The sequence below is a fragment of the Nocardia aobensis NBRC 100429 genome (assembly GCF_000308375.1).
GTDB lineage: Bacteria > Actinomycetota > Actinomycetes > Mycobacteriales > Mycobacteriaceae > Nocardia > Nocardia aobensis.
Window position 1 is genome coordinate 57672 of sequence record NZ_BAFQ01000006.1, and the last position, 56874, is coordinate 114545.

General features: G+C 66.8%; 49 protein-coding genes, 1 tRNA gene and 1 pseudogene (1 of these 51 cut by a window edge). 23 read left to right on the forward strand and 28 right to left on the reverse strand.

The features are described 5' to 3' along the window. From pks13 to RJ03_RS00645, 3 genes are all read left to right on the forward strand, one after another. A protein-coding gene (pks13, locus tag RJ03_RS00635; protein WP_083870505.1) for a polyketide synthase Pks13 crosses the window boundary here: on the forward strand, positions 1-1698 show its final stretch. The gene continues 3624 nt to the left of window position 1, outside the view; only the last 1698 of its 5322 coding nucleotides appear in the window; its start codon lies beyond the left edge, outside the window; it ends in the stop codon at positions 1696-1698. Then, positions 1695-3239 (forward strand): acyl-CoA carboxylase subunit beta, encoded by a 1545-nt coding sequence (locus tag RJ03_RS00640; protein WP_036497025.1) that lies wholly within the window; start codon positions 1695-1697, stop codon positions 3237-3239. Before pks13 ends, RJ03_RS00640 begins: the two co-directional genes overlap by 4 nt. A 173-nt stretch (positions 3240-3412) precedes the next feature. Beyond that, on the forward strand, positions 3413-3613 hold the full coding sequence (locus RJ03_RS00645; RefSeq protein ID WP_036497026.1) for a DUF5988 family protein: 201 nt from the start codon (positions 3413-3415) through the stop codon (positions 3611-3613). 89 nt (positions 3614-3702) lie between these two features. Here the strand turns inward: RJ03_RS00645 and RJ03_RS00650 are convergent, their stop codons facing one another. The 6 genes from RJ03_RS00650 to dprE1 all read right to left on the reverse strand — a co-directional run bounded on the left by RJ03_RS00650 (position 3703) and on the right by dprE1 (position 16871). Further along, complete coding sequence (locus RJ03_RS00650; RefSeq protein WP_036497027.1) at positions 3703-7074, reverse strand: arabinosyltransferase domain-containing protein; 3372 nt, start codon at positions 7072-7074, stop codon at positions 3703-3705. Positions 7075-7129: 55 nt separating this feature from the next. After that, positions 7130-10381 carry an arabinosyltransferase domain-containing protein gene (locus RJ03_RS00655; RefSeq protein WP_036497029.1) on the reverse strand — a complete coding sequence of 1084 codons (3252 nt, stop codon included), beginning with the start codon at positions 10379-10381 and terminating at the stop codon, positions 7130-7132. An 85-nt stretch (positions 10382-10466) separates the two neighbouring features. Then, the gene (locus RJ03_RS00660; RefSeq protein WP_086007164.1) at positions 10467-12314 is read right to left on the reverse strand and encodes a DUF6541 family protein; all 1848 of its coding nucleotides are present in this window, start codon (positions 12312-12314) and stop codon (positions 10467-10469) included. A 169-nt stretch (positions 12315-12483) separates the two neighbouring features. Next, a complete protein-coding gene (locus tag RJ03_RS00665) occupies positions 12484-14352 on the reverse strand; it encodes a galactan 5-O-arabinofuranosyltransferase (protein WP_444543644.1) in 1869 nt (622 codons plus the stop codon). A 270-nt stretch (positions 14353-14622) separates the two neighbouring features. Next, on the reverse strand, positions 14623-15384 hold the full coding sequence (gene dprE2, locus RJ03_RS00670) for a decaprenylphospho-beta-D-erythro-pentofuranosid-2-ulose 2-reductase (RefSeq protein WP_036497032.1): 762 nt from the start codon (positions 15382-15384) through the stop codon (positions 14623-14625). Beyond that, on the reverse strand, positions 15381-16871 hold the full coding sequence (dprE1, locus tag RJ03_RS00675) for a decaprenylphosphoryl-beta-D-ribose oxidase (protein ID WP_167331943.1): 1491 nt from the start codon (positions 16869-16871) through the stop codon (positions 15381-15383). Before dprE1 ends, dprE2 begins: the two co-directional genes overlap by 4 nt. Positions 16872-17086: 215 nt before the next feature. On the opposite strand from dprE1, the gene RJ03_RS00680 reads away from it, so the two are divergent. Further along, positions 17087-17569 (forward strand): GtrA family protein, encoded by a 483-nt coding sequence (locus RJ03_RS00680; protein WP_083870507.1) that lies wholly within the window; start codon positions 17087-17089, stop codon positions 17567-17569. Here the strand turns inward: RJ03_RS00680 and RJ03_RS00685 are convergent. The 3 genes from RJ03_RS00685 to RJ03_RS00695 form a co-directional block, all read right to left on the reverse strand. Continuing rightward, complete coding sequence (locus RJ03_RS00685; RefSeq protein WP_036497035.1) at positions 17556-18173, reverse strand: pyridoxamine 5'-phosphate oxidase family protein; 618 nt, start codon at positions 18171-18173, stop codon at positions 17556-17558. The genes RJ03_RS00680 and RJ03_RS00685 overlap by 14 nt on opposite strands. A 164-nt stretch (positions 18174-18337) precedes the next feature. Continuing rightward, on the reverse strand, positions 18338-20551 hold the full coding sequence (locus RJ03_RS00690; protein WP_036497037.1) for a molybdopterin-dependent oxidoreductase: 2214 nt from the start codon (positions 20549-20551) through the stop codon (positions 18338-18340). A gap of 110 nt (positions 20552-20661) precedes the next feature. After that, positions 20662-21144, reverse strand: coding sequence for a hypothetical protein (locus RJ03_RS00695; protein ID WP_036497109.1), 483 nt, complete (start codon positions 21142-21144; stop codon positions 20662-20664). Positions 21145-21511: 367 nt separating this feature from the next. On the opposite strand from RJ03_RS00695, the gene RJ03_RS00700 reads away from it, so the two are divergent. Further along, positions 21512-22183 carry a DUF4282 domain-containing protein gene (locus RJ03_RS00700; RefSeq protein WP_036497038.1) on the forward strand — a complete coding sequence of 224 codons (672 nt, stop codon included), beginning with the start codon at positions 21512-21514 and terminating at the stop codon, positions 22181-22183. A 122-nt stretch (positions 22184-22305) separates the two neighbouring features. Beyond that, a complete protein-coding gene (locus RJ03_RS00705; RefSeq protein ID WP_036497040.1) occupies positions 22306-23178 on the forward strand; it encodes a helix-turn-helix domain-containing protein in 873 nt (290 codons plus the stop codon). 58 nt (positions 23179-23236) lie between these two features. On the opposite strand, the gene RJ03_RS00710 is transcribed toward RJ03_RS00705, so the two are convergent. Continuing rightward, entirely contained in the window at positions 23237-23623 is a 387-nt protein-coding gene (locus tag RJ03_RS00710; RefSeq protein WP_036497041.1) for a MarR family winged helix-turn-helix transcriptional regulator, read from the reverse strand. A gap of 203 nt (positions 23624-23826) precedes the next feature. On the opposite strand from RJ03_RS00710, the gene RJ03_RS00715 reads away from it, so the two are divergent. Then, complete coding sequence (locus RJ03_RS00715; protein ID WP_036497042.1) at positions 23827-25293, forward strand: MFS transporter; 1467 nt, start codon at positions 23827-23829, stop codon at positions 25291-25293. A gap of 63 nt (positions 25294-25356) precedes the next feature. Here the strand turns inward: RJ03_RS00715 and RJ03_RS00720 are convergent, their stop codons facing one another. Both RJ03_RS00720 and rfbA read right to left on the reverse strand, forming a co-directional pair. Then, positions 25357-25914 (reverse strand): dTDP-4-dehydrorhamnose 3,5-epimerase family protein, encoded by a 558-nt coding sequence (locus RJ03_RS00720; RefSeq protein ID WP_036497043.1) that lies wholly within the window; start codon positions 25912-25914, stop codon positions 25357-25359. Between the two features lies 1 nt (position 25915). Next, positions 25916-26806 carry a glucose-1-phosphate thymidylyltransferase RfbA gene (rfbA, locus tag RJ03_RS00725; RefSeq protein ID WP_036497044.1) on the reverse strand — a complete coding sequence of 297 codons (891 nt, stop codon included), beginning with the start codon at positions 26804-26806 and terminating at the stop codon, positions 25916-25918. A 229-nt stretch (positions 26807-27035) separates the two neighbouring features. Here rfbA and RJ03_RS00730 point away from each other — a divergent pair, with 229 nt between their 5' ends. After that, positions 27036-28067 carry an alpha/beta hydrolase gene (locus tag RJ03_RS00730; RefSeq protein WP_083870509.1) on the forward strand — a complete coding sequence of 344 codons (1032 nt, stop codon included), beginning with the start codon at positions 27036-27038 and terminating at the stop codon, positions 28065-28067. Between the two features lie 101 nt (positions 28068-28168). Here RJ03_RS00730 and RJ03_RS00735 read toward each other — a convergent pair whose 3' ends face one another. Further along, positions 28169-28879, reverse strand: coding sequence for a DUF8020 domain-containing protein (locus RJ03_RS00735; RefSeq protein ID WP_036497045.1), 711 nt, complete (start codon positions 28877-28879; stop codon positions 28169-28171). A 296-nt stretch (positions 28880-29175) separates the two neighbouring features. Between RJ03_RS00735 and rfbB the strand changes: the two genes are divergently transcribed. After that, a complete protein-coding gene (gene rfbB, locus RJ03_RS00740; RefSeq protein ID WP_036497047.1) occupies positions 29176-30177 on the forward strand; it encodes a dTDP-glucose 4,6-dehydratase in 1002 nt (333 codons plus the stop codon). On the opposite strand, the gene RJ03_RS00745 is transcribed toward rfbB, so the two are convergent. Both RJ03_RS00745 and RJ03_RS00750 read right to left on the reverse strand, forming a co-directional pair. Continuing rightward, positions 30174-31784, reverse strand: a complete 1611-nt coding sequence (locus tag RJ03_RS00745; RefSeq protein ID WP_083870510.1) for a DUF2142 domain-containing protein — start codon at positions 31782-31784, stop codon at positions 30174-30176. The two genes, rfbB and RJ03_RS00745, sit on opposite strands and share 4 nt — an antisense overlap. After that, positions 31784-32749 carry a glycosyltransferase gene (locus tag RJ03_RS00750; RefSeq protein ID WP_036497048.1) on the reverse strand — a complete coding sequence of 322 codons (966 nt, stop codon included), beginning with the start codon at positions 32747-32749 and terminating at the stop codon, positions 31784-31786. The genes RJ03_RS00745 and RJ03_RS00750 overlap by 1 nt, the downstream gene beginning before the upstream one ends. 228 nt (positions 32750-32977) lie before the next feature. Here RJ03_RS00750 and RJ03_RS00755 point away from each other — a divergent pair, with 228 nt between their 5' ends. Beyond that, positions 32978-33487, forward strand: a complete 510-nt coding sequence (locus tag RJ03_RS00755) for a GtrA family protein (RefSeq protein WP_051024098.1) — start codon at positions 32978-32980, stop codon at positions 33485-33487. Between the two features lie 96 nt (positions 33488-33583). Continuing rightward, positions 33584-35479, forward strand: coding sequence for a glycosyltransferase (locus tag RJ03_RS00760; protein WP_083870511.1), 1896 nt, complete (start codon positions 33584-33586; stop codon positions 35477-35479). A gap of 43 nt (positions 35480-35522) precedes the next feature. Here the strand turns inward: RJ03_RS00760 and RJ03_RS00765 are convergent, their stop codons facing one another. From RJ03_RS00765 to RJ03_RS00800, 8 genes are all read right to left on the reverse strand, one after another. Then, entirely contained in the window at positions 35523-35966 is a 444-nt protein-coding gene (locus RJ03_RS00765; protein ID WP_036497050.1) for a hypothetical protein, read from the reverse strand. Between the two features lie 206 nt (positions 35967-36172). Further along, on the reverse strand, positions 36173-37021 hold the full coding sequence (locus tag RJ03_RS00770; RefSeq protein WP_036497052.1) for an SDR family oxidoreductase: 849 nt from the start codon (positions 37019-37021) through the stop codon (positions 36173-36175). A gap of 127 nt (positions 37022-37148) precedes the next feature. Beyond that, positions 37149-38225, reverse strand: a complete 1077-nt coding sequence (gene rsgA / locus RJ03_RS00775) for a ribosome small subunit-dependent GTPase A (protein ID WP_051024092.1) — start codon at positions 38223-38225, stop codon at positions 37149-37151. Positions 38226-38500: 275 nt separating this feature from the next. Then, positions 38501-39358, reverse strand: a complete 858-nt coding sequence (locus tag RJ03_RS38230) for a hypothetical protein (RefSeq protein WP_245552144.1) — start codon at positions 39356-39358, stop codon at positions 38501-38503. 31 nt (positions 39359-39389) lie between these two features. Beyond that, on the reverse strand, positions 39390-40313 hold the full coding sequence (gene glfT1, locus RJ03_RS00785; protein WP_051024093.1) for a galactofuranosyltransferase GlfT1: 924 nt from the start codon (positions 40311-40313) through the stop codon (positions 39390-39392). 104 nt (positions 40314-40417) lie between these two features. Further along, positions 40418-41224 (reverse strand): galactan export ABC transporter ATP-binding subunit Wzt/RfbE, encoded by an 807-nt coding sequence (gene wzt / locus RJ03_RS00790; RefSeq protein ID WP_036497055.1) that lies wholly within the window; start codon positions 41222-41224, stop codon positions 40418-40420. Between the two features lie 8 nt (positions 41225-41232). Continuing rightward, complete coding sequence (gene wzm / locus RJ03_RS00795; protein ID WP_051024100.1) at positions 41233-42057, reverse strand: galactan export ABC transporter permease subunit Wzm/RfbD; 825 nt, start codon at positions 42055-42057, stop codon at positions 41233-41235. Positions 42058-42193: 136 nt separating this feature from the next. Then, on the reverse strand, positions 42194-42790 hold the full coding sequence (locus tag RJ03_RS00800) for a bacterial proteasome activator family protein (RefSeq protein ID WP_086007166.1): 597 nt from the start codon (positions 42788-42790) through the stop codon (positions 42194-42196). Between the two features lie 235 nt (positions 42791-43025). Here RJ03_RS00800 and RJ03_RS00805 point away from each other — a divergent pair, with 235 nt between their 5' ends. Beyond that, on the forward strand, positions 43026-44231 hold the full coding sequence (locus RJ03_RS00805) for a cysteine desulfurase-like protein (protein ID WP_036497057.1): 1206 nt from the start codon (positions 43026-43028) through the stop codon (positions 44229-44231). A 22-nt stretch (positions 44232-44253) separates the two neighbouring features. Here RJ03_RS00805 and RJ03_RS00810 read toward each other — a convergent pair whose 3' ends face one another. Beyond that, positions 44254-45243, reverse strand: a complete 990-nt coding sequence (locus RJ03_RS00810) for an NAD(P)H-quinone oxidoreductase (protein WP_036497058.1) — start codon at positions 45241-45243, stop codon at positions 44254-44256. Between the two features lie 123 nt (positions 45244-45366). On the opposite strand from RJ03_RS00810, the gene RJ03_RS00815 reads away from it, so the two are divergent. Then, complete coding sequence (locus RJ03_RS00815) at positions 45367-45855, forward strand: MarR family winged helix-turn-helix transcriptional regulator (protein ID WP_036497059.1); 489 nt, start codon at positions 45367-45369, stop codon at positions 45853-45855. A gap of 140 nt (positions 45856-45995) precedes the next feature. Further along, positions 45996-46169 carry a hypothetical protein gene (locus tag RJ03_RS37710; RefSeq protein WP_167331944.1) on the forward strand — a complete coding sequence of 58 codons (174 nt, stop codon included), beginning with the start codon at positions 45996-45998 and terminating at the stop codon, positions 46167-46169. A gap of 104 nt (positions 46170-46273) precedes the next feature. Here the strand turns inward: RJ03_RS37710 and RJ03_RS00820 are convergent, their stop codons facing one another. Then, positions 46274-47113, reverse strand: a complete 840-nt coding sequence (locus RJ03_RS00820) for a LysR family transcriptional regulator (RefSeq protein ID WP_036497060.1) — start codon at positions 47111-47113, stop codon at positions 46274-46276. Between the two features lie 95 nt (positions 47114-47208). On the opposite strand from RJ03_RS00820, the gene RJ03_RS00825 reads away from it, so the two are divergent. The 3 genes from RJ03_RS00825 (at position 47209) to RJ03_RS35720 (ending at position 50020) form a co-directional block, all read left to right on the forward strand. Continuing rightward, positions 47209-47934, forward strand: coding sequence for an SDR family NAD(P)-dependent oxidoreductase (locus tag RJ03_RS00825; protein ID WP_036497061.1), 726 nt, complete (start codon positions 47209-47211; stop codon positions 47932-47934). Between the two features lie 434 nt (positions 47935-48368). Next, positions 48369-48902 carry a hypothetical protein gene (locus tag RJ03_RS00830; protein WP_157163311.1) on the forward strand — a complete coding sequence of 178 codons (534 nt, stop codon included), beginning with the start codon at positions 48369-48371 and terminating at the stop codon, positions 48900-48902. After that, the gene (locus tag RJ03_RS35720; RefSeq protein ID WP_157163312.1) at positions 48899-50020 is read left to right on the forward strand and encodes a helix-turn-helix domain-containing protein; all 1122 of its coding nucleotides are present in this window, start codon (positions 48899-48901) and stop codon (positions 50018-50020) included. The genes RJ03_RS00830 and RJ03_RS35720 overlap by 4 nt, the downstream gene beginning before the upstream one ends. Before the next feature lie 619 nt (positions 50021-50639). On the opposite strand, the gene RJ03_RS00840 is transcribed toward RJ03_RS35720, so the two are convergent. Both RJ03_RS00840 and RJ03_RS00845 read right to left on the reverse strand, forming a co-directional pair. After that, the gene (locus RJ03_RS00840; protein ID WP_036497065.1) at positions 50640-51431 is read right to left on the reverse strand and encodes a protein phosphatase 2C domain-containing protein; all 792 of its coding nucleotides are present in this window, start codon (positions 51429-51431) and stop codon (positions 50640-50642) included. Continuing rightward, positions 51428-52261 carry a sigma factor-like helix-turn-helix DNA-binding protein gene (locus tag RJ03_RS00845; protein ID WP_036497126.1) on the reverse strand — a complete coding sequence of 278 codons (834 nt, stop codon included), beginning with the start codon at positions 52259-52261 and terminating at the stop codon, positions 51428-51430. The genes RJ03_RS00840 and RJ03_RS00845 overlap by 4 nt, the downstream gene beginning before the upstream one ends. Before the next feature lie 142 nt (positions 52262-52403). Here RJ03_RS00845 and RJ03_RS00850 point away from each other — a divergent pair, with 142 nt between their 5' ends. Genes RJ03_RS00850 through RJ03_RS00865 form a run of 5 tightly spaced genes read left to right on the forward strand, consistent with a single transcriptional unit; the run spans position 52404 to position 56394 of the window. Next, positions 52404-52772 (forward strand): hypothetical protein, encoded by a 369-nt coding sequence (locus RJ03_RS00850; RefSeq protein WP_157163313.1) that lies wholly within the window; start codon positions 52404-52406, stop codon positions 52770-52772. Between the two features lie 6 nt (positions 52773-52778). After that, entirely contained in the window at positions 52779-53186 is a 408-nt protein-coding gene (locus RJ03_RS36875; RefSeq protein WP_157163314.1) for a hypothetical protein, read from the forward strand. After that, positions 53183-54916, forward strand: coding sequence for a replication initiator (locus RJ03_RS00855; protein WP_036497068.1), 1734 nt, complete (start codon positions 53183-53185; stop codon positions 54914-54916). The genes RJ03_RS36875 and RJ03_RS00855 overlap by 4 nt, the downstream gene beginning before the upstream one ends. 12 nt (positions 54917-54928) lie before the next feature. Next, positions 54929-55147 carry a helix-turn-helix transcriptional regulator gene (locus RJ03_RS00860; protein WP_036497069.1) on the forward strand — a complete coding sequence of 73 codons (219 nt, stop codon included), beginning with the start codon at positions 54929-54931 and terminating at the stop codon, positions 55145-55147. Continuing rightward, complete coding sequence (locus RJ03_RS00865; protein ID WP_083870512.1) at positions 55147-56394, forward strand: tyrosine-type recombinase/integrase; 1248 nt, start codon at positions 55147-55149, stop codon at positions 56392-56394. The genes RJ03_RS00860 and RJ03_RS00865 overlap by 1 nt, the downstream gene beginning before the upstream one ends. Positions 56395-56398: 4 nt before the next feature. Here the strand turns inward: RJ03_RS00865 and RJ03_RS00870 are convergent. Continuing rightward, a tRNA-Ser gene (locus RJ03_RS00870) sits at positions 56399-56483 on the reverse strand. A 204-nt stretch (positions 56484-56687) separates the two neighbouring features. Between RJ03_RS00870 and RJ03_RS00875 the strand changes: the two are divergent. After that, a pseudogene (locus RJ03_RS00875) lies at positions 56688-56874 on the forward strand (esterase family protein); the annotation flags it as partial.

The following is a 56874-nucleotide window of genomic DNA, read 5'->3' on the forward strand; positions in this document are numbered from 1 at the left end:
CCGGCCGAAACCGACAGCGGCACAGCAGATCTCGTCGTCGCCGAGAGTTTCGGCGACCGCTGGGATCCCAACGGTACGCAGACCGTCGAGGAACGACTGGCGACCATCGCGGCGGAATCCATGGGTTATGCCGTGGAGGATCTGCCGATGGAGATCCCGCTGATGGAGCTGGGGCTCGACTCGCTGATGGCGATGCGGATCAAGAACCGCGTCGAATACGAATTCGACATCCCCTCGCTGCAGGTCTCCGCGGTGCGCGATGCCAGCCTCAACGAGGTGGGCAAGGTGCTCCGCTACGCCATCGAACACCGCGACGAGGTCGCCGCGATGGCGGAAAAGCAAGCCGCCGATGGTGGTTCGCTCACCGTGGACGACAATTTCGTCGCCGCCGCGCGAGCCGCGATGGAGGCCGGGGAGGATCCGGCCGCGGCGGTGCAGCAGCAGGTGGCGGCCGCCGAGCCGAAACCGGCCGAGCCGGCCGCGGCTGCTCCCGCCGGAACCGCCGGTGCGGTGGCGGACGTGGCCGATGCGGATCGGAAGGCAAGCGCCGCGGCGGCCGTGTTCGGCGGCGGCCAGGGCACGGGCACCAAGGAACCGGAAGCCGATGTGCCCCCGCGTGATGCGGCCGAGCGGTTGACCTTCGCCGCGTGGGCGATGGTGACCGGCAAGTCGGCCGGTGGCATCTTCAACACCCTGCCGATCCTCGACGAGGACACCGCGGAGAAGCTGGCCGCGCGCCTGTCGGACCGGGTCGGCAGCACCGTCGACGTCGACGACGTGCTCGACTGCGAGACGATCGAACAGCTGTCGGATATCGTTCGCCGGCATCAGGATTCGGCCACCGAGGTCGAGGGCTTCATCCGCCCGCTGCGGCCGCGGCCCGAAGGCTCGACCGCGATCCCGATCTTCGTCTTCCACCCCTCGGGCGGTAACACGCTGGTGTACGAGCCGTTGCTCAAGCGGCTGCCGGAGGGCACGCCGATGTACGGCTTCGAGCGGATCGAGGGATCGATTCCCGAGCGGGCCCGCGAATACGCCACCGAAATCCGCAAGATCTTCCCCTCCGGCCCGTACGTTCTCTACGGCTGGTCGCTGGGTGCGGTGTTCGCACTGCAGGTCGCCCAGATCATGCGTGCCGAGGGCGACGACGTCCGGCTCGTCGGTCTGATCGACCTGGCGCTGCCGGTCGAGGACGAGGACCCGTCGCCGGAAGGCCGTCGCGCGCGGATCGAGCGATTCCAGGCGTTCGCGCAGAAGACCTACGGCATCGAGGGAGAGCTCGACGACGAGATGTTGCAGGAACTCGCGGACGCCTCCGACGAGCAGCAACTCGAAATCATCATGGGCCTGCTGAAATTCGCCGACGTGAAGATCCCTGGCGGCGTGATGGAACATCAGCGCACGTCCTGGCTCGACAGTCGCGATCTGCAGAAGGCGCAGCCGTCGCACTACGAGGGCGATGTGACGCTCTATCTCGCCGACCGCTATCACGACGGCATCATCGAGCTCGAGCCTCGTTTCGCCGATCGGCAACCGAACGGCGGATGGGATGGTTACATCCCCAACCTGGAAGTCATCCACATCCCGGGTGACCACCTCCAGATCATCGATGAACCGCGCGTCGCGCAGATCGGTGCCGACCTCACCCGGAAACTGGCCGCGATCTCCGACGATGCACCCGGGAAGGGAGAGCAGTGAGTACGACCGCCGAGAGGCTTGCCGACCTGCGGAAGAAGCTGGAACTCGCGCAGGAGCCGGCCGGCGAAGCGGGGGTGGCCAAGCGGGCCAAGAAGGGTATCCCCTCGCCGCGTGAGCGGATCAACATGCTGCTGGACCCGGGGACCTTCGTGGAAATCGGTGCGCTGGTACGCAATCCGGCGGACAAGAACTCCCTCTACAGCGACGGCGTGGTCACCGGCCACGGGTTGGTGGAGGGCCGCCCGGTGGCGGTGTTCTCCCACGATCAGACCGTGTACGGCGGCACGGTCGGCGAGATGTTCGGCCAGAAGGTCGCCTCGCTCATGCGCTTCGCCGCCAAGATGGGCTGCCCGCTGGTCGGCATCAACGACTCCGGTGGCGCGCGTGTGCAGGAGGCGGTGACCTCGCTGCGCTGGTACGGCGAGATGGCGATCGCCATGGAAGCCCTCTCGGGTGCGGTGCCGATGGTGTCGCTGATCCTCGGCAACTGTGCCGCGGGTGCGGTGTATCAGCCGATCTGCACCGATGTCGTCATCGCGACCGAATCCGCGCACATGTTCGTCACCGGCCCGCAGATCACGCGCGAGGCCACCGGTGAGGACGTGACCGCCGACGAACTGGGCGGCGCCTACCGGCAGGCCGACTGGGGCAATATCCACCACGTCGCCAAGGACGAGAAGGCGGCGTTCGAGTGGGCGCGCGAATATCTGAGCTTCCTGCCGTCGAGCTGCCAGGAGGAACCGCCGATCGTCAATCCGGGCCTCGAGCCCGAGATCACCGAAACCGATCTGGAACTGAACAGCTTCGTTCCGGACTCCGACAACGCCAGCTACGACATGCACGAGGTGTTGCTGCGGATCTTCGACGACGGCGGATTCCACGAGGTCGGGTCGGATATGGCCCGCAACATCATCACCGGATTCGCCCGGGTGGACGGCCGGTCGGTCGGCGTCGTCGCCAACCAGCCGATGTATCTGGCGGGTGCGCTCGACGCCAAAGCGTCGGACAAGGCCTCGCATTTCGTCCGAATGTGCGACGCGTTCGAGATTCCGCTGGTGCTGGTCGTGGATACGCCCGGCTTCATGCCCGGTTTGGAGCAGGAGAAGGCCGGCGTCATCAAGCGTGGTGGTCGCTTCCTGTTCTCCTTCGTGGAGGCGTCGGTGCCCAAGGTCACCGTCGTCGTGCGCAAGGCCTACGGCGGCGGTTGGGCGGTCATGGGGTCCAAGGCCCTGGGCGCGGATGTGTACTTCGCCTGGCCGACGGCCCGGATCGCCGTGATGGGTGCGGAGCAGGCGGTCGGCCTGGTCGGCCGTCGCCAGCTCGAGGCGGCGCCGGAGGATCAGCGCGAGGCCATCCGCAAACAGATGATCGACTTCTACAACGCGACCGCCGCCACCCCGTGGCCCGCGGCCGAGCGCGGCTACATCGATGCGGTCATCGAGCCCTCGGCGACCCGCCTGGAGATCCGCAAGGCCCTGACGCTGCTGCGCGACAAGCGCCTGCAGCGCAATCCGCGCAAACATCACCTGCTGCCGCTGTAGACCGGCACACGAGCACACGGCGCCACCCGTACCGGAGATCCGGACGGGTGGCGTTGTCGTGTTCGGCAGTGGCAACGAGCGGCACCTGCGGTTACGCCCGGTTGAACGCCGGGTAGCGCGTGTCTTTCGTGGAATCGCCCGGTCGGCGGGCCGCCATATGAGAGCCTTCAGCTATGGGTAGCTCACCGAAGGCTGTACTCGAGGGCGGGCCGGCCGACCTGCCGCACCGCATCGTTCCCATCACCCCACCCGGCATCGAATTACGCGTGCAGAACGCCGGTGGCTACGAACGTTTCAAATCCACACCACGCCGCCAGGACACCCCTGAAGGCAATCTCCCCGTCTACGAATGGATCGAACACGTCGACGTGTAGGGGGCAGGCAACCCCACATCGCCGCATACGACGACGGCGGGCGGCGCACGATATGTGCGCCGCCCGCCGTCGTTCGCCGGGGCTACCGATCAGAACACGCGCAGTTGTCCCGGACTCCAGAATCCGGAGCGCGTCGCGGTGCCCGTGTCGATCTTCGCCGGGGTGGCGTCGGTGTAGTACCGGTTGTAGCGCTCCAGGGTGCCCCAGTCACGAGCCCAGTTGTCCTTCAGATAGGTCGGGATCGTGGTGGAACCCGCCAGCATCTGGGTGAAGCCGAGCGGGCCGCCGAATTCCTCGGCCTGCCAGGTATCGGTCGAGCTCACCGCGAGCGGGCGGTCGGGCAGGATGCGATAGTTCGGCATGGTCGCCACGCCGTAGCGGTGCGGGAACGGGTTCTGGCAGGGGAACTGCAGGCCCACCGCCCAGTCCTCGAGCACCGGCTGTTCGGAGCCGAGGAAGGTGTTCAGCGTGACCATCTTCGGCACCCGCGGCGGTGTGAACGCCAGCCACTGATCACCGATCAGCACATTGCGATTGGCCGAGATCCGCACCGCATCGGCGTCGGCGGCGATCTCCGACAGCGGAACGCGCAGGTTGCGCCACGACGGCGCCGGGCCGATATCGCGCGGGACGTAGCTGCCCTCGAATTTCACCGAACCGTCGGGCTGGCGCTTGCCGTACTCCAGCTTCAGGTCCTGGCCGTACTGCAACGCACCGGTCTGATCGAAGGACAGGATGCGGCCGGCCGCCGAGATGACCACCAGCGGCGAATCCGCCGACCGAGCGGGCAGTTCGTACCAGCTCGAGGTCAGATGCGCGGGCTGCTGCAGGCCCTGCTGATAGCTGCCCATCACCGGCGTCGTCTTCGGGTCGAGGCCGAAGGGCAGTGCGACGGTCGAGCCGTTGACACCGGCTTCCTTGGTCGTGCCGCCGCCGGTGCCCGCGTTCTGGCCCTCGGCGAAGTTCGCGCCCACCGACTGGTTGGAGGTGTTGCCGGTGCCCGGCTTCACCTCCACCGCGTCGGCTTTCAGGTCGGTCGGCACACCGTTGGGATCGAAGCCGGTCGGGTCGGCACCGGCCAGCGGATCGCCGTCCTTCGGCGGATGCGCGGGATCGATGATCGGATTCAACCGGCCCTGGTTCGAATTCGACTCGACCAGAACGTCGTCGGCGATTCCGCAGCGGTTGCCGCCGACCGCGTCGACGTTGCCGCGGGCCAGCGAGTAGGCCGGGTACTGGGTCACCGCGCCCTTGGCCAGCGACAGCACCTCGAACAACACCATCGCCGCGGCGACCAGCGTCAGCGGAATGGCCGCGAACCGGCGAATACGCTTGCCGCGCGAGGATTTCGAACTCTCCGGCGGTTTGGCGTAGCCCTCGCGCAGCGCCTGCCAGGCCACCACCGCGAGTGCGAGCCCGAACAGCACCAGCATGATCGTGTTGGACTGGAGTCCGTGCAGCGACACCGTCTTGTCGAACCACGGCACGCCGTAGCTCGAGACGTACCAGTAGCCGTTGGTGCCGGAGAACGACAGCGCCAGCGCGAAGAGCAAGGCGGCCAGGAAGATCGAGCGGTTCTTGCGCGACCGCAGCGCCGTCGCCGACACCGCCACCGCGGTCACCGCCGCGAGCGCACCCGCGATGCCCGCATAGGCGCCGAAGTGGTGGGTCCACTTGGTCGGGTTGAACATCATGAAGAAGATGGTTCCGCAGACCACCCCGATCAACCGCCAGGTCGGACCGCTGGAGATGCCGGGAATCTGCTTGCGCCGCAACAACACCAGGGCGGTGGTGATCAGGCACAGGATCATCACGATGAACGCGAACCGGCGCGAGACCGAACCGTCGACGGTCTGGACGAACAGGTAGTAGTAGCGCAGGTAGTCCTCGTACCAGGCCAGGTTCGGGCCGGTGAGGCGCCGCACCCGGTTGGCCTCCTGGATCCCGGCGAAGGTCTGATCGCTGTAGACGACGGTGAGTACCAGGAAACCCGCCGCCGCGATCGGCGCCAGCAACGGTAGGGAGGAGACGAACCCCGAAGCGCGCCAGCCACTTCCGGCACGTGCCTGGAGATCGCGTTTGCGACGCACCACGATTCGCACCAGCGGGCGGATACCGGCGAGCAGCGCGGCCACACACATCAGGCCGGTCGGCGCCGCCGCGAGCGTGAACGCCGCGACCAGTACCGCGCCGGCGGCGGGCAACAGGCGTCCGGTGGCGATCGCGCGTTCGATCGAGACCCAGGTCAGCAGCGCGCCCAGCGCGACGATCGGCTCCGAGCGCAGGCCGTTGTCGTAGGGCAGCCAGAAGGCGAGGAATACCAGTCCGCCGGTCCACAGCGCGACCTTCGAGGTCCGCACACTGCGGCCCAGCCGCGGCACCACCTCGCGGCTGATCACCATCCAGCACAGAATTCCGCACAGGAGCGCGGGGATACGCACCCACGGGCTGGCCGTGGAGATCTGCGCGAAGACCTGGATGACGTCGTAGTACCAGCCGAACGGCGCCTCCGGCACGCCGTACCAGCGGAAGTAGTTGGCCAGATAACCCGCGTGCGGCGCCACGCGCACCATCGTCAGGATGTAGCCGTCGTCGGAGGTGTTGGCGCCGATGAAATGCCACGCCAGCAGGATGCTCAGCACCGCGCCGTCGGCCCAGGTCGGCTTCAGCCAGTGCGCGGGGAAGAAGCGGCGGTGACCGCGGCCGTCGCTGGTGTCGAGGCGGCCGAGCGCGGCCAGCGCGATGAGGGTGCACAGCACCGCGGCGAGCATCGCGACCAGTTTGATCACCGTCGGCGACGACGAGAAGCGGGAATCGACGGTCATGTGGAACGACAGCCCGGCCGGCGCCGCACCCTTCAGATCCGAGAACACGCCGACCACCTGCGGCCGCAGATCACCCTGCAGGGCGCCGTCCACCGGCACGGTCACCGTTTCGGTGCCACCGTCGGCGGCGGGCCGCTCGACCTGTTTGGTCAGGCCCTCGAAGTGGGCGTAGGTGCGGTCGATATCGGAGGTGATGGTGATCGCGGTGCAGCCGTCGAGCTCACCGCGCTTCGCCGAGGCGACGATCGCATTGCGGTCCACCACGTCGACCGAATCGCTGGTGACACGCACGAACATGCCCTCGAGCGCGGCCCGGTCGCCCTGCGGCGGCGCGGTGTTGAGCAGCATGCCGCCCTGGGGCAGCTGTGCCACCGTCGAACACGGGATGGAGGCCCGCAGATCCACCGGGACCTGCGACATCAGCGGCGCCTCGACATTGCCGATGGTCCCGCCCTGCGGCCAGTTCACCTCGGCGGTGGTCTGCTGGACCGGCAGGAACGGGGTGGCGAGCGCGAAGATCGCGCCGAGCAGGCCGGCGATCACGGCGATCAGCCGGGCGGTGCGGAAATCGCGCGACGTCACCGGTTGTTCGGCGACCGTCGGTTTGGTCAAGACAGCTGTTGCGGCGTCGGGCACGGATGGTGATGTTATCTGCCCACGCTGAGAGTGACGTTGTTCACGCCCCGCTATTTCACTTCACCTTGATGGGCGCATCCTTGACCCAGCCCCAGCGCGTCTGCACCGTCACACCGACGTCGGCCTGGCGCGCCTGCGGCACGTAGGGGGTGAATCGTTCCAGCGAACCCCAGTCCCGGCCCCAGTCGTCGTTCAGATAGGCGGGGATGGTCTGGGCCGACAGCAACAATCCTGTCCAGCCCAGTGGACCGCCGCCGATATCGTCCTGCCAGGCGTTGGAGGCGTCGGAACCGACCCGGTCCGGCAGGATGCGCCACTTCGGCACCTCGGCCACGCCGTCCTTGTGGTCGAACGGGCGCTGGCAGGGGAAGGCCAGGCCGACGTGCCAATCCTCGAGGACCGGATCGGTGTGTCCGACCACCGAATCGAGGGTGGCGAGCTTCGGCAGCCGGGGCGGCGTGACCGCCAGCCACTGCCGCGGCGTCAGATCGTTGGCGACCGCCACGATCCGCACCGCGTTGGTGCCGTCCGGAATGCGGTCCAGCGGTACCCGCATATTCCGCCACGACGGCGCGCCGCCGATATCCAGCGGTATGAACGAGCCCAGCGGCCGCACGGTGCCGTCGGCGGCGCGGTCGCCGAATTCGACGCGCAGATCCTGGCCGTAGGTGACCACGCCGTCGGCGTTCACCGATTTGATCCGCCCGGCCGCGGTGACCACCAGAACTTTGCGAGCCGAGTCTTGGCGGGCGCCGGGCAGATCCATCCGGTACCAGCCCGAGGTCAGGTGCGCCTGCTGTTTGGTGCCGGTGGTGTAACTGCCCAGCACCGGGGTGCGCGCCGGGTCCAACCCGAACGGCAGCGCGACGGTGCTGCCGTTGACGCCCCCCTGCTGGGTGGTACCGCCGCCGGTGCCCGCGGTGGTGGTGTGGGTCGTCTTGTTCGCGGAATCGGTGTTGACCGAATTCGCGCCGCCGGTGGTCGTCTCCTCGGCGTCGGCGGTCAGATCCTTGGCCACGCCGTTCGGGTCGAAGCCCGTACTGTCGGCGCCGAGCGCGTCCGCCGCGGAACCGGAGTAGGGCTGCAGCAGGGAGTCGGCGGTGTCGGTTTCGGTGAGGACCGCATCGGCCAGGGAGCACGGATGTCCGCCCAGCGCACGGATATTCGACTTCGCGATGGAATAGGACGGATATTGCGTGACGGCGCCCTTGCCGAGGGAGGCGACCTCGAACAGCACCATGGCCGCGGCCGCGATGGTCAGCGGTTGGACGGCCCAGGTGTCGAACCGCCTGCGGCCGTCCGCTTTTCGAAACGGCTCGCGGTAGTACTGATAGGCCGCCAGCAGCAGGCTCAGCACCGCGAATCCGAGGAACAGCGTCGAGAGTCCCTTACCCGCGATCAGCGGCGCCTTGTCGTACCACGGCACACCGTAACTGGACACGTACCACCAGCCGTTGGAGCCGGTGAACGTGATCGCCAGCAGGAAGAACACCGCGGCCGCGAACAGCGAGCGGTTGTAGCGGGCCCGGATTCCGTTGATACCCACCGCGACCGCGGTCAGCGCCGCGAGCGAACCGGCCAATCCGGCATAGACGCCGAAGTGGTGGGTCCACTTGGTCGGAGTGAACATCATCAGCAGCAGCGACATGAACACGATGCCGAGGATGCGGGCCGAGGGGCCCTTCGACGTGCCCGGAATCCGGCCGTTCTTGCGCAACATGACCAGGACGCACACCAGCAGGCACAGCAGCATGCCGAGAATGCCGAACCGGCGCGCCAACGAGCCGTCCGGCGCCAGCATCAGCAGCGAATCCCAGCGGGTCCGCTCATCGAACCAGGCCACATTCGGTCCGATGATCTTGCGGACCCGGGTCGCCTCCATCACCGAGGCCAGGGTCTGGTCGGCGAAGACCACCACCAGGACCAGCGCTCCGGCGGCCGCGCCCGGCGCGAGCAGGGCGCCGTACCGCAGTATCGACGCGCCCGCCGAATCGCCGCCGCGGGCGCGGGAAATGATGTGCTGCAGGACCGGTCGCGAGCCGGCGACCAGGGCGGCGATGCAGATCAGGCCGGTCGGCCCGGCGGCGAGCGAGAACGCGGCGATCAATACCGCGACCGCGGCGGGCAGCAGTCGTCGGGTCGCGATCGAGCGTTCGATCGAGCACCAGGTCACCAGCGCGCCAAGGGCGATCAGCGGTTCCGGGCGCAGGCCGTTGTCGTAGGGCAGCCAGGCGACCAGGAACACCAGCCCCGCCGTCCACAGCGCGACGGTGTCGCGGCGGACGCGAGAACCCAAGCGCGGCAGCACTTCCCGGCTGATCACCAGCCAGCACAGCACACCGGCCAGCAGCGCCGGCAGCCGCATCCACCAGCCGGCGTCGCTGACCCGGGTCATCCAGGCCAGCACCTCGTACGGCCAGCCGAAGGGCGCCTCGGCGACTCCGAACCAGCGGTAGTAGTTGGCCATATAACCCGAATGTTTCGACGCCCGGGCCATATTCAGGATGTAGCCGTCGTCGGAGGTATTGGCGCCGATCACATGCCAGACCACCAGCGTGCCCAGCACCACCACATCCGCGACGGTGACCCGCCACCAGTGCGCCGGCAGGAAGCGGCGTGGCCGTCGCCCGTCGGCGGTATCGATCAGATGCAGGCAGATCAGCGCGATGACGGTGAAGACGACCGCGCCGATGATCGCGGCCAGCTTCAGCGGGCTCGGCGTCGAGGAGAAGCGCGAGTCGATGGCGGCGTGCAGATGGGCGTCACCGAGCTGCTCGCGAGTCAGATCGGTGAAGACGCCGACGATCTGGGGCCGCACATCGCCGCCGACGGTATTGGTGAACGGTGTGCCGTCCTGCCGGGTGACACCGGTGAATTCGGCCGTGGTGGCCTGCGCGGTGGAGGTGACGACGAAGCGTGCGCAGCCACCGACCTCGGCCAGCGGCGCCGACAGCAGCGGAATATCGCGCAGCCGCACCGAGAGCGTGCGCCCACCCGGCTCGTCGGCGATCTTGGCGACCAGGCCCTTCGCGGAGGCATTGGGCGCGTCGGCGGGCACCGTGGACAAGACCGTGCCACTGGGGAGTTCGCGCAACGCGCTGCACGGCAGCGACGCGTCGACGGTGAGCGGCACATACGACACCAGCGGCGCGTTCACCGGGACCGATTGCGGCTGCGGCCAATCCAGGCTCGCCCGGTCCTCCCGCACCGGCAGCAGCGGTGTGAGCACCGCGAGGGCGACGGCGATCAGACCCGACAGGAGGGCGATCACACGGATGCGGGGAAACGCTGGAGAGTCTGCGCGCACCCAGCGATGCTAAGCGACCGCGGCGGCGGGCCCGGAGGTGGCAGCGCGCGTAACCGCGGAGGGCCCGGCGGAGGTCGCCGTGGAATCAGACCAGTCCGCGCACATCCCAGACGACGACACCGTCGACCACCTGCCCCGGGATGCCGAGCAACTGGTCGAGGGTCGCGCGGATCGTGCCGCCGTGTTCGGTCGGCGGCAGCACCACCACATCGGCGCGCCAGTAGGCGAGATCGGCCAGCGCTCGAGCCCGTGCCCGGACATCGACCGGCTGAATGCGATCCGTCTGCTGCGCCCGCATCAACAGGGTCGCGGTCGGCCGGTCGTCGGGTCCGTAGCGGCCCTTCTTGTCGGCCGTCGGCCCGACGAAGTAGCCGCCCGCGAGCGGGAAGCCGAAATGGGAATCGACCTGCCAGTTCAGTGGCTGGGCGTCGAGCCGGGTAGGCGGCGGCGCGATCACGACCGACCCGTCGCCGACATAGTGGTCGACCGTGCCGTCGGTGAAGAATCGCGGCGTCGGATCGCGATGGGTCACCGGCAGGACGGTCGGTACCAGCGGGACCAGTGCCAGCGCGACGGCGGTGAACCAGAGCACCGGCCGCAGATCGTTCGTGCTGCGCGCGTAGTCGAGGATGCGCTGCGTACCCAGCGCCAGGATCGCCGCGAGCGCCGGAATCGCGGCCATGGTGAAGCGGGTCTCCAGCACGGTGTTCAGCAGCGGCACCTGGTCGAGCCAGTGCCACGGCAGCGTGATTCCGGTATCGGACCGGCCGATCCGCAGCGAAATCCCCAGCGACAGGATGCTGTAGAACACGATCACCGTCGTGGCCGCGCGGATCACCCGGTATTCGCGGTTGCGCGAGCGCCACAGCCAGACCGCGGTCACCGCGGTCAACGCCAGCAGCGGCCAGCCGAAGAAGGCGTTCTCCTCGGTCGGATTGATCGCGGGGGTCTTACCCGGGGCGAAGACGCCGCCGAGCGATCGGGAGGGAAATTCGACCAGCGCCGTGAGGTCGTTGCCCATCGGCCCGTGATCGATGGAACGGTAGCTCTGCGGTCCGAAGAACTGCCACCACAGCGGAATCGCCGTAGCGGCCACCGTGATCACCGCGGCCAGCGCGAGGGTCGGCGTCACGGCACGCACCACCCGCAGCCCGGTCCGGGGCCGGTGCAGGTAGTAGACGAGGGCGAACAGGCCGAAGCCGAGGGCGAAGATCAGCAGCGGCTCCTCGCCGAGCGCGATCTGGAGTGCGACCAGGACCGCGAGCACCACGGCCTCCCGCACCCGCCCCGCCCACGTCACCGGTTCGCCGCGCACGGCCCGGCGCGCCATCCGGATCACCAGGACCGCGAGCACCGGCAGAATCGCCAGACCGACGAAATTGGGATGGGCGTTGGCGTGCGAGATCATCGCGGGTGCGAAGCCGCAGAACGCGCCGCCCAGCGCGGCGGCGAAACGGGACGACACCAACTCCCGGGAGAGCAGCCAGTACCAGGCGAAACCGGTTCCGGCCAGGCCCAGGGTCAGCACCAGGGCGAAGGTCACGGTCGGGCCGAACAGGACCGTCACCGGAGTCAGCGGAATACCGACGCCGAACATGGCGGTGTTGGCCATCATGTTCACGCCGTCGGGATAGTTCTGCAGATTCGTGCCCAGCGGATTGTGCAGATGGATCACCGCATGCGCGGTTTCGGCGAAGAACCACTCCCACATCGACTGGTCCTGGCCGCTCGCGATCAGATATCCGTGCGTGGTGTCGCGCCACTGCCCGGACAGCACATAGACGGCGGTGGCCAGGTAGACGGCCGCGACCACGAGATCCGCTCGGGAGGCGAGGAGACGGTCGCGAAGGCGCGCGCCCCGGGAGGGTCTGTCCGCGAGTCTCGGCTCCGGGGTGCGCAGCTCCTGCCCCTCGGACAGGACGGCCGCGCTCACCCCCGGACGCTGCTCGTTCGGAACCGCTGGCCCGCCCTGCACCACTGGAAAAACACTCCTTCGGCCGACAATCAGCCACCCACCGTACCCATCCGGAGCGAAGCAGCGCCGAGTGAACGTTGGTTATCCACAGGAGTGGGGGAATTCCACAGCCTTATCCACAGGGGAGTCAGTGGCGTACGACCAGGGTGAACGGCCCGATATCGGTGATCCGGAACTGTGGATCGGCGAAGAGGGTCCCCGGAAACTCGACGGTGTAGCGGCGCACGTTCGGATCGTTCGGATAGACGTCCTCGGCCAGGCGCAGGGTGTAGTTCTCGCCGCTGCGGCGGAACAGGAAGGCGTCCGGCGCGCGCCAGGGGGAGTGGTTCAGCGCGTCGATCAACTCGGCCGGTGATTTCAGTTGGCTCCAGCGCTTGATCTCGGCGGCCCGGGCCGGGAAATCGGCGAGCGGATTGGCGTAGTGCGACGTCAGCGCCTGGAAACCGAAATACGGATAGTAGGACAGGAAGCTGGTGTCGGCGGTGAGGACCACCGTCTGGTCGCGCGGCCGCCCGGTCTGCTCGGTGAGGGTCGCATCGATGCGCCCGTAGTACGACACCGCCGAGGGGCTGCGCTTGTCCGCGCGCACACCGTTGCCGTCGGTGTCGGTGTAGGCGGTGGTGATCTCGGCGTTCAGGATGCCGGGGATGCTCTGGGTGAAGGCCAGCGCACCCAGGACCGCGACCACCCCGGTCGCCGCCCGGAACCGCCGCGGTTCGTCGACGGCCTGGTAGATCGCCCGTGCCCCCTCGACGAATCCGAACGCGCCCGCCGCGGCGAGCAGCACCTGCAGGATGGGTTCCAGCCGGAAGGCCAGCCCGGTCGTACCGGCCGCCGTGACCAGCATGGAGGCCAGCGACCACAGATAGATCGCGACCACCGAGATGCCCAGCGCCTGCGCTCGTCGCGAACTCGCCGCCCGCACCACCAGCCAGAGCGTGCCGAGCAGGCAGAGCGCACCGAGCAGCGGTTCGGAGAAGTCGAACATCGGGAACGCCAGCCGTGAACCGGACTCCGGCAGGTAGTGCAGGGCGGTATTGGATTCCGGCAGATGTCCGGTCAGCACCTTCGCCAGGTACGGGCCCCAGACGATCAGGGCCAGGATCGCGGCGATCCCGCCTATGACGACCAGGCGCAGCAGAATCGGCCACAGCAGGCGGAAGACGCCGAGCCGCGGAGCACGCGGCTGATGCACCGCGATCTCGCGCTGCTGCCACCACAGGGTCGCCCACGCGACCAGGCCCATCAGGACCACGGTGAAGACCGCGACCACGAAGAACAGCGTGTAGAACATCGCCGAGAGTCCGAGGAACGCGCCCGCTCCGATCGCCGCACCCCAGCCGCCCGCGGTGCGCGGTTCGCCGGCCGATCTCGCCGCCGCCCCGAACTCGGCGGGCCGGTACAGCGCACCCCAGGCGAGCACCATCGCCGGTGCGAACAGGATCACCAGCACGGCGCTGTAGGCCTCAGGGGAGGCGAACGCCACCATCACCGCGGTGGTCGTCGCCGCCACCGCGACCGCCCAATCCCACCGAATCAGCTTGGACCACAACACCAGTGCCAGCACCGACGCCACCGCCAGCGACACGATCGCATACGGTTTGAACGTCTCCCACCCGGCCAGGCCGAGCAGATTCGCGACGCGTCCGCCGATCCAGAACCACCCGGCCGGGTAGTACGCCGGAATGTCGGCATAGGTCATATCGTGCAGCGCGACGGTATCGGTGAGTCGCGTCAGATATTCGGTGCGGAATTCCTGATCCACCGAAATGCCGAACAGATACAGCTTGGTCGCCGCGAGCGGCATCCCCAGCGTCACCGTGATGAAGGCGGAAATACCCGCCCAGGACAGCACTTTCGCCACCCAGGGCCACCGGTGCAACCGGATCAGCACGATGGCGAGCACCAGCAGCACCGCCGCCCCCGCCTGCCCGACGGTGGTCATCGCACGAGTCACATTGGAGGAGTTGAACGCCGGCCACTGCACCGCCGACATCGCCGTCAGCCCGATCGCCGCCACCAGCGCGGCGACCACCGCCCCGACGACAGCCTCCCCGAGCCCGCCCCCGACCTGCCGGACTAGTACGCGCACAGTGCCTCCGGATCCTCTCTCGCCGCCGATCTGCCCGCGAGCCTACAAGCCGGGTGGAACCGGTTCGCGTCGGTGCGAAGCTCACGCTGCGCCGGCGGCCGTCCTCGGAAAATGCGAAGGAGAGCCGGCGCTCGGTAGCGGCGACTCTCCTTCGCGGCTCGAAATCGAGCCGAACTAGATGGGAAGTTTGCGGAAGATCGGGCGCGGAACGTGGCGCAGGATCATCATGACCCAGCGGAACGTGCCGGGCGCCCAGACCAGTTCCTTACCCTTCTCGGACGCCGAAACCGCCAGCGCCGCAACGTCTTCCTTGTTCACCGTGAGCGGCGCCTCGGCGACGTGCGCGGAGAACTGCGTGCGCACCTGGCCCGGCCGCACGACGGTGACGCGCGGACCGTGCGGGCGCAGCGCCTCACCCAGTCCGAGGTAGAAACCGTCCAGACCGGCCTTGGTGGAGCCGTAGACGAAGTTGGCGCGTTTGACGCGCTCACCGGCCACCGAGGACATGACGATGATCCGCCCGAAACCCTGGGCCTTCATCTTCTCGCCGACCAGCACGCCGACCGACACACCCGCGGTGTAGTTGACCTCGGCGACGCGCACGGCCGCGAGCTGGTTCTGCCACAGCTCCTCGGCATCACCGTCGAGCGCGAAGGCGACGATCGCGACATCGATATCGCCGTCGGCCCAGGCCTGTTCGATCACCTTGGGGTGGCTGCCGGTGTCCAGCGCGTCGAAGTCGACGATCTCGACCTTCGACGCGCCCGCGCCCTCCAGCTGAGCCACGGACTGGGCCCGCAGCGGATCGTTCGGCAGTGCCGCGAGCACCACCCGCGCCGGCCCCTTCTTCAGGTACTCCTCGACGATCGCGAGGCCGATCTCCGAGGTACCGCCCAAAAGCAGAATGTTCTGCGGGTTACCTACCGCGTTGATCACTGCAGCTCCAGCCTTCTCGCCATATCGGACATGAAAACGCCTGTGGGATCGACACTTCGGCGGACCTTGATCCACTCGTCGATCTTGGGATACATCTTGTGGAAGGTCTCCGCGGTGGTCCGGGAGTCCTTCGCGGTGTAGAGACGACCGCCGAATTCCAGTACGCGACGGTCCAGTTCGGTGACCAGCTCGTTGAGGCCGGGCCGCACGGGGAAGTCGACGCAGATGTTCCAGCCCTCCATGGGGAAGCTCAGCGGCGCCTGGTTGCCCGGGCCGAAGAACTTCAGCACATTGAGCGCCGAGTAGTGACCGGAACGCTGGATGTCGACGATGATCTTGGTGAATTCGTCCAGCGCCTCGGGCGGCAACACGAACTGGTACTGGATGAAACCGGCCGATCCGTAGGCACGATTCCACTCCGAGACGACGTCCAGCATGTGATAGAACTGCGTCAAGTTCATGATCTTGCCGGTGTAGTTGCCGCCGAGCGCGTAGTACGCCTCGCCGACCATGCCGAGCGTGAGCTTGTTCGCCGCGAAACTCGGGAAGACGTTCGGCACCGTCAGAAGATTCGGAGCGTCGAACTTCAGCGGGTTGGCACGCAGTTTCTTCGGCAGTTCGTCCAGCTTGGCCAGACGACCGCGAGAGACGTTGGCGCGCCCCAGTTTCGGCGGTGCGCTGATCACGTCGAACCAGGTCGAGGAGTACGTGTAGTTCTCCTCGGAACCGTCCTTGTGCACGGCGATGGTCTCGTCCAGCGTGGTCGTCTTGATGCCGTCGGCGATGAAGTAGGCCGTCTCGGTCGGCGTCATCTCGATCGTGGCACGCAGGATGATGCCGGTCAGGCCGTTGCCGCCGACGGTCGCCCAGAACAGCTTGGCGTTCTTCTTGGGACCGATGTGCTGAATCTTGCCGTCGGCGGTCAGCAGATCGATCGACCGCACGTGGTTGCCGAAGCTGCCCGCGCTGTGGTGGTTCTTGCCGTGGATATCGGAGGCGATGGCGCCACCGACGGTCACCTGACGGGTGCCCGGCAGGACCGGAACCCACAGGCCGAAGGGGAGCGCGGCCCTCATCAGCTGATCGAGGCTGACGCCGGCATCCACATCGACGAGGTGGCTGTCGCGGTCGATCCGGTGGATGTTGTTCAGCGCGGACATGTCGATGACGAGGCCGCCGGCGTTCTGCGCGTGGTCGCCGTAGGACCGGCCGAGCCCGCGCGCGATCACACCGCGCCGCAGGTACGCCGGCTTGGACTCGTTGTCCTCCGCGACCATGGCCACGGCCTTGGCGATCAGTTCCGGATCGCCGGTCGAGAGCACTTCGGAGGTGGAGGGCGCGGTACGACCCCAACCGGTCAGTCGGCGGGTGCGCGTCGGCAGCGAAAAGCTGTCGGCGGAGCCGTTGCTGCTTGCCTGTGACGCCTCGCCGTCGCCCGCGGAGTTCGCAGGACCCGCGGCGGTGGAGGTCTGAGCTTTCGTGGACATCGGCATAGAGGCTACAGGTATGACCGGGATAGAGGTCGGGTGTCGCGGCTCCGCGGCCCGCTCGAGGCGGATTTCACAGCGGCGACCGGGGCGGGAGTACCACTGTCGCGGCCGTGTGGGAGTGCCGCTGTCGCCGCCGTGTGGAGTGCCGCTGTCGCGGCCGTGTGGAGTGCCGCTGTCGCGGCGGCGCCGGCGCGACCCGCTACTCTCGTGCCGTGAGTGCGGAACCCCATCTCCCTCTTCCGGCCGAGTTACCCCTGGTAGACGAGCCGGGCGGTACGGATGTCGATCTGAAGACTCAGATCGTCCGGTTCGTCCTCACCGGTGGATTGTCGGCGGTGGTCGACTTCGGGCTGTACGTGCTGCTCATGGCCCTGTTCGGAGTCCCGCGCGATTTCGCCAAGGCCTGCAGTTTCATCGTCGGCACCACCACGGCGTATCTGATCAACCGGCGCTGGACGTTCAAGGCGCCGCCGAGTCGCAGCCGCTTCGTGGCGGTGGTGATTCTCTATGCGGTGACCTTCGCGGCGCAGGTGGGTATCAACGCCCTGCTCAACGACACCTTGCCGCCGATGTCGGTGGATATCGCCGGCCGTTCGGTGAAGGGGGCGGTACTGATCGCCTTCGTCATCGCGCAGGGCGTGGCCACCGTGATCAACTTCGTCGTGCAGCGTGCGGTGATCTTCAAGATCCGCTGAGGGCCCGCGCCTGCGCCTTGGCGCCGAAGTAGTCCCCACCCTTGGCCCGCGGACTGTCGGTACCCCATTCCCGCTCCTCGCGGGCGGCCGGTACGAGATGCGGGATGTGCTTGCGACAGTGGATATAGGCCTCCTCGACATCCACGACCACCCACCGCTCGGCGATCCGCCCGCGTTCGGCCGCGGGCAGGCCGGGCACGCGGTCCCGTAAGGCCTGATCGTCGACGATGCGTGCCGATCCGTTGATGTGCAGTCCGACCAGGTCGCGCACGAAGTCGATCATCAGGATGCCGACGTGCGGGTTCTCCAGGATGTTGCCGAGCGAAGCCATCACCCCGTTGCCCCGGTATTCCGGATACGCGACCGTACGGTCGTCGATGACGTGCACGAATCCGGGTTTGCCGGCCCGGAAGCTGGTATCGCATTCCCCGTGCCGGTCGGCGGTGGCGATGAAGGCCATATCCATCCGGCCGACGAAGTCGCGCATACGGGTGTTGAGTTTGTCGAGCACCTGTTCGTCGTAGAAACGCCCCGCACGCTCCTCGGTACCGAATCGCTGTTGCAGTTCCCGCTCGCCGTCACTGCCGCCTGTGAAACCGGACATGCCACACCCCTCCGGGTAGCTGAGATCCGCACGTGGATGGTTCGGCGCCGAACCCGAAATATGCCGAAATACTATAGGAACGAACGTATTTCGGATGGCGAATCCCGCAATGCCGAAAGGTCGTTTGCCCCGGGGATGCCGACCGATTCGGACGTATCGGAGAATCACACCGGCGTGATGGTCACCGGAACTCCGTTGAACACCGCATTTCCGGATACGGCGTCGATCCGCGAATCATCGGTCAGGGCATTGGCATTCACGCCGGCGTGCTCGCGCGCGACCGTCTGGGTGCTGCCCGAATGTCCCCAGCCGTGCGGCAGGCTCACCACACCGGGCATGATCCGATCGTTCGGTTCCACCGGCACGGTCAGCTTTCCGGTCGCCGACTCGATCGCGGCCAGCTCGCCGAGTCCGAGGCGCGCCACGTCGTCGGGATGAACATGCAGGGTGCAGGTATTCGAGCCACCGACCAGGGCCGCGACATTGTGCATCCAACTATTGTTCGACCGCAGTTGCCGCCGGCCGATCAACACCACATCCGGTCGGGCAGCAGACATTTCGGCCAGCAGCCGGGTCGTGTCGTCGAGCAGCTGCTGCGGCGCCAGCTCCACCTTTTGCGAGGCCGTGCGCAGCACGCCGGGCAGCCGCGGTTGCAGTGCGCCCAGATCGACGCCGTGCGGATTGTCCAGCAGGACCTGCAGGTTCAGCCCCCCGGGCGCGATGTCGACGGACCGGCGATCGGGATTCCATTCGCCGTACGGACCCAGGCGCAGCATCATGTCGATGCGCTGTTCGGTGCTGTTCGCGCCGATCAGCTCGTTGCGCCGCGCGCCGAGTCCGGCCTTGTGCAGGGTGGCGGCGATGATCAGCTCGTCCACCGCCGCGACGGAATCGGTTCCCGGCTCCGGCCGCTGCCCCGCCACGGAAAGTGCCAGGCGGGCAAGTATTTCCGGCTCCGAGGGCCGGTCGCCGGGCAGCCCGACCACCGGCGGGGAATAGCGGGCGTAGTTGTGCACCGCGAACTGCAGCAGCGCGAAATCGTAGTGCGGCGCCTGCAGTGTGCGCGGCGGCGGCAGGATCACATCGGCATGGCGGGTGGTCTCGTTGAGGTAGCGATCCACACTGACCATGAAGTCCAGTCCGGCCAGCGCTTCGCCGAGCCGCGCGCCCGCGGGAGCCGAGAGCACCGGATTGCCGGCCACCGTCACCAGCATCCGGACCTGTCCCTCACCGGGGGTGAGAATTTCGTCGGCCAGCGTCGCGACGGGGAATTCGCCCATGGCTTCGGGCAATTCGCGCACCCGGCTGGCCCAGCGCCCGAGCCGGAACGGCCGCGTCCGCACGATGCCCAGGGCCGCGGCGGTGGCGAACATCGCGCCGCCCGGCCGGTCCAGATTGCCGGTGAGCACGTTGATCACGTCCACCAGCCACTGCGTGACGGTGCCGAATTCGGCGGTGCAGGTGCCGATGCGCGCATAGACCGCGGCCGTCGGCGCCGCCGCCAGCTCCCGCGCCAGCCGCCCGACGGTCTCGGCCGGGATGCCGGTGCGTGCCTGCACCGCCTCGGGAGTGAACGGGAGTGCGGCCGAACGGATCTGCTCGAGACCCGCCACCTCGACGCGGATATCGGTCAGATCCTCGGCGAAGAGTGTGTGCACGATGCCGAACAGCAGATACGCGTCGCTGCCGGGCCGGATGAACAGATGTTCGTCGGCGAGGTCCGCGGTGCGGGTGCGCCGCGGATCGACCACGACCAACCGCCCGCCGCGCTTGCGCAGCGCCTTCAACCGGCCCGGATAGTCCGGGGCGGTACACAGCGAGCCGTTGGATTCCAGCGGGTTGGCGCCGAGCATCAGCAGATAGTCGGTGCGGTCCAGATCGGGCACGGCGACCGTGAGCGGATCGCCGAACATGAGCCCGCTCGACACCTGTTTCGGCATCTGATCGGCGGTGCTGGCCGAGTACAGGTTGCGCGTGCTCAACGCCCGGATCAGTGCCGGCACGTACAGCGCGCCGGCGATCGTGTGGGCATTCGGATTGCCCAGATACAGCGCGGCGGCCTGGCGGCCGTATTCGTCGAGGACGGCCGGCGCTCGCTCGGCGATGAGATCGAAGGCCTCGGCCCAGGTGGCCTGCCGCCAGGTGTCGGTGGCGCGATCACGGATGATCGGTTCGGCCAGCCTATCGGGGTCGGCGTCCAGCGCCCCGAGGCTCGCACCCTTGGGGCAGATGAAGCCCCGGCTGAACGGGTCCTCGCGATCGCCGCGCACACGCGTCACCCGGTCGTGGGCGTCCAGGGTGATCTCGAGTCCGCAGACGGCCTCGCACAGCGGGCAGGTGCGGTAGGTGGTCCGGGCTTCTGCGGTGACGCGCGTCATGGATCCATCATCGTCGGCGGTCGGTCGTCGCGCCGCGATTCATCCGAAATGCACGAAAACCGCGAAACCGCGAGAACACTGTCGTTCTCGCGGCTTCGCGGATGGTCGATTCAGCTGGCGATGCGAGCGACCTGCGGCTTGCGGCCGGAGTTCGCCGAACGCACGGCCGCGGCGATCGCGACGACCGGCGGCAGCCAGCGGGCCTCGGTCGGCGCTACACCCCAGCAGGCCTCGCCGGCCGAGAGCTGGGTGGGCGGCAGCGGGATGCCCGCACCGTCGGTGTAGACGATCGCGCCGGCCGCGCGCAGCGCCTCGAGCGCCATCGCGGCCTTGGCGAGTCCGGTCACCAGGTGGATCTCGCGGCGCTCGGCGCCCGGGATCTCGATCACCGGTCCGGACAGGTTGTTGGCCCGCAGGAATCGGCGCACGTTCGCGGCCAGTTCGCCGGCGACCTCGATACCCGAAACATTCGCATCGGTGATCAGGCAGATGCCGTTGGCCGTTTCAGCGACCGTCCACCCGCGCTGGATGTAGTCCTGCGCGGTAGCGGCCAACGTCGCCGCGTGGACGGAAGTCGGAAACGCTGTACGCACTGTGTTCTCCATTCCCCGGGTAGATCTGGGTCCTGCGTCGGTGTTCATGGGACGTATCGGGCCGCGCTACCGGCGGTGTTACAACTTGGTGGAAATTTCTTCGTGATGGTCGGATACGTCACACGGGCGGGCGGTGATCGCCGGTGGCTATGAACCTTTCGGAGCGCCGTACCCCGCCGTTGTGAACTGCTACGACTACCACCTTTGTGCGCGTCGCTGTGAATCGAATGCGTTGCCGCTGTTGATTCCCTGGCAGCTCGCTGGGAAGAAATGGGGAGAAAGTGTGACATGAGTCGCATGTGACCGATGGGATTCGAGCCCGCCCGGAGATTGCTCGCTTCCGCTGTGCCGGGAGAGGATTCGAATCATGAGCGAAGACCCGCAGCGACCCAGGAACCGGGATTCCGAGACCGGGGCCGCGCGCGATTCCGCTGGGGGCCCGCGGGATAGGGACGAGACGCCCGAATCGACCGGACGCGACGAAGTCGACGACCGCTCCGGCGAAGACGGCGAGGCCGACTACGCCGTGGAGTCCCGCTGGCTCGCGTGGAAGGACTCCGCCCGACGCCGCTGGTCACCGGAGGAGACCGCGGAGGACGAGCGGCCCGAACCGTTCCGGAGTCCCGGCGCCTTCCGTGCCTGGTGTGGTGCGGCCGCCCGCGCCTTGCTGGATGTGCAGTTCCGCACATCGGCCACGCGCACGCTGCTGCCGCTGGCCTATCTCCTGGGGCTGGCCTTCGCGATCGGCATCCCGCTGGTCCTGGTCGTGGTGCTGTGGCAGGTGTCCGCACTGCTGGGGGTGATCTTCGCGGTCGTGGTGGCGATACCCCTCGGCCTGACCATCGCGGCGTCGGTGCGGTTGGTGCTGGAATTCCTGGTCAACGCCTCGCGGCTGGCGACCCGGGTGGAGCACATCAACACCCTCGCCGACGATCTCTTCCGCGCGCTGTCCGACGTCGCCGAGCCGGTGAACCAGCTCTCGGAAGATGTTCGCGCCGTGCAATTCTGGCGGTTCCGCAAACGTCCGCCGCGCAGGTAGAAGGATCTGCGCGCCCCGGTCGATCGGCGCGGCTGTCGGGGGCTGTTCTGTTGTGCGACAATCCGTTCGGGGGTGTCCGAGCGAGTGCCGATGCCCGCGAAGGTTTCTGCCGAGGGGGGAAAATGGCTTCACCGCAGGGGATCACCGGTTCGACCATGCCGCGGCGGCAATTGGGCCGCCGGCTGCGTGACCTGCGTAATCGCGCGCGGATGACGACCCGGGTGGCCGCCCGCCGGCTGGAATGGTCGGAGGCCAAGATCTGGCGGATCGAGACCGGTCAGACCTCCCTGCGCAGCCTCGACGTGGAAGCCATGTGCAAGATCTACGGCGCGCCCGAGGCCGAGCTGGAACCTCTCACCGCGCTCGCCCGCGAAACCAAGGCCCGGGGGTGGTGGGCTCCCTACGGTGATGTGATCGCGGAGGGTTTCGACGTGTACATCGGCCTGGAAGAGGCCGCGACTCAGATCTCCACCTTCGAGAACGAATTCGTGCCGGGCCTGCTGCAGACCGAGGACTACACCCGCGCACTGCTGACCGCGGCCCGGCCGAATCTGAGCCCGGGCGAGGTCGAGCGCCGGATCGAGGTCCGCAGGCAGCGGCAGCGTCTGCTCACCCGCACGCCGGATCCGGTGCGGTTGGTGGCGATCATCGCCGAATCGCTGCTGTGGCGGCGGATCGGTGATCCGGCCGTGATCGCGGGGCAACTGGATCATCTGCGCCGGATGTGCGAGTGTCCGAACATCGATATTCGCCTGGTGCCCAACGATTCCGGCTACCACGAGGGTCTGGATTCCGGGCGATTCGTCCTGCTGGAATTCGGCGAAGCCGGTGCGGAAACCACCGAGCCGCCGGTGGTGTATGTCGAAACTTTCGCCGGTTCCACCTTTTTCGACAAAAATTCCGATATCGACCGTTATCGGGGCGCATTCGCGAATATTCGCGCCGCTTCGGTGGACGGGCGAGCGGCCCTGGACGAGGCCATCGCCGCTGCGTGACGCTCGGCCCGATTCGGTGCGGCCGGATTCGGTGCGGCCGGATTCGGTGCGGCCGGGTTCAGTGCAGAGTGCGTTCCAGGACGTCGCGGTGTGTCGGGACGGCGGCGGTGTGGACCGCGCGGCCCTTGTCGGTGAGGCAGACGTAGATCGCGCGGCGGTCCTCGGTGCACAGGGTGCGATCGACCAGTCCGTCGCGCTCCAGTCGTGCCACCGTACGGGACAGCGCGCTCTGGCTCAGGTGGATGTCGTGCGCCAGATCGCTCATCCGGTAGCTGTCACACGAGGCGTCGACCAGGCGATCCAGCGTCTCGAACTCGCTGAGGCCGATGTGGTGTTCACGCTGCAGATCCTTCTCCAGCGCACAGGACACAGCGGCATGGCGGGCGAGTAGATCGCGCCACTCGCCGACCAGGCCGCCCGGCCCGTCGTTCCGGACGGCCGGCACAGGGCAGCCGGTGTCGGTATCACTCGGCGCTACGGACGGCAGACCTGCGGATAGCGCCGTGTCCGGTGCTACCGCGTCCGTCGAATGCGCCGGAAACGCTGTCGACGCCTTTGTCATGTCGCCATCCTAGTGTCCGCGTCCGTTTCATGCAACCACATTAAATGCTTGTGCATTAGATGCGCACGCATGTAATGTTCCGCGTCATGACTTCCACAGCAACACTTCCGGCCGCCTCGGCGGCCGACACTCGGTGGCCGATCCGGCTCTGGGGCATGCTCATCACGCTGTGCATCGTGCTGTTCCTGGACGGCCTCGACGTCTCGATGGTCGGCGTCGCGCTGCCGTCCATCGGTACCGAACTCCATCTCGAAACCTCGACCCTGCAGTGGCTGGTCAGCGGATACGTCCTCGGTTACGGCGGCCTGCTGCTGCTCGGCGGCCGCACTGCCGATCTGCTGGGACGGCGCAAGGTCTTCCTCATCGCACTGGCGGTCTTCGCGGTCGCCTCGCTGGCGGGCGGGCTGGTCAGCTCCGGGCCGCTGCTGATCGCGACCCGCTTCGTCAAGGGTCTGGCGGCCGCCTTCACCGCGCCGACCGGGCTGTCGATCATCACCACGAACTTCGCCGAGGGGCCGGCGCGCAACAAGGCGCTGTCCATCTACACCGTCTTCGGTGCCGGCGGCTACTCCATGGGCCTGGTCTTCGGTGGCCTGATGACCGGTTTCGGCTGGCGCTGGACCTTCCTGCTGCCGGTGCCGATCGCGCTGGCCGCCCTGATCTCCGCGGCGATCCTGGTGCCGAAGGACAAGGGTGACACCGCCGAGGGCGGACACGATCTGCTGGGTGCGCTGTTCTCCACCTCCGCCATGCTGCTGCTCGTCTACACCGTGGTGTCCGCACCGCAGGCCGGCTGGGGTTCGGCGCGCACCGTGGGCTCGTTCGCGGCCGTCCTCGTCCTGTTCGCCGCGTTCGTCGCGGTGGAGAAGCGGGTGCGGCATCCGCTGATCCGCCTGGGCATCCTCCGCAAGGCCACGCTGGTGCGGGCCAGTCTGGTGATCGTCGCGGTGGCGGGTTCCTACTTCAGCTGGCAGTTCATCGTCACTCTGTACCTGCAGGACAGCCTGGGCTGGTCGCCGCTGACCCTGGCGATGGCGCTGCTGCCGGTGGGTGTACTGGTGGCGCTGTCGTCGGTGTTCTCCGACAAGTTGGTGGACCGCTTCGGCACCGGCCCGATCATCGCGGTCACCACCACCGTCATGGCGATCGGCTACCTGCTGTTCCTGCGGATCGATACCGCTCCGTCCTACGTCGCGGTGATCCTGCCCGCGGTGCTGCTGATCGGTATCGGATGGATCGGCTTCCCGGCCATCAACATTCAGGCCACCAACGGCATCGAGGACGAGGAACAGGGCCTGGCGGCCGGTGTGCTGCAGACCTCGATGCAGGTCGGCGCGGCGATCGTCCTAGCCATCACCACCGCGCTGATTTCCTCGGGCCCGCACGGTAATTCACCGCAGGCGGTACTCGACAGCTACCGTCCCGGCCTGATCTTCGCGGGTATCGCGGCGATCATCGGCGCCCTCATCGCCTTCACCCACTTCCTGCCCACCCGCAAGAAGCCGCAGGAGGTCGAGGACACCGAACAGGCACCGGAACTCGCGGCGGCCTGAGATCCGTCCCGAACGCCACGCCCGGCTCATCCGTTCGAGCCGGGCGTGGCGTCCGCGCGGTCCTCAGCGAAGTTCACGCAGGCGCGGCGCGGCCGCATCCTTCGGCGAGCGGATGAAGGTCAGCGGACTGCCGTCGGAACCGGCGGTGGGCCAGTCGATTCCGAGATCCGGATCGAAGGCGTCGAGGTCCCGGTCGAATTCGGGGGAGTATTCGAGCGAGCAGAGATAGGTGACGGTGGAATCGTCGGCCAGCGACAGCAGCGCATGACCGAGCCCCTCGGAGACGAAGACCGAGCGGCGCGTGACGTCGTCGATCACCACGCTGTCCCAGCGGCCGAAGGTGGGGGAGTCACGGCGCAGATCCACCACGACATCCAGGAAGGCGCCGCGCATGCAGGTGACGTATTTGGCCTGGCCGGGCGGATTCTCGGTGTAGTGGATGCCGCGCAGAACGCCGGCCGCCGAGGTGGAGGTGTTCATCTGCAGCAGATCCAAGGGCCGTCCGGTCGCCTTCTCGAATTCCGAGGCCTTGAACGTCTCGGCGAAGACGCCGCGCTCGTCGCCGCGCAACTCCGGCGTGAACTCCCACGCACCGGGGACCGCCAGTTCTCGAATCCGCATGTCAACCGTCCTGTCCGTAGCGATCGTCGCGCCCGCGATTCAGCAGGTCCAGCAGGTAGGTCCCGTACCCGGAGCGCACCAGTGGCTCGGCCAGCCGACACAGCTGTTCGTCGTCGATGAAGCCCATCCGCCAGGCCACCTCCTCGGGCACGCCGATCTTGAGGCCCTGTCGTTCTTCGATGGTGCGCACGTAGTTGGCGGCGTCCAGCAGCGAGTCGAAGGTTCCGGTATCGAGCCAGGCGGTGCCGCGCGCGAGGGTTTCGACCTGCAACCGCCCCTGTTCCAGATAGGTGCGGTTGATATCGGTGATCTCGTATTCGCCGCGCGCGGACGGCCGCAGGCCCCGGGCGATCTCGACGACGTCGTTGTCGTAGAAGTACAGGCCGGGAATGGCGTAGTTGGACCGCGGGAGCTTCGGCTTCTCCTCGATGGAAACGGCTCTACCCCGGTCGAATTCGATCACACCGTAGGCGGAGGGATCGGACACCCGATAGGCGAAGACCGCGCCGCCGTCGAGGCCGTCGAAGCGCCGCAACCGTGTGCCGAGACCGGGACCGTGAAATATGTTGTCGCCGAGCACCAGCGCCGCGCATTCGCCGCCGATGTGGTCGGCGCCGAGCACGAAGGCCCGGGCCAGGCCGTCGGGTTCGGGTTGCACCACGTAGTCGATCGCCAGACCGAACTGGGTGCCGTCGCCGAGCAGCCGGCGGAAGGCCCCGGCGTCTTCGGGGGTGGTGATCACCAGGATGTCGCGAATGCCCGCCAGCATCAGCGTGGAGAGCGGGTAGTAGACCATCGGCTTGTCGTACACCGGGACCAGTTGCTTGCTGACCCCGCGCGTGATCGGGTGCAGCCGGGACCCGGTGCCCCCGGCCAGAATGATTCCGCGCATGTGACGCAAGTCTGCCAGCTTCCGCCCGCTCGGGCTCGATGAGGTTCCGAGTAGACCGCGAAATGGTCACGATGGTTTCGCCGGACCCTGGTCGGGCGATCAAGTATTGCGTAGGTCACATATCCGTGGTGTTCTGAAGCACCAGTGTGTGAGATGTCAGCGCCGACACCTCCGCTACCGAATCTGCCGGTGGCCGGTCACTCGGCGCCGAGTGGCAGGTAGGTGCGCGATGACGGCGATTCCCATCGGCGAGGCCGAATTCCGGCCGGGGCTCGAACCCGGTGTTGTCGTGGAGCCGGTGGTGGTGAACCCGGACCGTGCGAGTCTGCATTCGCAGGCGGTGCTGCTGACCTGCCGGGGCGTGGTCGGCCCCGTCATCCGGCGCTATCCGATCACTCCGATGACCATGCCCGTCGCGCGAGTCCTGATCGACCGGCTGGCGGCGCTACGGCCGCAGGTGCGGGGCGTGGAACGCGAACAGGTGCGGATGAGCGGCTTCCGGATGGAGATCATCCGCCCGGCCGGCGCCCGGCGATCCCTGCGCGACGGCGCCGTGATGTACATGCACGGCGGCGGCTTCTTCCTGTGCGGACTGGACTCGCATCGGCCGGTGGCGGCCAGCCTGGCCCGCCGTACGGGGCTGCCGGTGGTGAACGTGGACTATCGGCAGCTGCCCGGGACGAATATCGCCGGATCGGTCGAGGACTGCCTCACGGCCTATCGCTGGCTCCTGCGGCACGGCGCCGATCCGGCACGCATCGTGTTCGCCGGAGATTCGGCGGGCGGTTTCCTCACCTTCGCCACCGCGTTGCGGGCGGCGCAGGCCGGGCTGCCCGGCCCGGCCGGCCTGGTCGGCCTGTCGCCGCTGCTGGATCTCGATTACCGGCTCAAGGGCGAGTACATGAACGTCGGTCGCGACGCCTACATCCCGATGGCGGCGGTGCGGCAGATGGTGCGTTACGGGGCCGAGGCGGAGCGGCCGCTCGACCCGGCCTTGTCGCCTGTGAACGGATCGCTCACCGGCCTGCCGCCGGCGCTGCTGATCGTCGGTGAGGACGAATTGCTGCGCTGCGACAGCGAATTGATGGCCCGCCGGCTCACCGCGGCAGGCGTGCCGAATTCGCTGGAGCTGTGGCGCGGGCAGGTCCACGCCTTCATGAGCATCCTGCCGAATATGCCGGAGAGCCGCGCCGCCCTGGCCCGGGTGGCGCGATTCGTGCGGGCGCGGGTCGAGCCGGAAGAGACCGCGCAGACCGCCTGACAAGAGGCGAAACGACAGTGCCCCGCCCACCGAACGGTGGGCGGGGCACTGTCTCTGATCCGAGGGATCCGCCCGCTCAGGGGTACGGGCAGCCTGCGGAATTACTTGGCCGGCGCCGGCGGGTTGAACGGCGCGGTCGTGGTGGCCCAGTACTGGATCGCGGCGCCGATCGCGACCGGAGCGGTCACGAAGATCTGGCCGGCGAGTACACCCAGGAAGCCGACAGCGGCGGCACCGGCGATGCAGCCGCCGAGCGGGCCGAGGCCGAACAGGGTGGCCAGCGCACCGGTGGCGACGACACCGAGGGCAGCGCCCGCGATGCAGCCGATGGCCGCGCCGCCGATACCACCGACCAGGGTGCCGATGGTGGCGCCGGTGGAGATGGTGTCCTTCAGGCGAGTGAAGGCCGCGACCTCACGGTCGTAGGGGGTCTTCCACGGAGCCGACTCCTCGAACGGCAGCGCGACCGGCTTGTAGACCGCGTGCTGCTCGTCGAACTGAGGGGTCAGGGTGGCGGTGTTGCCGGAGATGTCGGCGGCGATCGGGAACTCGAAGTCGTCGACTCGGAAGTTCAGCGGGGTGCCGGCGAGCACGGTGCCGTTGGCGGCCTTGATCTTCAGCATGCCGTCTTCGTTGACGATCGAGCCACCGTCGGTCTTGATGACGGCTTTGTCGTTGTCGACGACTTCGGCCTTGTAGTAGACGCTTTCGGGCGCCGCGGGGGCGGCGGGGTCGGCCGTGGCAGTGCCGGCTGCGACGCCGACGGCGGCGACCAGCATGGCGGCGGTCGCGACGAATTTCCTCATCATCATTTTCTGCGGAACCTCGATACAGAGTGGTTCTGGGACATGAGAAATAGAAATCGACGTCAGCTAACGAGCGGTGAACCTGTTGTGTCCGTTCATTCAAATTCTGTTCACCATCGGGTTCTTGCCGATTGTCAGGTTGTGGAAACATGCAGTATGCGTGCGGTTTTCGGACACCACCAACAATTCGAACAAATAGGACATCAAGAGCGTAGTGTGATGAAGGTCACACTACGCTGTAGGGCTGGTGTGACTCGCAGGTGATTCAAAGTCCGTATTCGCGCCCACGTTAGGGTGGCACGGTGCGATTGCTCGTAACCGGCGGAGCCGGATTCATCGGCGCGAACTTCGTCCATCAGACCGTGGCGGATCGACCCGACGTCCGCGTCACGGTGCTCGACGCACTGACCTATGCCGGAAATCGCGACTCGCTGGCGCCGATCGCCGATCGGATCGAGTTCGTACACGGCGATATCGCCGATTCCGGCCTGGTGGACCGCTTGGTCTCCGGAACCGACGCCGTGGTGCATTTCGCGGCCGAATCCCATAACGACAATTCGCTGGCCCGGCCCCGGGCGTTCGTGCAGACCAATATCGTCGGCACCTTCACGCTGCTCGAGGCCGTCCGCAAATACGATGTGCGCTACCACCACATCTCGACCGACGAGGTCTACGGCGACCTCGAGGCCGACGATCCGGCATTCACCGAGAACACCCCTTATCAACCGTCCAGCCCGTATTCGGCCACCAAGGCATCCAGCGATCTGCTGGTCCGTGCCTGGGTCCGGTCGTTCGGGGTGCGGGCGACGATCTCCAACTGCAGTAACAATTACGGCCCGTATCAGCATGTGGAGAAATTCATCCCGCGCCAGATCACCAATCTGATCGACGGGGTGCGCCCGCGCCTCTACGGCGCCGGACATCAGATCCGGGACTGGATTCACGTCGCCGATCACAACCGCGCGGTGTGGGACATTCTCGACCGCGGGCGCATCGGCCAGACGTATCTCATCGGCGCCGACGGTGAACTGGACAACCGGACGGTGGTGGAGTTGCTGCTCGCCGAATTCGGCCGCGATCCCGGCGATTTCGATCACGTCACCGATCGGCCCGGGCACGATCAGCGCTACGCCATCGACGCCACCCTGCTGCGCGCCGAACTCGGCTGGCGTCCGCGGTACGGCGATTTCCGCGCCGGACTGGCCGCGACGGTCGCCTGGTACCGCGACAACGAGGCGTGGTGGCGCCCGCAGAAGGAACACACCGAACGCGCCTACGCGGCGGCCGGCGAAAAGGTGCTCTAACCCCAGATCAGGACGTTGTATTTGATCGCGGCCGCGGCCAGTGCCACCACGGTCGCGACCACGACCGTGATCGCGGGCCCGCGTACCGGCGTCACGCCGCGGGAATCGCTGAGCCGCAACGGCATCCACCGCAGCAGCACCGCGAACCCGGCAATCGCGAGCGGTACGAAATAGCGCCCCTGCACGCCGTCGATCATCCAGTAGCCCACCGGGGTGAACGACATGTAGAGCGTCACGTAGATCATCGCGACACTGGCCAGCACGGTGAGCGCGACGATCCAGGTGCGCCACCGGTTACCGGTCAGCCGATCCGCGATACCGGCGCTCACCGCCAGCGCCAGCAGGCAGGCGAGGATCGACAGCGCGGGAACGTCCACATAGGCGAATCCCAGCTCGCCGAAGAATTGGATGAACCATTTCTCGTCCCGATACCAGATGCTGTCGCCGAAAGTATTGGCGAAATGCACCGGATCGGAAAGAATTCCGTGCAGTTGGTCGCCGGGGCGCACCGAACGCCATTCCGACGGCTTACGCATCAGGCCCATGCCGTCGCCCGTCGGCGCGGCGATCTTCATCCACACCGCGAACAGGATCGCGCCCAGCGCCGCGAAGCACCACGGCAGCCAGCGCAGCACCCTCCCGAAGCCGTACTGCCGGGCCGGAATCAGCACCACCAGCATGGCGAGGATGACGTAGGTCGGCTTGCTCAGCGGCAACGCCAGCGTCGCCGCCAGTGCGGCCACCACCTCCGGCTTCGTCAGCCGGGTGTCGAGGAAGACGCCCTTCACGACCAGGCACGACACCAGGACGGCCAGGGCGTTGGTGACGGTGTCGGCGGTGACCGTGCCCGCCTGGAACAGCGCGATGGGCAGCACCGCGATCGTGAACACCAGCCACTGGATGCGGAACGTCCGCAGCGCCCGCAGCGCGAACGCCACGATCACCAGATAGGCGAGCAGTCCGGCGAGCCGGGTGAGCAGCACCGTATCGCCGACGTCGAGGCCGATCGCCTGGGCCAGCCGAATACTCACGGCCGCGGGCACATACGGCACCGGCGAGTAGGCGGCGGTATTGGTGAACCACATCTGCTTGGTCGCGGTGGTGGTCACCGGCGCCGAGCCCAGCCGGTCGTAGGCGGTCTCGTCGGCGGCGAGCGGGGCCGGCTCGGTCGGATGACGGTTGTAGTCGGTGAAGGCGTAACCCATCAGACCGTCGACACTCAACGGGATCTGCCCGCCATAGGAGACGCCGCGGTCGTCGGTGATCCGCTCGGGGGTGAATCCGCCGTGCGCCACCTGGTACGCGCGGCCGAACTGGGTGATCTCGTCGTGACCCCAGAACGGCGGGGTGATGGTCGCGAACACGATGCCGAAGACGCCGGCCACCAGGACGAAGACCGCCGCGGCCGGGCCCAGGTGGTGCGCGATACCGGATCGGGTGCGCCGGAGCAGGCCCGAGGGCTGCCGCTGCTCGGCGCCGACACCCGCGTCGCCGCTCTCGCGGTTCGACTCGTCGCGGTTCGGTTGCTCGGTGTCGGCTTCCCTGGTCACGGCCTCGCGGTCGGAGGCCCGCCTATCGGCGGCCTCCTTGTCGGCCTGGGTCGTCATCAGTGTGCCTGCCGGACCTGCTCGGGCGTTTCGACGCCGACGGCCGAATACCGCAGGTACATCAGGCGGGCGGCTTCGTGCCGGGATCGGCGGATGCCGTCGAGGATCAGACCGGCGGTCCACGCCAGGCTGCCCAGCAGCAGCAGGGTGAAGCCGAGGAACAATGTCGGGAAGCGCGGCACCTGGTGGATTTCGTAGAACTGGATCACTATCGGCACGATCAGAATGATCGAGATCAACCAGGCCAGCGTGCCGAACAGTCCGTAGAACGCGACCGGTCGTTCGTGCCGCGCCAGACCGAAGATCAGGCCCAGAATCTTGAATCCGTCGTGGTAGGTGCGCAGTTTGGATTCACTGCCCTCCGGCCGGTCGCGGAATCCCACCCGCACCGAGGTCTGCGGCACGCGCAGATGCAGCGAATGCACGGTCAATTCGGTTTCGATCTCGAATTCGCGCGACACCGCGGGGAAACTCTTCACGAAGCGGCGGGAGAACACCCGGTACCCGGAGAGCATATCTTCGACGTTCTCGCCGAATACCTTGCCGACCACGCCGTTGAGGACGCGGTTACCGGCTTCGTGGCCCGCGCGGTACGCCTGCGAGCCTTCGTCCTCCTTGCGCACGCCGAGGACATGGTCGTAGGGGCCCGACAGCAGCGCCTCGATCATCTTCGGGGCGGCGAAGGCGTCGTAGGTGTCGTCGCCGTCGATCATCAGGTAGACGTCGGCCTCGATATCGGCGAATGCGCGCCGGACGACGTTGCCCTTGCCCTTGACGGTCTCGGTGCGCACGATCGCGCCCGCCTCCCGGGCACGTTCGGCGGTGGCGTCCGTGCTGCGGTTGTCGTAGACGTAGACGTCGATGCCCGGCACGGCAGCCTTGAGGTCCGTGACGACCTTGGCGACCGCAGCCTCCTCGTTGTGGCAGGGCACGACTGCGGCGATGCGAAGCTCGGTGGGGTTCACCCCGTCAATCCCTCATTTGATCGGCCGATGAAATACGGAACACCGGGAGGGTACAGGCCGGGGCCGGAGTCGCGCCCGCTAACCCTCACTGTGTCCGGTGCGGGGCGGTGCACCCGTCACGACCTCGCGCCCTTTGCGTCCGCTGTGAGCCGCCCGATCGCACCCGCGGCGAGCCGCGCTCCCACCGGCATCACGCGGTGGGGAACCGGGGTGCGGTACCGTCGCCGGGTGGCCAGCAGTGAGACGGCGACCGAACCGGTCGATCGAACCGGCGATACCTTGCGACACAAGGTCGTCACCGCCCTGCGGCAGGGATCGGCTTTTCTGGTGGTCGGCGCGATCGGATTTCTCGTCGACGCCGGAACCTACAATCTGCTGGTCTTCTGGGGCGGCGACGGAGTTCTGAATCACGCGCCGCTGGTCGCGAAGATCATCTCGATTCTGGTGGCCACGGTGGTCACGTATTTCGGCAACAAATGGTGGACTTTCGCGCACAAGCAGGGCGGCAGTCCCGCCCGCGAATATCTGCTCTATGCCGTTTTCAACGTGGTTGCCATCGGATTGCAGCTGGGGTGTCTGGCATTCTCCCGATATGTCCTGCACCTGTCCTCGCCGCTGGCGGACAACATCTCCGGCACCCTGATCGGCCAGATCGTGGCGGTGGTTTTCCGCTACTGGGCCTACGACACTTTCGTCTTCGCCGAGTCGCGCTCGGGTCGGTCGGACGCCGCGACATGAGACGGACATAATGGGTATCGCTCGCACCGAGCCCGCACTTGACCGCGCCCGCGCCGCATTCGGCGCCATCGGACACTGTTTACGAGGGATTCCACCATGGATCAGTCGGCTGGCCAGGCCGTGACCGCCACCGAGAACGACCCGCGGATCGCCGAGCCCGCACCCGGCGCCCTGCGGACCGAGCACCGCGCCCCCGACCGCCTGGTTCTGGCCCGGGGCATCTTCACCGGCCCGGCGCCGAAGATCAGCGACGAACTCTATGCGGTGGTCAAGGGCAAATCGCACCGCGAACGGCAGTCGTTGCGGCTGGAAAAGGGCGCGCACGCCCACACCAACACCTATTTCGGCCGATTCGCGGCCAGTTACTGGCAGCGCTGGACGACGGTGACCGAGGTCGAGGTCTCGATGCGGGTCGCGGTCGGTGACCGGGCCCGGATCCGGCTGGCCGCCTCCGATATCGCCGGGCACCGGCGCATCATCGACTCCGCGGATGTGCATTCCGACGGGACGGTGACTCTGCGGGCGCCGCTGGATCAGTATGTGGACGGCGGGGCGCTGTGGGTCGAATTCGATGCTGTCGGAGGCGAACTCGCGATCGGTGAGCTCACCTGGACCGCGCCCGCGCCGGATCGCGTCCGCCCGGTCGCGATCGCGATCTGCACCTTCAATCGGGCCGAGGACTGCGCGCACACCGTCGCCGCCCTCGCCTCGGATCCGGAGGTGCTGGCGGCCATCGACGCGGTGTACGTGGTCGACCAGGGCACCGACCTGGTATCGGACCGGGAGCTGTTCCAGCAGACGCAGCCGCGTTTCGGTGACAAGCTGCGCTACATCCGGCAACCGAATCTCGGCGGGGCGGGCGGCTTCACCCGCGGGTTGTACGAGGTGTCGGCGGCGAACGAGCACGCCGATGTCATCCTGATGGACGACGACATTCTCTGCGAGCCCGAAACGGTGTTGCGGCTCAACGCCTTTGCCAATCTCACGGTGGAACCGACCCTGGTCGGCGCGCAGATGCTGTTCCTGCTGAACCCCGACTATCTCAACGTCGGCGCCGAGGAGGTGCACCTGAACGAGCTGCGGCACGGTCAGAAGGTGCCCAAGGCGTTGCGCAACACCAGCATGCTCAAGCGCAATCAGGAGCGCCGCGTCGACGCCGGCTACAACGCCTGGTGGACCTGCCTGATCCCGGCCGAGGTGGTGGCGCGGATCGGACTGCCGCTGCCGATCTTCTTCCAGTGGGACGACGTCGAATACGGTGTCCGCGCCCGCGAGGCGGGATTCGTGACCGTGACGCTGCCGAATGCGGCGGTCTGGCACGCGGACTTCTACTGGAAGGACTTCGACGACTGGGCGCGCTACTTCAGTATGCGCAATTCGCTCATCGTCAGCTCCATGCACACCGATCTGGACGCGAAGGCGGTGACCCGCAAGCTGTTCCGTGAGATCGCGGAATATCTGGTGGGTATGCAGTACGGTCTCGCGCACACCACACTGCAGGGCATCGAGGATTTCCTGCAAGGCCCGAAGATCCTGCGCGACGGTGGAATTCAGGCCCTCGCGGCCGCCCGCACCAGCCGCGGTGACTACGGCGAGACCACGAAGCACGCGGCCGCCACCGCACCGGTCCGGCAGTCCGACATCCAGCTCCGCCGCGCCGGCGGCGAACCGAGCCGCCCACTGCTGGTGCTGGTCAAGCGTGCGATCCAGCAGTGGACCGGGCGCACCCAGCACGGCGTCGTCGGCGTCACCCGCGAGGATGCGCACTGGTGGCATCTGGCCCTGTTCGATCACGTCGTGGTGACCGACGCCTCCCAGTCCGGCGTGCGAATCCGGCAGCGGGACAAGGAGAAAGCCCGTGCCCTGCTGCTGCGCACCGTCCGGGCCCTGCGCCGGCTGCGCCGCGAACTTCCGGAGCTGAGCCGCCAGTACCGGGCCGCGGCACCGGAATTGACCAGCCGCGAGAACTGGGAACGGCTGTACGGCATCTGATCCGCGGGCCCGCCCGGTACGTCACCGGGCGGGCCGCCGCGGATCAGTGCCCGAACGAGCCGGTCGGAGGTGGCGGCGGATTGTTGTCGACGACAGCGCCGAGATATCGGAACGAGGTCGGGTAGGTCGGTTGCGGAAGGTCCGGGACGAACCGCGGCGGCTGCTGGTTCCAGGTGCCGTCGGGCTTTATATCGGGCGGCGGGGTCTCGAAGTGGCCGGGACCGCTCTCCATCGGGCACGCGTCGTTGATGCGGGCGTCACCGTGCGGCGGCACCCATGCCGTACCCCGGACCGTGCCACCCAGGCCCGAGCAGACGATCTCGGCGTCCACCCGGTAGGTGTCGTCGTTGTCGTTGTGGCAGCCGGCCCACTCGCAGAACACACCGGGTGAGACCTCGACGGCGGATGCGCCGGCCGCACCCCCGATCAGTGTGCTCGCGGCGACGGCCGACACGACCGTCGCGCCGAAAATCCAGCGGTATTCCATCGCGAATCAACTCCCCTCGATATCGCTGCCGTGGACTCTACCCCGCACGGCCGGAAACCGTTGTGGCACAGATAATGCCGTGTTCGCACGGCACGCGTTGACCATCTTCGCACTCCTGTCGACAGCCCGACCCGGTGCCAATGTATCGGCCTCGGATCGGGCTGTCGGTAGTGGCAACACCACTGTGGCGGGGAGTGCGGACCGGCCTAGAGGAACAGGTCCGTGGTCAGCGGGCCGTCACCGGGGACCACGCGGTACTTGTCCAGATCGGTGACGCCGTGCGCGTTCAGCACCTCGTCATCGATGAAGAAGTTGCCGGTGGTGTCCTTGGCGGGGGAGGTGAGGACCAGGTAGGCGGCGTCGGCGTAGATGTCGGGGGTGCGGGAGGTCTGGACCATGTCCTCACCGCCGAGCAGGTTGCGGACCGCGGCGGTGGCGATGGTGGTGCGCGGCCACAGCGAGTTCACGCCGATGCCGTACTTGCGCAGCTCCTCGGCCAAACCCAGAGTGGTGAGCGACATTCCGTACTTGGCGATGGTGTAGCCCAGCGAGCTGCCCGCCCATTTCGGGTCGAGGTTCAGCGGCGGCGAGAGGGTGAGGATATGCGGGTTGCGCCCGGCCTCGGCCGATTCCCTCAGCGCCGGGATGCTGGTCTTCGACAGCAGGAAACTGCCGCGGCAGTTGATGTCCTGCATCAGATCGTACTTCTTCATCGACAGCGTCTCGGTCGGTGACAGATCGATGGCCGAGGCGTTGTTGACGACGATATCGATTCCGCCGAACCGCTCCACGGTCTGGCGCACGGCTTCGGCGACGCCCTCGTCGTCGCGCACATCGCCGACGAATTTGTGCACCCGGCCGCCCGCGGCCTCGAGCTCCTCGGCGGCGGTGTGGATCGTGCCAGGAAGTTTCGGATGCGGCTGATCGGTCTTGGCGATCAGCGTGATGTTCGCACCGTCGGCGGCGGCCCGCTTGGCGATCTCCAGGCCGATGCCGCGGCTGCCGCCCGACATGATCATGGTGCGGCCGGCCAATGGCTTACCAGCTTCGGTCATATCCCTGCTCCCGTCTGTGCGATCACCCCGGCTCCATGATCGGCGATCCGAAGGAGCCGGGGTGCTGAACTACCCGATTCGCACAGTAGGGCACCGCGGCGAGCTATGCAACCAGTTGCATAGTCGGTCAGCGACGATGGCGACGAGGATCACGTTCCTTGTACATCCGCCGCTGCGATTTGCTGATCTCGCGCCAGACCCGCTCCCGTTCGGCGCGCAACCGCGCGTCGCTGCGGGCGGCGAGACGGTCGTTCTCGCGCTGCAGTTTGCGGTAGCTGTCCAGTCGTCGCTGCGGCAGCTCGCCGGTGTCGAGGGCCGCGAGAATCGCGCATCCGGGCTCGGTGCGGTGTTCGCAGTCGGAGAATCGGCATTGCGCCGCGAGCGATTCGATATCGGTGAAGGTCCGGGCCAGACCCTGTTCGGCAGCCCAGAGCCCGATCGCCCGGAGGCCGGGGGTGTCGATCAGGGTGCCGCCGCCGGGGATCGGCCGCAACTCGCGATGCGCCGTGGTGTGGCGCCCCCGCTTGTCCGAGGCGCGGACCCGGTCCGTCGCGAAAACCTCCTCGCTCAGCAGCGCATTGGCCAGAGTCGACTTGCCCGCGCCGGACGATCCGATCAGTGCGACCGTGCCGGCCGCCACCGCACACAGCACATCCATCCCGGCGCCGGTGGTCGTCGAGACCGGCACCACCGCCGCACCCGGCGCCGCGGCGCGCACGTCGGGCAGTGGAACATCCGGCGCCAGATCGTATTTCGTCAGCACCACGATCGGCTGCGCACCGGATTCCCAGACCAGAGCCAGCATCCGTTCGATGCGACCCAGGTCGATCTCACCGTCGGCGGCGACACAGATCGCGACGGTGTCCACATTGGTGGCCAGCACCTGTGCGTCGGAGCGGCCGGATACCGTCGCCCGCTGCAGAATTGTACGGCGCGGCAACAACTTTCGTACCGTGAACGCCGGCCCGGCGGACGTCTCGGCCGGTGCGACGGCGACCCAGTCACCGGTACACAGGCCGTTGATGTTGGTATCCGCCCGCGGACAGGAAGCGCGTGCGAGCCCGTCGGGCGTCGCGACATCGCATTCACTGCGATCCATCCGGATCACGCGGGCCGGGACCCAGCCGGTATCGAGCAGCCCTGCGTACGCGGCGGAGAGGTCGGCGGTCCAGCCATAGGGAAGGAGACGGTCGTAATCGACCATGAGGGGAGACATCCTTCGTCGGGCACCGAGCCCGCGAAGGGCTCAGTGCATGGGGAGGAAAGTGGAAATACGTGCGGTGGAGCGCTTTTCGGTCTGATACCGGGCTCCGTCCGCGACAATCCGACTGTCGACGTTCACGTATTCCACCTCCTCGACCCTCTCGTGTCTCGATACTCGGGTTCGGTCGCCTCCGCGACCGGATGGATAAACAATGACAGCCCGCCGCGCGGGCCGCAACGTATTTTCCCGGGCCTACTTCGTCCCGGGCCGCTCGATCAGATCGTGCAGGCGATCAGCAACTGCAGCAGGATGAACACCCCGACCACGCCGAGGCTGATGTAGGAAACGATCGCACCGGGTGCGGCCTGCGGTACCGGCCCGATGGCGCCGTTGATGAAGGCGATGGCAGGCGACTTGTAGTAGACGTGGGTGCTGTGGCCCTCCGCGACCGGCACGGTCGTCTCGGCCGGACCCATATCCCACAGCCACTTGGTCGCCACCCGCACATGATGCTGGCCGGGACCGACCGGAATGTGGGTCTGTCCCCACTTCGCCATCGGCACCTCCATGCCGTCGACGAGAATCTTCGGGCCGGTCAGCGCGAGCAGGAAACCCAGCGGGAAGTACGAGGCGTCGACGACGATGCCCTGCGGCCCCGGTTGCGGCTGGAACTGTACCGCCGGGCCGTAGGCGCCGTATTGGCCCTGCGGTGCACCAGGCGCACCGTAAGGCGCCGGCCCGCCGTTGAACGGCTGCTGACCCGGATAGGGCTGTGCCCCATAGGGATTCGCCGACGGCTGACCGTAGGGCTGCGGCGGAGCCTGGGGCGCGCCCCAACCCGGCGCGTGATGCGGCTGGGAGACGTTGTGCGGCTGGGGGATATGCGGCTGCGAGCCCGCGTGCGGCTGCGAGCCCGCGTGCGGCTGCGAGCCCGCGTGCGGCTGCGAGCCCGCGTGCGGCTGCGGATGTCCCGGCGCGGCAACGGCTCCGCTACCGCCGTGCGGCGGTGGCGCGCCGTAGGGACCGTTGGGCTGTGGCGCTCCGGGATACGGCTGCGCCGGCGGATACGGCTGTCCACCGTTCGGTGGGAATGGTTGCCCATAGGGTGGCTGCCCACCGTAGGGGTTGCTCACAGCCGTACCTCCTCATGCCAAAAGCACTGATCTAACCGGGTTTATGGAACTGCTCGCGTCGCCCCAGACGCCGCAGCCGCAACCATTCTCGCAGACCGGCCGGATCTTTTTGCTGTACGAGGAAGAACCAGGAGAACCGCGCCCACTCCTGGGGGAGCAGTTTGCGCATACCGGGCTGTGCCATCAAATAGCCACGGTTGCGGTAGGTGAAATAGCGTTTGACCGGATCGTCCGGATACTGGGTGTGCATCCGCCCGCCCAGAATCGGCTTGAATTCCGCCGACCCGTTCGGGTGCAGATACGCCGTCTGCAAACAGGTTCCGAACGGCAGGCCCGAACGCACCAGCCGCCGGTGCACCTCGACCTCGTCGCCGCGCACGAACAGTCGCAGATCGGGCACGCCGATCACCTCGAGCGCCTCGGCGGAGATCAGGGCGCCGTTGAACAGCGACGCGATGCCGGGCAGGAAGTCTTCGTCGCCGAGCTCGGACCGCAGCCGCCGCCACACCACGCCGCGGCGCAGCGGAAATGCCAGCCGATCGGGATCGTCGATATCGGCGACCACCGGCGAGACTTCCGAAAGACCGTGGCGCCCGGCGCAATCGAGCAACTTCTCCAGCACGTCCGGACCTTCGGGGCGGCCGTCGTCGTCGGCCAGCCACACCCAGTCCGCGCCCATGGTCAGCGCGTGCAACATGCCGAGGGCGAAACCGCCGGCGCCACCGAGATTGTGTTCCGAACCCAGATAGGTGGATTCGATCGGCTGTTCTTCCACCATCTCGCCGACCTCGGGCTCGTTGCCGTTGTCGATGACGATCAGATGGTCGATCGGGCGGGTCTGCGAGGCGAGCACCTTCAGCGATTCGCTCAGCAGTTCCCGGCGTTTGTGAGTCACGACCACCGCGATGATCCGGGCCACTCCGCTGTCCGCGGACGGGGCCGCCTGATCACTCATGGTCGTGTCCTTGTCTTCTGGGACATGGGCGGAGCGCTGCGTGGTTACGCTACGCTCCCGCCTCCGCGCCTGACCGCCCATGTCCTTGTCTTCTGCCGCCGTCGTCATGCGGGATTGCGTTCGAGTTCGAGCTCACGCAGGATCTGCTTCACGTGATCGCCCGCCTCCGGGCCCTCGTAGGCGCGCACCACATCCTCGATATCACCCTGCATGCGCAGCGTGCCGTGGTCGATCCACATTGCGGTGTCGCACAATTGGGCCAGGAATTCGTTGGAATGGCTGCAGAACACCAGGATTCCGGAGCGCGCCACCAGATCGCGCAGCCGGTTGCGGGCCTTCTTCATGAATTCCGCGTCGACCGCGCCGATACCCTCGTCCAGTAGCAGGATTTCGGGATCGATCGAGGTCACCACGCCCATCGCCAGCCGCACCCGCATACCGGTCGAATAGGTGCGCAGCGGCATGTTCAGATATTCGCCGAGTTCGGTGAAGTCGGCGATCTCGTCGACCTTGGCCAGCATCTGCTTGCGGGTCTGCCCGAGGAACAGCCCGCGGATGATGATGTTCTCGTAGCCGGAGATCTCCGGATCCATGCCGACACCGAGGTCGAACACCGGTGCCACCCGGCCGCGCACCCGCGCAGTGCCGCGGGTGGGCTCGTAGATGCCCGAGAGCAGCCGCAGCAGCGTCGACTTTCCGGCGCCGTTGTGGCCGACCAGGCCGACCCGGTCACCCTCCTTCAGCGACAGCGTGATGTCGCGCAGGGCCTCGACGACGACCACATCGGACTGATTGCGCCCGATGGATCCGCCGGCCTTGCCCAGGAAAGCCTTCTTCAGCGACCGTGACTTGGCGTCGAAGATGGGGAACTCCACCCACGCCTGGTGGGTTTCGATACTTACTCCGGTCATATCGTCCTCTACACCCAGTACGGCACGCGGGAACGGTATTGCTTCAACGCCAGGATCGCCACCGTCCAGCCGACCACGGTGATCACACCGACGACCAGCCACGACCGCACCTGCACCGGATCGCCGAGCAGGGGCGCGCGCACGATCTCCAGATAGTGGTAGGTCGGCACCAACTCGACCAGCTTGGCCCGCTCGCTCACCGCACCGCCCTGATCGTGCAGCGACTTCGTGGTCCACATGACCGGGGTCAGCACGAACAGCATCAGCGTCATACTGCCCAGAATCGGGGCGATGTCGCGGTAGCGAGTGGAGAAGATGCCGAACACGATCGACACCCACGCCGAATTCAGGAAGACCAGCGCGATCGCCGGAATCGCCAGCAGGACAGTCCAGTCCAGATGTTCCCAGACGCCGAAGGCCACCAGCATGACCAGATAGATCACGATGTTGTGCGCGAAGAACAGGAACTGCCGCCACACCAGCCGATACACGTGCACGCTCAGTGCCGAGGGCAGCTGTTTGATCAGCCCCTCGTTGGCGATGAACACGTCCGAACCCTCGAGGATGCTGGCGTTGATCACGTTCCAGACGATCAGGCCGACGGTCACGTACGGCAGATACGTCCACAGGTCCTGATTCAGGATCGCCGCGTAGAGGACACCCATCGCGGCCGCTTGTACGCCGGTGGCGATGGTGATCCAGAACGGGCCGATCACCGATCGCCGGTAGCGCTGCTTGATGTCCTGCCAGCCCAGCTGTAGCCACAGCTCACGCTGAGAGAACCCCTCGCGGAGGTCTTTGAACGCCCGCGGAAACGTTTGCGCATCCGACATCAGGGGCACCGTGGCGTCGGCCGGGCGTTCGGCTGTGGCCGAATCGGCAGGGGCAGCTGCTGGCACAGTGCACGACTGTAGCGCAGAGCCGATCCCCGCCGGTGGGGGCTCGAGGCTATCCGAGGATCAGCGGTGTTCAGAGGTACTGACCGCCTCCGGTCACCGATCCGCCCTGCCCGCCCTCGCGCGGGATGGCCGCACCCGGCGGCAGCGCGTGGCGCATCTGCTCGAGCTGCGCGCGGGCTGCCATCTGCTGGGCGAACAACGCGGTCTGAATACCGTGGAACAGACCCTCCAGCCAGCCGACCAGCTGGGCCTGGGCGATCCGCAGTTCCGCGTCGGACGGCACGGAATCCTCGCCGAACGGCAGGGCGAGCCGCTCGAGTTCGTCGCGCAACTCCGGGGAGAGTCCCTGCTCGAGCTCGTGCACCGAGGTCTTGTGGATCTCCTTGAGCCGGTTACGGCTGGCGTCGTCCAGCGGAGCCGCGCGCACCTCCTCGAGCAGCTGCTTGATCATGGTGCCGATCCGCATCACCTTCGCCGGCTGCTCGACCATATCGGCGAGCGATTCCTCGCCACCGGCGGTCTGCGCGCCCTCGGCGCCGGTGTCGCCTTCGCCGACCACCTGTCCGGCGAACGGCGCCTCACCCTGGGCGCCGGCCGGAATGACCAGCGGGCGCCCCTCGGGTCCGATCACCACGATGGAATCCGGTGCTCCGTCCGATTGCGTCATGGCATCCATGATGTCTGCTTCCCGCGCGGAGCGCTAAGTGAACGACGCATCGCCCGGTGAGGGCCCGGTGCCGGAACGGGGTACGCGGTCCGATTTCGGTCGGAAGTATTCTGTTGCGGTTCTGTCCGCCTCGTGTGTGGTTCGGTTTGTGAAAGTCGGTTGCCATGTCGCGTGATATCGCATTGGGTCGGCGCACGGTTCCGCCGACTTGCCCGCTGCCCTTAGAGTGGCGAGCATGACTTACGACGTCGCGAGGGTTCGGGGGTTGATACCGTCCCTGGGCGACGGCTGGATCCACCTGGACCCCCAAGCAGGGATGCTGGTCCCGGATTCGGTATCGCGCGCCGTATCAACCGGTTTCCGGACCTCTGCTTTTTCGCACACCAATCGTCATGCCGCCGCGCGCCGCAGTGGCGCGATTCTCGACGCGGCCCGGGAGGCGGTCGCCGATCTCGTCGGTGGCGATCCGGCAGGCGTCGTACTCGGTCCGGATCGGGCGGTGCTGCTGGCCTGGCTGGCCGAATCGCTGAGTTCACGGCTCGGCCTCGGCACCGGCATCGTGCTCTCGCGCCTCGACGACGAGGCCAACGTGGCCCCGTGGCTGCGCATCGCCAACCGCTACGGCGCCCACGTGCGCTGGGCCGAGGTGGAGATCGAAACCTGCGAGATGCCGGCCTGGCAATTCGAGGAACTGATCGGCCCGACCGCGCGACTGGTCGCGGTCACCGCCGCCTCGCCGATCGTCGGCTCCGCGCCCGCGGTCCGGGTCGCCGCCGACCGGGTGCACGAGGTGGGTGGACTGCTGGTCGCCGACTGCTTCGGCGCGGCGCCCTACGCCCTGATCGACATCGACGAACTCAATGCCGACGTCGTAGCCCTGTCCGCACCGGCCTGGGGTGGTCCGCAGATCGGGGCGCTGGTGTTCCGCGATCCGGCATTCCTCGACCGCATCCCCTCGATGTCGCTGAACCCCTACGCCAAGGGCGCCGAGCGGCTCGAGGTCGGCGGACATCAGTACGCGCTGCTCGCGGGGCTGACCACCTCGATCGACTACCTCGCCGGACTGGACGAACAGGCCACCGGCAGCCGCCGGGAGCGGCTGGAGGTGTCGATCACCTCGCTGCAGGACTATCACGACCAGCTGTTCGAGAATCTCATGGAGGTGCTCGACGCCGTCCCGGATCTGACCGTGATCGGCCGCGCCTCCACCCGCATCCCGACGGTCAGCTTCACCATCGCGGGAATGCAGGCGGAGAAGATCTCCGCCGAACTCGCCGACCACCGCATCGGCACCGTCAGCGGCGCGCACGGGGGCAGCCGGTTGCTCGACGCCCTGGGCGTCAACGACGAGGGTGGCGCCGTCACCCTCGGATTGGCGCCCTACACAACGAAATTCGAGATCGAGCAACTGGGCCGGGCGCTGAATTCGCTGGAGAAGTAGCTCACGGCCGTCCGCGCGTCGTTCACGCCTCGTCGATGCGCAGCACCACCTTGCCGACGGTCTCGGCCGAATCGAGCAGTTCGTGGGCGCGTGCCGCCTCCGTGACCGGGACTTCGGCATGGACCACCGGCACCACCGCGCCCTCCGCGATCAGCGGCCACAGATGCCGCCGCAGCTCCGCGATGATCTCGGCCTTACTCGACTTCCCGGTCGCCGGCCGCTTGCGCAGATTCGTGGCGTGGATGGTGCCGCGCTTACCGAGCAACTCCGCCAGATTCAGTTCGCCCGTCACCCCGCCCTGCATGCCGATCACACACAGTTGTCCGTCCTCGGCGAGTGCGGAAACATTGCGCGGCAGGTATTTCGCGCCCATATTGTCGAGAATGATGTCGGCGCCACCCGATTCGCCGAGGACTTCGACGAAATCCTGTTCCCGATAATTGATTCCGATGCTCGCGCCCAATTCGGCGCAGCGATCCAATTTGTACTGCGAACCCGCGGTCACCGCGACGCGCGCACCGCGATGCACCGCGACCTGAATGGCATGGGTGCCGATTCCGCTCCCGCCTCCGTGGATGAGCAGCAGCTGCCCGGCGTGCAATCCGGCCCGCATCACCAGATTCGACCAGACGGTGGCGGCGACCTCCGGAAGTGCCGCTGCCGCAGCCAGATCCAGACCTTCGGGCACCGGCAGCACCTGGCTCGCGGCGACGACCACGCGCTGGGCGTAGCCGCCGCCGGACAGCAGCGCGCACACCCGATCGCCCGGCCGCAGATCCCGCACGCCCGCGCCGGCCTCGGCCACGACACCCGACACCTCGAGGCCCAGGATGTCGCTGGCGCCCGGCGGCGGCGGATAGAAACCCTGGCGCTGCAACAGATCCGCGCGATTGACCCCGGCCGCCACGACGTCGATCGCCACCTCGCCCGGTCCGGGCGGCGGCAGATCCGGCACCTCCGCCCAGCGGATCACCTCGGGCCCACCGAAACCGTCCAACGTCGCCGCGTACATGCCTCGACTCTAGGTGCTCGCCGCGCCGGAACGGGTGCGGCCGTGCGGCCGATCCGGGTGATCTTGTCCGCAGGTCCCTGACCAGCCGACATTCCTTCCATTCGGGCCCAATAGAATGGCGCCATGGCTTACGAACCGAGCGGTCACCCGGCCTCCCCGCCGTGGTTGAGCTCGGCACAGCAGCGGGCATGGCGTGCGTTCATGGACGGGCATCAGCGCCTGATGGTGGAACTCAACCGCCAGCTCCAGGCCGACAGCGATATGAGCCTGCCCGAATACCGCATCCTCGTGATGCTCTCCGAGGCCCCGGGCGGTTCGCTGCGGATGAGCGATCTCGCCGACGGCGTGTTGTCCTCGCGCAGCCGCCTGACCCACCAGATCCGCCGCATGGAGGACGAGGGCATGGTCCGCCGCACCAGCTGCGAAGAGGACGGCCGCGGCGTCCGCGCCCACCTCACCGACGAGGGTATGCGCCGCCTCCGCGCCGCCGCCCCCGGCCACGTAGCCGCAGTCCGCCGCACCTTCGTCGACCTCCTCAGCCCCGAAGAGCTCACCGCCATCGGCGACGCCTTCGACCGAGTCAACGCCAAAACCGACCCCCGCCGAACCTGATCCGAAGCTCCGCCACTCGGCTCGATCGGGGACGTTGGTCCCTTGTTGCTGGCTGTTCGCGGGCGCGACCATTAGGGCGCTGGGTCCGGGACCGGGTTTTCCGGTTTTCCTTCGAAGGGTGACGTCGAAAGGTTCGAACCATGCACAGGAAATCAGCGAAAGCTCTCGCCACCACCGCGATCATCTTGTCGCTCGGCGCCGTGGCGGCGCCCCTCGCCTCCGCCGACAGCGCTTCCGATACCACGGCGAAACCGATCGCCATCTGCATCACCATCCCGCTGCCGGGATCCGCCGATTGGGTGTGGTGCTTCTGAACCTGGGCCCGGCCGTTCGAATCGAGACCGAAACGATGGTGGCGCCGACCGATCCGCCGGTCGGCGCCATCGTCGTGGATGCATGGACGTGAACGGCGGTGTCGCTAGAGACGCGTCGCGGTGCGGACGAGGTCGGCGACGGCTCTGGATTTGCTGTGCGGTGGCCAGGCGATGACGGTCGTGACCGCCGGTGCGTCCGGCACCGGCACGATCGCGTGACCGTCGCGCAGGTGGGTTCGGACCGACTCGGGCATGACCGCGCAGGTTCGCCCGAGCGCGATCAGCTGTGCCAGTTGGGTGTGGTCGCGAACCTGCGGACCGGGGCCGTCGGGATAGCTTCCGTCCTGCCGTGGCCAGCGCGGCAGGGGCAGATCCGTCAGGGCGGAGACCTCGGCCGACGATATGTGGGCCCGGGAGGCGAGGGGGTGGCCCGCGGGCAGGACCAGAACCTGCTGTTCGGTGTGCAGATCCTCGGTGTCGAATCCGGCGGTCGTGTCGAAGGGCCGGTGGAGCAGGGCGACGTCGGCACGACCGTCGCGCAGCAGCCCCTCCTGTTCGCCGGGCCCGCACAGAATCACCTCGACGGGGACAGCGCCCGGTTCGGCAGCGTAGGCGTCCAGCAGTTTCGACAGCAGTTCGCTGGATGCTCCGGCCTTCGTGGCCAGCACCATGCCGGGCCGATGGGCGGCGGCGCGGCGGGTACGGCGCTCCGCGGCTTCGACCGCGTCGAGCGCGGCGCGGGCCTCCCGCAGCAGCACCGACCCGGCCTCGGTCAGGGCGATCGACCGAGTGGTGCGGTGCAGCAGAACCACGCCGAGCCGGCGTTCGAGCTGTCGGATCGCCCGGGACAGCGGTGGTTGCGCCATGGCGAGTCGCTGCGCCGCCCGGCCGAAATGCAACTCCTCGGCGACGGCGACGAAGTATCGCAACTCCCGCGTCTCCACCCCGCCATCGTATCCGGCATTGATACCCGTGCGGTATCAGCGGCCACCCAGTCGGTGTTGGACGCATCGCCCGAGACCGAACCAGGATCGACGGTATGAGTGAACAGACGATCGCGCTGGTGACCGGTGCGAACAAGGGAATCGGATACGAGATCGCGGCGGGCCTGGGCGCCCTCGGCTGGCGCATCGGTGTGGGCGCGCGCGACGCACAACGTCGCGATACGGCTGTGGAGAAATTGCGCGCGGCCGGAATCGACGCATTCGGCGTTCCGCTCGACGTGACCGACGACGCAAGCGTGGCCGCCGCGGCCGATCTCATCGCCGACCACGCCGGAGGGCTCGACGTCCTGGTCAACAACGCCGCGATCACCGGCGGAATGCCACAGACACCCACCTCGGTCGATGCCGCGACCGTGCGAGAAGCCGTGGAAACCAACGTGATCGGGGTCATCCGCGTCACCAACACGATGCTGCCCATGCTGCGCCGTTCGGCAGCACCGAGGATCGTGAACATGTCCAGCAGCGTCGGCTCTCTCACACTGCAGACCACCCCCGGCACCGACACCGGCCCGATTTCCGCCGCGTACGCGGCCTCGAAGACCTTCCTGAACGCGGTCACCATCCAGTACGTCAAGGAACTGGCCGACACCGACATCCTGATCAACGCCGGCTGCCCCGGTTTCACCGCCACCGACCTCAACGGTTTCCGCGGCGTCCGAACCCCCCAACAGGGCGCGGCGATCGCGATCCACCTCGCCACCCTGCCCGACGACGGACCGACCGGCGGATTCTTCTCCGACGCCGGACCAGTCCCCTGGTGACGGACTCTCACCTGCGGTGGGTGTGGGATTTGAACCCACGGTGGCGTGAACCACGACGGTTTTCAAGATTGTCGTTCTCGACGTTTGGCAGTGTTGGTGACGATCGGCCCTCGCAGTAAACGCGCCCTGAGCTGTGAGTTTGCGATACCGCAGCGTTGGTTGTAGTTGGCTGCATGGCGCACCATTGCGGACCAACTGCGGACAAGCGCTGTTGCGTGAGGGGTGCCACCGCCTGGGCCGACATGGAGGACGAATGGCCGGCGCGAGCAGTGGACAACGAGACCGGGCGCCAACGCAACCGCACGGCTACAGTCTCGATGTCGCCACGAGGTTATAATATTTTTCCGTCACCAGTTCGGGGCGGAGAAAGCGAGACGGGTTTGTGCAGCGAGGCTGAGGTCAGACAGGTTATGGGGTCCGAAGGGGCCCAGGCGGTGATCGAGATCGTGCGGGGCGCGTGGCAGGACTACCGAACATCCGGTCGGCCGCTGAAGCCTGGGCCGCGGGCGAGTTATGTGTGGAACTGCATGATCGATCGTGCTGAGGTCGAGTTCGCGAACTTCGAAGGTGTCGACATCATGCCCCTCGACAAGAGCGTGATCTATGTCTTGCACGGTCACGTCGCCTTCCGCCTCAAGCTCCTGGATGGCCAACACCGCACATCGAACATCAAGACGCGGATACAGCGGGACCTGCAGCGCAGCGGTAGTCTCCAGTTCGACGGGATGCCGGTGGATCTTCCGATCATCTCGTGTGGGTACACGCTGGACGAGACCGAGTCTGAGGTTGATAAGGTCTTGGCGGTCCGTGAGCTGAACAATCGTGTCGAATGGTGGTTTGAGTTGGATGAACTGGCCAACGGCGAGTTCGCTCCGGTCTCTCCGATCTTCCCGGACCTGGGTCCAGACCTGCCGTCGTTGCCGACTATTCGACGCGTCAAGCGCGGAAAGGACGGCGGTTCTTTGTGAGCAAATCTGATCACCGGACGGTGATTCCTGCTCGTAAGTTTGATCACCGTATGGTGACCCTCGCTCGTGAGGCGGTTGGCCTCACGCAGACTGCTTTGGCGCATAAGGTCGGCATTTCCCAAGCCTTCATATCGAAAATCGAGAATGGGTTTGAGATACCGACACAAGTGCTGCAGGACGAGATCGCGTCGGCATGTGGAGTTCCCTCGGAGTTTTTCGAGCAAAGCGAAGGAATACTCGGGGAAAGTCTGGTCGACCTATATCATAAGAAGCGCCTCACTCTGCCGGCCAAGCCATTGAAGAAGGCAAATGCGATAGCGAACATTTGCCGAAACGAGGCTACGCGGCTGCTTCGTACAGTGGAATTCGAGGATTCTGCACCATTCCCAAACTTCCCTATCCATGAGCGTGCGCCCGAAGAAATAGCGCAGGCGGTGAGGGCTCTGTGGCGTATTCCTGCAGGTCCTCTACCCAATTTGATCGCTCTCATCGAGGCTGCGGGCATTCCAGTGTACGTAGTCGATCTTGAGCATGAGAAATTGTCGGCGATGTCGATGCCGGGACCCGCTGGAATCCACGTTATTGTGTTGAATAAACGTCTGCCGCCTTCTGCTCGTCGCTTTGCTTTGGCTCACGAGTTGGGCCATCTTACGATGCATTCGGGCCAGCCTGGTGATGACATGGAGCATGAGGCGGATAGGTTCGCTTCTGCATTTCTCATGCCACAGGAAGATATCCGCCGAGATTTTTCAAATCTCAAATTTTCGATGCTCGGAAATTTAAAGATGAAGTGGCGTGTATCTTTTGCAGCTCTTATTTATCGTGCGCACGCTATCGGTGCAATATCGAGCACGCAATATCGCAACTTGAATATCCAGCTTTCTAAACTTCCGTCTGGTCGAAAAACCGAGCCGGGGGAATTTGCGGAAGAAGAGCCGCGGCTTTTGAGGCATGTTTTGGAGCATTTCGAGTCAGATCTTGGGTACACGCGCGATGAGCTGCAGCAGCTGCTTTTGGTGACGCCCGAGCGGCTCTCCGTGCAGTACTTCGGTGAGGCGTTCGTTCCGCGCCCGGTCTCAATAAATAGGCGCCTTCATAGCGTGTCCATCACAGGCTGAGCAATAGCCTTCACCAGCCTGGACTCTGCAGTGGTGGGGTGTCGGCTTGGCCCTGTCTGTGGCCGGGATGCGTTTTGAGTGGGCTGGCTTTCCCGCCTGCCCCATAGGGCCTGCCTTTCTCGCGTAGAGGCTCCGGGGTCAAGGGTGGGCGAATGCCCATCAGCGAAGCTGACGCGTAGCGCCCTTGAGGCTGGAGGGGCGCGGGATCACAATGCAGGCCGACCACAGCCAGGGCCACGCGGCCGGAGGTCGCGCATCACCCACAGCTCAGCTGGCGATTGGTTCGAAGGGGATTGGCGAAGGTGACACGAGCCGTGGACCGGGCTGGGTGTCAGCGGCTTCATGATCGACTGCGGGAGAGCAAGTCGGGGACGGCAGGCGTGGTGCCCAGCACTGCCCTCGTTGATGAAAGTGGCCGGATAGGAATGGCCGGCGTTCTACCCCGTCGCCAGAGCGGCGCCGACGCGCCCGACGCGCCCGCTTGCCGCAGCCTGCGTAGGCGGGCGGTTGCGCGGCGCCGCGTGGCGGCGCTGCTCGGCGGCGCGAAGCGCCGCCCTTGATCTTATATAGCCAAATTCGGCAACGACCGGCCAAAGGTGGGCCGACCGATCAAACCGGCCTACGTCGTAGCGATGACCAAAGTCTTGTCATCGTGCCGCTTGGCGCGGGGCTCGATTCGCCCGTTCGGGTCGTCCTCGGCTTCCCATCGGTGGCATTCCGTCAGGAGACGCTGAAGGCTGTCGGCGTCGTACCCGGCTAGATGGGACCAAGGAAGGTGCAGCGCGGCAAGGCAATTTGCCGCTCCATCGGTTGCGAGGGCTATCCACGGAACGTCATCGGCTTGGTAGCTGCCGCTGATGGCGTGATCGGCGGCGGTGGGATCTGCCTCGGCGATCCAGTAGCCGTCTGGGCGATTTCGGTGCTCCCGCTGTCTGCGTTGGAGCGCTCGCAGAATTTCGCGATGGTCGTCGTCGTAGCCGCTGCCTGCCCTCAGCCGTTGGCGGTATGTACGCGATTCGTCCAGGTCCAACCTGGATAGCCGGTCATCCGTGATCACCGTGTACGAATCGTTCGGGCCTCCAACGACTATGAGCGAGTCGCCGAGTAGCAGGGTCTCGATGGTGTTGCCCCGGTGCCGCACGATCGCAACTGTGCTGGATGGTGCGTGCCCCGGCACGAGGGCGAGGTCTTCGGCCACGGTCCGAATCGCATCGGCCAGGACGGTGCGCAGTTCAACCTGTGCGGTGAGCCGGTCACGGAGTCGACGCCCCAGCGCATCGACGTACGCGCCAGCGCCCGGCGCATCTGGGTCGAACGAAGTGGCCCCGTCGAGAACTATCGCGTAGTCGCAGGCGGTGAACACGCGATCTTCCGCGGAGCTTTCTTGCAGCTGCGCTGTAGCGAGTTTCATGCCTGCTCCGTATACGGGCCGACGATGATCCGGCTGTCGGTAACCGCAAAGTCCGCATCAAAGTCGCACTCGACCACACCATCCACAAGGCTGCTGCTCGGATCGAAAACGCGGGCGAGGTTGCTGCCCAACCACGTTGCAACCCCGAGGGAGCCGATACTGGTGATGCCGGCAATGTGGACGATGACGCGCTCGCCGTCGATCCGCCGAGAGAAGTACCCGATATCCGTGCGGACCGCACTGTCACGCCGGTACGGAGAACGGTGCCGGTCTCCCGTCCGAGCGTCGGTGATCCACCATCCGTCCTCGTCTCGTTCGAAGTCCAAGAATGGGTCTCCATCGAGGAGGTTCCGGGCAACGGGTGCTGACTTCGGTCCGCAGATGATGACGCAATCCCCCGCCGGCGGTTCGGCGCGGTCGGGGTCGATCGGAAATGGTTCGACGGCCAAGGACAGCTGCGTGAGGATGCCCTCGACGGCAAGCTGTGTTGCTTGATCGTTGGCGTCGAAGAAGGGCCGCTCTCGGCCTTCCTCGAGCCCGAGCCGGCGCGGGATGCCGACTGCCACCGGTCCAACACCGAAGAATGCGCGCTCACGCCTCGGTGCGGACGAACGAATCTGGCTGATACGCCCCTTGGTGATGCCGAGTCGTTCGGCGATCTCGGTATAGCTCAAGCCGCCCTGGTGGGCTTCCTCGATCGCAGCTTTCCGCAGCCGCGCCAGCTCGGTGGCTCGCTGCTGGTACTCGATCATCAGCTCTGCCGCTCGTAGGCCGCGCCGGATCGGGTCCGGGTCGTTCCGGACTTTTTCGAACTCGTCGGCGGTAGCCATGAACACGAGTTTAGAGCCCCTTGACGACATGTGGGTATGAGGCGTACCGTCTTATTTATCCCCCCTAAACCTTGCCATCGAGAAACGTTGATTCGAGAGTTTAGGGGCCATAAACAGTAGAGATACCGACCAGGGGGTCACGATGCAGGCTCTGAAATCGATGACGAACAACCTTCGCCCGTCTCGTCTGAATCCTGCGGGGCGGTGTGTGAATTGCCTTACCTTGCAGTGTGATTCGGCTCGCTGCATCGCCTGGTATGCGGGTTCAGTGTGGGAGGTCTGCGAGCGGTGCGGTGGCACCGAGTACGTCGATGGTCACATCGATCCGGAAACGGCGTCGGAGCGCTGCGACTGCATCCACGGCCTGACCGAGGCGGGGGAGTCGTCGCGGCCGCTGGCTGACGTGGTCGCGCTGTTCCCGGAGCCGGTGGCGAAGGCTCCTGCTCCCACGGTGGTCTATGAGTCCTGGCCCGCTGGTGGCGGTGCTCCGGTGCGCTGGACGGGTCGGTGATCAAGTATGAGCGGCAACGTGGTTTCGTTCCCGGTCCGCTCGGCTGGGCCGTTGCGTCCTCCGCGGTTGACGTTTGCCCGGATGTGCATCTGGTGCGGCGGCCGGGACTGCGACGCTCCCGATTGCGTGCAGCTGCATGAGGTTTCGGAGTGGGTCGTGTGTCGTCATTGCCACGGCACAGGCGAAGGGTTCAAGGCGGGCCCGCATGGTTGCACGTGCGCGTTCGGGCTGGTTCTCGTGGCTCCGCTGATCCAGCGTCGACGCGCTCTGATCCCTGGCCCGAATCCCCTGTACACGGTCGATGAGGGGCACTGGTCGGCCTACTTCCATCGCAAGTACGCCAGCGAACCAATCGATCAAGGCAGCTTCGTTGCGGTGCCGACGCCGGTGGCCGCGGAACAGGTGGCCCTATGACCGTGGATGCGTCGCTGATGACTCCCGCTGGCCCTGTCACCGGGGATGGTGATGGGGCTTCGGCCCGTGAGACGGCGGCTGAGCGTCGCTCGCATCTGAACATGCTGGAACTCGCTGAGGCGACGGCGGACAAGTTCGGGGAGTGCCGTCGCCCGATCCCGATGTACAGCGTGAATACCGAGACCGGCAAGTCGGAATACGTTGGCGCACCGTGTAAGTCGACGCTGGCCAGTGTGTGCCCGTCCTGCGCTGCTCGGGCTCATGCGCTGCGGGTGCAGCAGGCCCACGAGGGCTGGCACATCGAAACCGAACCGGTCGACCTCAAACGTGATCCGACCGAGCAACAGCTGGATTTGGTCAAGGCCCGCGCGAGCATGATGGACGACTACCAGGCGGCCAAGGCGCGTAACGACATCGACATGATGGACGGCATCCGCGAGGTCGTGGCCGATCTGGATGCGGAGCTCCGGGGAACCGGTGTGCGCGGTCGTCTTCCGGCGCTGGATCCCGAGCCGAAATCGGAGCGCAAACGGTCGACCCGCCGCCGCCAGGACGTGCCCGACCTGCCTCGCAAGAAGGTCAGCAAGTCCACGATCGGACGGCAGTACGCGGGCAAGTACCGGCCCTCGATGTTCATCACGCTCACCCTCGGCTCGTACGGGCACGTGCACCGTGACGGAGCGGTGAACAGCAAGGGCAAGCCCTGTGGTGACGGTGCGCCGATCGACCCGGACACCTACGACTACCAGCGTGCCGCCCGTGACATCGTGTTCTTCCCCGCCTTGTTCGATCGGTTCGTCCAGAACTACCGGCGTGCCACCGGCCGCGATATCCAGTACTTCGCCACGGTGGAGCCGCAACGGCGGGGAGCTCCGCACATTCACATGGCGGTCCGCGGTACCGATCCCCGGGCGCTGATTCAGGACATCGCCGCGGCGACCTATCACCAGGTGTGGTGGCCGCACTTCGACCCGGAAAACGAGCAGTACACCGACGGGCACATGCCGGTCTGGGACTACTCGGCCGGCACTTTCGTCGATCCCGATACCGGCGAAGAACTGCCCTCCTGGGATGACGCCCTCGAAGTGCTGGACACCGTGGATGACCTCGAACCGGCGCACGTGGTGCGCTTCGGCGAGCAGATCGACCCGAAGGACATCCGGGGCGTTCTCGGTGGCACCGAGGAGGCGGCGCGCCATGTCGGCTACCTGACGAAGTACCTCACCAAGTCGATCAGTGAGGTGATCGAGCCCCAGACCGATCGTGCTGCACGCCATTACGACCGGCTTCACGCGGAGCTCCAGAAGGTGCCGTGCTCGCCTCAGTGCGGTATCTGGCTGCGCTACGGCATCGTCCCCAAGGGCGCCAGCGACAAGACCCAGCCGGGCCGCTGCAAGGGCAAAGCCCACCGCAGAGACACCCTCGGCCTGCGCGGTCGCCGCGTCCTGGTGTCGCGTCGCTGGACCGGCAAGACGCTCCCGGATCACAAGGCCGATCGCGCGGAGTTTGTTCGGCAAATGCTCGCAGCGGTCGGTATCGCCAAGGCTGACCCGTCGCGGCTGATCGTGAGACCGGTGGAGCGCGGGGACAAGAACGTGCCACCGCGTGAGCACCTGATCATGGCCGCTGTCGCTCGGCGGCTCAAATGGCGCAGTGAATACGACATGGCTTGCCTAAACGCGAGCCCACCAGGCGCACAGCAACTTCCGGAAATTCAACTGGCGGCATAGGAGGGAATAGAGATGGATACCAACGAGCAGGAAACGTATCTGCGGGCGAAGGACTGCGAACGGTTGACCGGAATTCCGGAGGCTACTTGGCGGTGGTGGGCGCACGTCGGCTACGGCCCGGAGAGCTTCAAAATGGGGCCGCGTCGGCGGGTGTGGAAGAAGTCCACCGTTCTCGCCTGGATCGCGGAGCAGGAGCGCGCCACGGTGCGGGGTGGAAAGGCGGCCGCGTGATGGCTGTCCGCAGAAATGCCCGCTCGGGCGTAGAAGACCGCTGGTACAAGACGGTCACCAAGGTAGACCCGGTGACCGGGGCCAAGACCCGAGAGCGGGTGAAGTCGCAGAGATACGGCAGCGGCAAGCGCTGGAGGGCTCGATACGTCGATCCCAACGGGGTGGAACGCGCGCAATCGTTCGCGACGAAAGTCGAGGCACAGAAGTACCTCGATGGCGACGTGACCACGAAGGTTGTCACGGGGACATGGGTTGACCCGGATCGAAGTGGCGTTCTCTTCGGTGTCGTGGCTGAGAAGTGGTATGCCACAAAGAAATTCCGCAAACCGAAGACGGTGGCCGGATACCGATCCCTGCTCGACACGATCGTGTTGCCCCGCTGGCGTGAAGTGCCGCTGCGGGATATCGAGTTCGAGGACATCCAAGAGTGGGTCGTGCTCCTGTCGCAGTCCGGCGGCGTGCGGTTCGAGGGTCGCGGACTGTCGGCCTCGCGGGTCATCCAGTCCTACCAGGTGTTCAACCAGGTGTTGAAGTTCGCGATCAAGTCGAAGCGGCTGGCGACGAATCCGGCCGTGGAGGTCGAACTGCCCTCGATGCTGTCGGGGGAGCGGCGCTACCTCACGCACTTGGAGGTGTTGCAGCTCGCGATGGCCGCCGGCCGATTCCGTCCGCTGGTCTTCACCCTCGCGTACACCGGTATCCGGTTCGGTGAGGCAACGGCGCTGCGAACCGCGGATATCGACCTGAGCGATCGGCGTATCCGCGTCTCGCGTTCGGCAACCTTCGTGCGAGGTCAGGGCACGGTGGAAACCGACACGAAGAACCACACAACTCGGGTGGTGCCGGTGCCGGACATCCTCGCCAAAGAATTCGGCAACCTGCTGGAGGGGCGCGAATCGGATGCTCTGGTGTTCCCGAGTCGGAAAGGTGGCTACCTAGAATCGGCGGAATTCCGGTGGGTGTTCGATCAGGCGATCGACGCGACCGGGCTCAAGGGTGTGGTACCGCATGGGCTTCGTCACACAGCCGCCTCGCTGGCGATCAGTGCCGGGGCCAATATCAAGGTCGTTCAGCGGATGCTCGGCCACAAAACGGCCATGCTCACCCTCGATCTGTATGGGCACCTGTTCCCGGATGACCTCGACACCGTGGCGAAGGGCATGGACGCGGGCGCGAATGCCGCTGCGGACCAACTGCGGACCATGCGGCTCAACGAGGGCCAACATGACCAGCGAGATAGCGCCTGACCTGCGGTGGGTGTGGGATTTGAACCCACGGTGGCGTGAACCACGACGGTTTTCAAGACCGTTCCCTTAGGCCGCTCGGGCAACCCACCTCGTTCCGGGCGGGCCGGAACGGTGTCTCAGCCTACTGGCGCGGGTGCGGGGATGCCGAATCGGTCCGGCGGGCTTCGGACGACTCGCCGAAGATCGGGCTGTCGCGTGTTTCGACGCCTCGCGCGACCTCTGGCAGGATGACGGCCATGGTTCGTCGCCGGATACGGCGTCGGCTGTCCGGCGCTACCATCGCCGCACTCCTGATGAGTGGGGCGATCTGGGGAGCGCCGTCGATTGCCGCCGCGCCCGCGCCCCCGGCCGATTCCGGTTCCGCCGAGGGGCCGCCGCCGGCGCTGGACGATCCCCGTCCGGCCACCGCGTCGATCGACCGCATCGAACCGATCAATGATCGCTGGTTGCGGGTGTTCGTGGACTCCCCGGCGATGGGAC

Bases quoted from the DNA above. Each gene is read 5' to 3' on its own strand.
- RJ03_RS00645 (WP_036497026.1), top strand. From the start codon at position 3,413: ATGGGTAGCTCACCGAAGGCTGTACTCGAGGGCGGGCCGGCCGACCTG.
- RJ03_RS00665 (WP_444543644.1), bottom strand. From the start codon at position 14,352: ATGTCGGCGGTGCAGTGGCCGGCGTTCAACTCCTCCAATGTGACTCGT.
- dprE1 (WP_167331943.1), bottom strand. From the start codon at position 16,871: ATGTCCACGAAAGCTCAGACCTCCACCGCCGCGGGTCCTGCGAACTCC.
- RJ03_RS00685 (WP_036497035.1), bottom strand. From the start codon at position 18,173: ATGTCCGGTTTCACAGGCGGCAGTGACGGCGAGCGGGAACTGCAACAG.
- RJ03_RS00690 (WP_036497037.1), bottom strand. From the start codon at position 20,551: ATGACGCGCGTCACCGCAGAAGCCCGGACCACCTACCGCACCTGCCCG.
- RJ03_RS00700 (WP_036497038.1), top strand. From the start codon at position 21,512: ATGAGCGAAGACCCGCAGCGACCCAGGAACCGGGATTCCGAGACCGGG.
- RJ03_RS00705 (WP_036497040.1), top strand. From the start codon at position 22,306: ATGGCTTCACCGCAGGGGATCACCGGTTCGACCATGCCGCGGCGGCAA.
- RJ03_RS00715 (WP_036497042.1), top strand. From the start codon at position 23,827: ATGACTTCCACAGCAACACTTCCGGCCGCCTCGGCGGCCGACACTCGG.
- RJ03_RS00720 (WP_036497043.1), bottom strand. From the start codon at position 25,914: ATGCGGATTCGAGAACTGGCGGTCCCCGGTGCGTGGGAGTTCACGCCG.
- rfbA (WP_036497044.1), bottom strand. From the start codon at position 26,806: ATGCGCGGAATCATTCTGGCCGGGGGCACCGGGTCCCGGCTGCACCCG.
- RJ03_RS00730 (WP_083870509.1), top strand. From the start codon at position 27,036: ATGACGGCGATTCCCATCGGCGAGGCCGAATTCCGGCCGGGGCTCGAA.
- RJ03_RS00735 (WP_036497045.1), bottom strand. From the start codon at position 28,879: ATGATGATGAGGAAATTCGTCGCGACCGCCGCCATGCTGGTCGCCGCC.
- RJ03_RS00745 (WP_083870510.1), bottom strand. From the start codon at position 31,784: ATGACGACCCAGGCCGACAAGGAGGCCGCCGATAGGCGGGCCTCCGAC.
- RJ03_RS00760 (WP_083870511.1), top strand. From the start codon at position 33,584: ATGGATCAGTCGGCTGGCCAGGCCGTGACCGCCACCGAGAACGACCCG.
- RJ03_RS00765 (WP_036497050.1), bottom strand. From the start codon at position 35,966: ATGGAATACCGCTGGATTTTCGGCGCGACGGTCGTGTCGGCCGTCGCC.
- RJ03_RS00770 (WP_036497052.1), bottom strand. From the start codon at position 37,021: ATGACCGAAGCTGGTAAGCCATTGGCCGGCCGCACCATGATCATGTCG.
- rsgA (WP_051024092.1), bottom strand. From the start codon at position 38,225: ATGGTCGATTACGACCGTCTCCTTCCCTATGGCTGGACCGCCGACCTC.
- glfT1 (WP_051024093.1), bottom strand. From the start codon at position 40,313: ATGAGTGATCAGGCGGCCCCGTCCGCGGACAGCGGAGTGGCCCGGATC.
- wzt (WP_036497055.1), bottom strand. From the start codon at position 41,224: ATGACCGGAGTAAGTATCGAAACCCACCAGGCGTGGGTGGAGTTCCCC.
- wzm (WP_051024100.1), bottom strand. From the start codon at position 42,057: ATGTCGGATGCGCAAACGTTTCCGCGGGCGTTCAAAGACCTCCGCGAG.
- RJ03_RS00800 (WP_086007166.1), bottom strand. From the start codon at position 42,790: ATGACGCAATCGGACGGAGCACCGGATTCCATCGTGGTGATCGGACCC.
- RJ03_RS00805 (WP_036497057.1), top strand. From the start codon at position 43,026: ATGACTTACGACGTCGCGAGGGTTCGGGGGTTGATACCGTCCCTGGGC.
- RJ03_RS00810 (WP_036497058.1), bottom strand. From the start codon at position 45,243: ATGTACGCGGCGACGTTGGACGGTTTCGGTGGGCCCGAGGTGATCCGC.
- RJ03_RS00815 (WP_036497059.1), top strand. From the start codon at position 45,367: ATGGCTTACGAACCGAGCGGTCACCCGGCCTCCCCGCCGTGGTTGAGC.
- RJ03_RS37710 (WP_167331944.1), top strand. From the start codon at position 45,996: ATGCACAGGAAATCAGCGAAAGCTCTCGCCACCACCGCGATCATCTTG.
- RJ03_RS00825 (WP_036497061.1), top strand. From the start codon at position 47,209: ATGAGTGAACAGACGATCGCGCTGGTGACCGGTGCGAACAAGGGAATC.
- RJ03_RS00840 (WP_036497065.1), bottom strand. From the start codon at position 51,431: ATGAAACTCGCTACAGCGCAGCTGCAAGAAAGCTCCGCGGAAGATCGC.
- RJ03_RS00845 (WP_036497126.1), bottom strand. From the start codon at position 52,261: ATGGCTACCGCCGACGAGTTCGAAAAAGTCCGGAACGACCCGGACCCG.
- RJ03_RS00850 (WP_157163313.1), top strand. From the start codon at position 52,404: ATGCAGGCTCTGAAATCGATGACGAACAACCTTCGCCCGTCTCGTCTG.
- RJ03_RS36875 (WP_157163314.1), top strand. From the start codon at position 52,779: ATGAGCGGCAACGTGGTTTCGTTCCCGGTCCGCTCGGCTGGGCCGTTG.
- RJ03_RS00855 (WP_036497068.1), top strand. From the start codon at position 53,183: ATGACCGTGGATGCGTCGCTGATGACTCCCGCTGGCCCTGTCACCGGG.
- RJ03_RS00860 (WP_036497069.1), top strand. From the start codon at position 54,929: ATGGATACCAACGAGCAGGAAACGTATCTGCGGGCGAAGGACTGCGAA.
- RJ03_RS00865 (WP_083870512.1), top strand. From the start codon at position 55,147: ATGGCTGTCCGCAGAAATGCCCGCTCGGGCGTAGAAGACCGCTGGTAC.